We start from the raw sequence: 57,671 nt of genomic DNA, 5'->3' as shown, positions 1-57,671 counted from the left end.
GTGTCGTTTACCGAAATACACAAAATTTCATCAACACCGTGTTCTTTGAACACAGGGAATAGCTCGTTGTAACGAGGTAAGTGGCTAGAAGAACAAGTCGGTGTAAACGCTCCAGGCAAACTGAATACGATCACGGTTTTGCCTTTGAATAGATCGTCCGAGGTAACGTTCACCCAAGTATCACCTTGGCGAGTCGGGAAAGTAACCTGTGGTACGTTTTGACCTTCTTTAGATACAAACATATTGATTCCTTTAAAATATTTGAGTGAAGCGTTTAGAGCGTGACTTGTCGTTTGGCTCTGTTTCGTTTTGTTGAGCCCATTATTGTAAAAATCCTTTGATAGCTCTAATCGTTTGATGCTATGGTTTTGATAGACATTGACTATCATCAAATAGAAGCGAATCGTGTGTTATGAATATTCGGGATTTTGAGTACTTAGTCGCACTGGCGGAGCACAAGCATTTTCGCAAAGCGGCAGAGGCGTGTTTTGTCAGTCAGCCAACGCTTAGTGGTCAAATACGTAAGCTGGAAGATGAACTCGGCACGGCATTGTTAGAAAGAAGCAGCCGCCGAGTGTTGTTCACCGACTCTGGCTTACAGCTGGTGGATCAAGCTAAACGCATTCTGAGTGAGGTGAAAACCTTTAAAGATATGGCCAGCGGACAGAGTGGGGCGATGACCGGTCCAATGCACATCGGTTTTATTCCGACGGTTGGGCCGTATTTATTGCCTAAAATTCTTCCACAGCTGAAAGAAGAGTTCCCTGAGCTTGAGCTGTTCCTGCATGAAGCTCAAACTCATCAGTTGGTTCGTCAGCTAGAGGAAGGGAAGCTGGACTGTTTGGTATTGGCTTCTGTGGCGGAAACTGCCCCATTTAAAGAGATTGAAGTGTACAACGAACCGCTTAGTGTTGCCGTACCATGTGGTCATGAATGGGCACAGCTCGACCAGGTTGATATGTTGGAGCTCAATGGGAAGACCGTGCTGGCTTTAGGTGATGGACATTGCTTACGCGACCAAGCGTTAGGTTTCTGCTTTGCGGCAGGAGCAAAAGATGATGAGCGCTTTAAAGCCACCAGTTTAGAAACTTTGCGTAATATGGTTGCTGCGGGAGCGGGTATTACTTTGTTGCCTCAGCTTTCTATTCCAGCCGAAAAACAAAAAGATGGCGTTTGCTACATTCCTGCCGTCAACCCTACGCCTTCACGCAGCATTGTTTTGGCGTACCGCCCAGGCTCTCCGTTGCGTGCTCGTTTTGAAGCATTAGCAGCGAAAATCAAAGCAATTCTAGAGTCGCAGCCATCTTCTATGGCTGCTTAACGTTATAAAAAAGGGGAGAGCCAACGCTCTCCCCTTATCTTTTCTTTCGTTTGGTTTAGAACAACTCTTCCGTTGTGCCACCAGAACCGCTTGAATAAATGCTGTCTTCGAGGCTGTTACCAACGTATTCGGTTGGCTCCGTGCCTTTCTCAAAGTATTCAAACATGGACGTGCTATCGACTTTATGAGTCAGCAGACCGCTGTTGCGATCGATGCGAACGCGCACAATGTCATCTGGAATATTCTTGCCTTGTTCTGGCTTGCCTTCCAATGCTACTTGCATAAAGTCAATCCATGCTGGCTCTGCTGTTTTCGCTCCTGATTCAGCACCAGATACTTGTCCTTGACCCAAATTGCTGTTCACTGTCGTGCGGCCTAACGCGCGTGAGTGATCATCGAAGCCCACCCATGCAATAGCAACCACGCCCGGACCATAACCGTTGTACCATGCGTCTTTTGAATCGTTAGTCGTACCAGTTTTACCACCAATATCACGACGCTCAAGTTTTTGTGCACGCCAGCCGGTACCGTTCCAGCCAGTTCCTTCACGCCAGTTGCCGCCACCCCAGATGTTGCTGTACATCATTTCACGCATCAAGAATGCGTTTTGTTCAGAGATCACTTGTGGTGCGTATTTTGGTTCATCATTTTCTAGTGCGTTCTCTGGAGCTTGGCCATCAACGGCAACGTCTTGCTCACCGAATTCACTTGCAAAGCGATCCATTTCTGGTTGTGGGCTCATTTGTGGGCAATCTTGATGACAAACGCTCTTAGGGTTGGCTTTAAACAAAACTTCGCCAAATGCATCTTCAACGCGTTCGACATAGAACGGCTCAACATAGTAACCGCCGTTTGCAAAAACCGAGTAACCTTGAGCCACTTTCATTGGCGTTAAGCTACCCGCACCTAAGGCGATAGTTTCTGAGCGAGGTACTTCGTTGATATCGAATCCAAAGCGAGTTAGGTACTGACGAGTTTCATCCAGGCCCACTTCACGTAAGGTACGAACCGCCATTACGTTTTTCGATTGAGCTAAGCCAATGCGAAGGCGAGTTGGACCGCCGTAAGTTGGAGGCGAGTTCTTTGGTCGCCATGCTGAGCCTGAACCTGCGTCCCATTTGTTGATTGGCGCATCGTTGATCAGAGTTGCTAACGTTAGGCCTTTATCGATAGCGGCTGAGTAAATAAATGGTTTGATACTAGAACCAACCTGACGTACGGACATGGTTGCGCGGTTAAACTTGCTGTGAACAAAGTTAAAACCACCTACCAGTGACAAAATGCCGCCATTTTCAGGATTCATCGCGACAAATGCGGTGTTCGCGCTAGGCACTTGGCTTAGCTTCCAGCTGCTTTGAGTGTTGCCATCTTCATCGGTCGTCGTTAGCTCGCGAACCCAAATTTGTTCACCTGCAGCTAAAACCTCTTGTGCAGATTTTGGTGTGGAACCTTGACGGTTATCGGTGAGGAATTTGCGTGCCCAGTTTATGCCAGTCCAAGGGATGGTTTGTGCGTCGTTATTTTTCACAACAACTTGCGCCGTTTTGCCTTCCACTTTTGTCACGACAGCAGGGTAAAGATCGCCGTAAGTTGGCTGGCCTTTTAGATGCTTCTCAATTTGTTCTGCATCCCAAGCGGCTTCCCCTTCTTTCCACAATACTTTTTCTGCGCCGCGGTAGCCATGACGCTCGTCATAAGCCATTAGGTTGTTTACCGCAGCCTTATTGGCAGCGTCTTGCAGTTTAGAGTCAACCGTCATGTAGATGTTCAAACCCGACGTATAGGCTTTCTCTTCACCGTACTCTTTTACTGCCCATGCACGTGCAAGTTCGGCAACGTAAGGCGCAGACACTTCAATTTCTGCACTGTGGTAACGAGCGACGATTGGTTCGTTACGTGCTTCATCGAATTGTTCTTGCGTAATGTACTTTTCATCGAGCATACGCATTAGCACAACGTTACGACGTTTTGTTGCACGTTCTAGTGAGTAAATTGGGTTCATGGTTGAAGGGGCTTTTGGCATCCCCGCCAGTGTCGCAATTTCACTAAGCGAGAGCTCATTTAAGCTCTTACCAAAATACACCTGAGCCGCCGCACCAAAACCGTATGAGCGATAGCCAAGGAAGATCTTGTTAACGTAAAGCTCCATGATCTCTTGTTTGCTCAGCAGTTGCTCAATGTGAATGGCAATGAAGATCTCTTTGATCTTACGCATTAGTTTCTTCTCGTTGGATAAGAAGAAGTTACGCGCTAGCTGCTGAGTGATGGTACTCGCGCCTTGCTTTGCTGAGCCGGAAAGAGCAACCACGACAGCTGCACGAGTAATACCGATTGGATCGATACCAGGGTGCTCGTAAAAACGGCTGTCTTCGGTGGCGATCAGTGCGTGAATTAGGTCTTGAGGAATTTCATCGTAAGTAACAGGAATACGACGCTTTTCACCAAACTGTGCGATCAGCTTCCCGTCTTGACTAAATACCTGCATAGGTGTTTGTAATTCAACGTCTTTTAGAGTTGCAACGTCTGGCAATTCAGGCTTCACGTACTGATAGAAGCCAAAAATTGTGGTGACTCCAAGAATTATGCAAATCAATGTTAAAAATAATAAACGCTTTATGAACTTCACCGGAGAATCCCTGATTGGTTGAGGCTGTGTAACGGCAAACCCTTGTACTCTTAGGTCAAAAATTTAGCACATAGAGATATTAACTCTTATTTGGGTGCTAATAACAACCTTTGCGCGAAGAAATTTCGGAGCGAGAGTAGAGATGGATAAGCTAATCGTTACCGGCATAGATATTGGCCATAACAGCCTCAAAGCCGTAGTACTTAAACCCATTGGCGATCAATACGCCTTACTGAGTTACAAAGAAATATTACTTAAGGAAGGTATTGTCGCTGAAAATAACACTATAAATCATCAAGAAATTGTAAAGACCCTAAAGCAGATGAAAAAAGAGCTGCCTTTTGGGGCCAAGCGAGTGGCAATTTCTGTTCCAGACAACTCAGTTATTAGCAAGAAACTGCAAATCGAACAAAGCCTTGATGAGAGCGAAATCGAGTTTGCGGTGGTACAAGCTTTTTCTCATCAATCTCCTTTTCCTGTGGAAGAACTGAGTTTGGATTTTGTACGCCTTCGTGCTGAAGAAGGGATGCGTGGAACGGACAGTTATCAAGTATTCGCTACGCGCAAAGATGTGGTTGAAAGCCGAGTTGAGGCGTTACAACAATCTGGTTTAAAGCCTGTGTTGGTTGACGTGCACTCTCAAAGCCTCGGTCATATCTGGAAGCTTGCCGCAGAGCGTTTTCCTGAAAAAAACAAATACTGTTTGTTAGACATCGGCTCGTTAGCGAGTTCATTCACCATGTTTACCGAGCAAGGCGAACTGTTTCATAAGGAGTTTGCGTGCGGTACTCGTATTTCAATGGGGACGTCACAAGAAGACTTACTCTCTGATGATGCTCAAGCCAAAACGGAACAGTTCAATCGTCAAGTGGTTGAGCGCGTAAAACGTCAAATGCAGCTCTATACCTCGATCAACGGTTCGCAAAACATCAAAGGCATTTGGTTATCGGGCGAGGGGGCATCGACGCCAATGTTGGCAGAAGAGCTCTCGCATCAGTTGGCATTGGAGTGCGAGTTGCTAAACCCACTCGGACTGTTTGAAATGAAAGTGTCGAAACGCAAGCGACGAGCGGCTGATTGGCAACATTTTTCGACAGCTGCAGGGCTGGCGGTGCGTGGCATTCATTGGTTAGGAGGTGTGCGTGCTGTATCGCATTAACTTATTGCCTTGGCGCGAAAATCAAAGGGAAGAGCATCGTCGTCGATTTGTCGGTTTAGTGGTATTGGGCGTCATGGTGGCGTTGGGGATTCAGTGGGGCGTTGGCAAATATTATGAGTACCAACAAGATCTTCAACAAGAGCGACTCGACTATCTAACAACGTACATTTCCGATCTAGATAAGCGGATAGAAGCGATGAAGATCGCGGAGCTTGAACACAGCAAAATCTTGGAACGCTTGAAAGTTGTGGAAGCGTTGCAAAATGGTCGGAATAAAACCACTGATTTTATGAACCTCATGCCTGCTGTTATTCCAGAAGGCGTATATGTCGACAAGATCAAAATGAACGATCTAGAAATTGAAATCTCAGGTATTTCAGACAGTACACCACGGCTAGCAACCATGCTCGATAACATGGAACGTTCTGCCAAGCTACTGGACGTTGAAATGCACTCTATCGTGCACGGAAAAGCCCGTTTTGGTAAAGAGTTTCAGACCTTTAAAGTGTCCTTCATGTTCAACACGGTAGAAGAGAAGAAAGAGGGAAAACAACATGGTTAATTGGCAAGATCTAGAAATGGATGAGATTGCTGAATGGCCATTACTGCCTCAGCTTGTAGTGATCTGCCTGCTTGTTCTTCTTATCCAAGGGTTTGGTTATTGGTTTTACTTAAAGCCAGAAGAGGCTCGCTTGAACACTTTGATTCAAGAGGAGCAAACATTAAAAGTGGCATTGCGCATAAAAGCTAACAAGGTAGCTGCATTGCCTCAGTTGCAATCTCAACTGGACGAGCTCACTACGCGTTATGAGTTGCTATTGCAACAACTACCAGCACAAAAAGAGTTGGCCACAATGTTGGCGTCGGTAAACGAACTCGGTATCGACAACAAGTTAACGTTTACTCGCATTGATTGGGGAGAAAAGCAATCTGAAAACTTCCTGTATCGATTGCCACTAAATATCGAGCTAACAGGTGATTTCCACGATATCGGTCGTTTTTCACAGGCCATTGCCACACTGCCACGTATCATCACCTTTAAAGACGTGACTTGGCAGCGTGTCAGCCAAGAGAGTGAAACTTTGCACTTCCGAGTGAGAGCAAACACTTATCAGTTCAAGCCTGAGGAAAAGAAAGATGAGAAATAAATCTTTGCTGACGGTGTTGGTAAGCGCTCTATTGGTCGGGTGCCAGGCGAATGATGAATCATTAACGGATTTTATTCGTGGTGTTGAGAGCCAGGCTCGGCGAGATGTGGAGACGCTCAAACCTGCTGACAAATACATCGCAGTGGCGTATGCCCCAGAAGTGATGCGTGCTCCTTTCGAATTGCCCAAAGAGGCGACCATCGCAACTCAACCTGTGGCGAGAAAGGATTGTTGGCAACCGCCGAACCGAGCGAGATCTGGCAAGTTAGAAAAATTCCCACTCAGCCAACTTCGTTTAAAAGGAGTGATGGGTATGGGGAACACCGTTTCTGGTTTAGTACAAGCCCCGAATGGCACGGTTTACAAAGTGAAACCAGGTCAATACCTCGGGCGCAATAACGGTAAGGTCACGCATGTTACCCACTCCTATTTGTTGATTAATGAAACCTTGCCCGATGGTTTGGGGTGCTGGCAAAAACGTAAAGTTAAGTTGGCTTTGAGATAGATATAGCTGCATTTATTTTTGATATTGAGTAATGAAAATGAGACAAGGATTAACACGTACACCAAGGATGCTTACTGGGCTCTTCTCCTTATGGTTGTTTTTACTTCTGGCCCCTTTAGCAGCAGCAGAAGATGTACAGTCTAATGCGCTCAAGAGCATCGACTTTCGCACTAACAAAAGCAAAGATGCCGTGATTGTGGTGGAGCTTGCATCCCCGGCGGCTATTGTTGATGTTAAACGTGTTCAAGAAGGATTAAGCATTGATTTAATGAACACGTCGGTAAAAGACGAGCAGCTTTACCTTCTCGACGTGAAAGATTTCGTGACGGTGGTGGAAAGTGTTGAAGTGTTCCGCGATACCTCCACCACAAGATTAGTTGCGTATATCGATGAAGAATACACGCATGACTATCGTTTGACGGGGCGTTATCTTGAAATCACTGTCAGCAAGCTTAAACCAAATGAAAAAGTGCCAGACAAGAGCATCTTAGAAAAAGAAGGCAAGCTGATCTCGATTAACTTCCAAGACATTCCTGTGCGTAACGTTTTGCAGCTGATTGCAGATTACAACCAGTTTAACTTGGTGGTTTCGGACTCTGTCGAAGGCAACCTTACACTGCGTCTTGATGGTGTGCCGTGGCAGCAAGTGCTCGACATCATCTTGCAAGTGAAAGGGTTAGATAAGCGTGTTGATGGCAACGTGATTTTGGTCGCCCCGACCGATGAGCTGGATTTGCGCGAGAAGCAGCAGTTAGAAAAACAAAAACTGACGGAAGAAATGGGTGAGCTTTCATCAGAAATCATCAAAGTCAATTTTGCTAAAGCTTCGGATATTGCAGAGATGATCAATGGTGAAGGCAACATTAGCATGTTGTCAGAGCGTGGCAGTATGACCATTGATGAGCGAACCAATTCGCTATTAATCAGAGAATTGCCAGAGAACATCGCCGTTATTCGCGAAATCATTGAATCGCTCGATATCCCAGTCAAACAAGTACAAATTGAAGCCCGAATTGTGACCATCAGTGAAGGTAACATGGACGAGTTAGGTATTCGTTGGGGCTTCACTTCTATTAATGGTAACAACACCGTTGGAGGCTCTATTGAGAACAACCTAGCGACAATCGGTTTGTACGAAGGTGGTGGTGATGGCGAAGGTGAAGAGGGTGGTGATGGTGTTGGTATCGATGATTTCCTTAATGTTAATTTAGCCGCGACCAACCCGAATGCGGCGAGCATTGCGTTTCAAGTGGCAAAGTTAGGTTCTGATACATTATTGGACTTAGAGCTGTCTGCATTGCAGCAAGAATCAAAAGCAGAAATCATTTCGAGCCCACGATTGATCACGACCAATAAGAAGCCCGCGTACATTGAACAAGGTACCGAAATTCCTTATCTAGAATCTTCATCGAGTGGTGCAACGTCAGTGACCTTTAAAAAAGCGGTGTTGAGCTTGAAGGTGACACCGCAGATCACACCTGACAATCGTTTAGTGTTAGATCTGAGTGTGACCCAAGACCGACCTGGTAAGGTAGTGAAAACGGGCACAGGAGAGGCAATGGCAATTGATACGCAGCGCATTGGCACCCAAGTTCTGGTGAATAATGGTGAGACGGTTGTGCTCGGTGGTATTTTCCAGCACAGCATTACTAACTCAGTCGATAAAGTGCCATTGTTGGGCGATCTTCCGCTATTAGGCGCACTTTTCCGCCGAAGTTACGAAAACGTTGGTAAAAGTGAGTTGCTAATTTTCGTTACGCCTAAGGTCGTTATTCAGTAGTGGCTATCAAGTAAATAGGCGATTAGATCAAAAATAAAGTTGCATTAGTGGCACCATGCTTGGATAATTTCGGGTCTTATCACGAATTATCTGTGAGGAACTGGTGCCACAAGCCTTGTAGAACAGCGGTTTAGCTGTGTTTTCTTGTGGCGATCTTATTGAATCAATGTTGTAAATTACTGCTAAACATGGCTGAGAAACGTAATATTTTCCTTGTTGGCCCAATGGGCGCCGGCAAAAGTACAATTGGTAGACATCTAGCACAGCAACTGCATATGGAGTTTGTTGACTCCGATACAGTGATTGAAGAACGCACTGGTGCAGACATCTCTTGGGTTTTTGATGTAGAAGGTGAAGAAGGCTTCCGTAAGCGTGAAGAAGCGGTACTTGAAGATCTGACTCAAGAACAAGGCATCGTGCTGGCAACTGGCGGCGGCTCTGTGAAAAGCAAAGAGAACCGTAACCGTCTTTCTGCTCGCGGTGTAGTTGTTTACCTAGAAACGACAATTGAAAAGCAACTTGCACGTACTAACCGTGACAAGAAGCGTCCTCTACTTCAAACGGACAACCCTCGTGAAGTATTGGAGCAATTAGCTGAAGAACGTAACCCGTTATACGAAGAAGTAGCGGATTACACTGTTCGCACTGACGATCAAAGTGCAAAAGTGGTAGCCAACCAGATCGTAAAAATGCTAGAAGAGAGATAAGTACTTATCTTCTTTTAATTGGAGCACACCGATGGAACGGATTACGGTCAATCTAGCAGAGCGTAGCTACCCAATCTCTATAGGCGCCGGGTTGTTTGAGGACCCGGCGTACCTTTCTCAAGTTCTCTCAAACAAAAATACCAATCAAAAAGTCGTTGTGATCAGTAATGTCACAGTGGCACCTTTGTATGCCGATAAAATCCTTCATCAACTAAAACAACTTGGTTGTGATGCTTCGTTACTTGAGTTGCCTGATGGCGAGCAGTACAAAAACCTGGATGTGTTTAACCAAGTCATGAATTTCCTGCTAGAGGGAAGTTATGCTCGTGATGTGGTCATTATCGCCCTCGGTGGTGGTGTAATCGGAGATCTCGTCGGTTTTGCTTCAGCCTGTTATCAGCGAGGTGTGGACTTTATCCAAATTCCAACGACGTTGTTGTCCCAAGTGGATTCTTCCGTTGGCGGCAAAACAGCAGTCAATCATCCGCTAGGTAAAAACATGATTGGCGCATTTTACCAACCGAAAGCGGTGATCATCGATACCAACTGTTTATCGACGCTACCTGAGCGTGAATTTGCTGCTGGTATAGCTGAAGTGATCAAATACGGCATTATTTATGATGGTGCATTCTTTGATTGGCTGGAAGAAAATTTAGACCGTTTATACGCGTTGGATGAAGACGCGCTTACCTATGCCATTGCACGTTGCTGCCAAATTAAAGCTGAAGTGGTTGCACAAGACGAAAAAGAGTCTGGAATTCGTGCGTTGCTCAATTTGGGTCACACTTTCGGTCATGCGATAGAAGCTGAATTAGGCTACGGCAATTGGTTACATGGTGAGGCGGTGTCTTCTGGTACGGTGATGGCGGCCAAAACGTCACTTCTGCGTGGACTGATTTCTGAAGAGCAGTTTGAGCGTATTGTGGCATTGTTGCGCAGAGCGAAATTGCCAGTCCATACACCCGACAGCATGAGTTTTGATGACTTTATCAAGCATATGATGCGTGATAAAAAAGTGCTGTCAGGTCAATTGCGCTTAGTTCTACCAACCGGAATTGGCAGTGCGGAAGTGATAGCCGATACTTCACAAGAAGTGATTCAGCAGGCTATTGATTTCGGTCGCAATATTTAACCTTGTAATGACGCCATCTGGCGTCATTCTTGTTGTTTAAGAAGGTTATTAGATGAGTTTTGCTCACGTTCTGGAATTAGATTCTCAAACCGAGTTATTGGATAGATTGGAGTTGTTGACCAACTTTGGATCCAACCTTATTGCGATCAATGGCCCTGATGGGTATGGAAAATCTTGGCTGGCGCAACGATACCTTGAGCTGGGTGCGAGTAACAAAAATCAATGTTTGTTACTTTGCCATGCGACCCAAGATGACGTGCAGCGTCGCGTCCTCATCTTGAGTCAGCTGGTTTCCGATGCATTGTTTAATCAACAAGAGCCTTTACTCAACAGTCTAGAGCGTATTCTCGAAGGTGAGCCTTGCGATATTGCGATTGTTATTGATGATGCTCATTTACTTAGTGAAACGCTCATTTCGGAGTTATGGACGTTAGTCTTAGAGGCGCATGAAAAGCCGAACTGGACGATCAACGTGTTGCTTTTTACTCAGTCTGGGCGTTTGGAGTCGGTCTTGTCTCGGTTGAGTTATGGGCAAGAACTTAAGCCAGTTGAACTTGATATCGATATGCTATCCGAAGTGGAAGCGCGTCGTTTCTTCGAATCACTAGTGGTTAGGTACGTCGATGACGATGCGGAGAAACGTGTTCGAGATGCATTTAAGAAAGTCGACCCGATTCCGGGTGACATCATGGCATTAGGAGAGATGAAAGTGGAAAAAAGGATCATTATCCGTTCAATTGTCGGATCGCCACTCAACATCGCATTAGTGGTTTTGGTGCTACTGTTGCTGGCCGCTGGTGGTTATTGGTGGATGTTTAATCAGCCAAGCCCAGATGACAAAGCGCAGCAGATCACGGGAAGCATCGAGCAAACTGCCATTCCGACACTCACTGAGCCGACTCTTTCGCCATCAGAATCTAATTTAACCTCAGTGACTGACGGCTTGCCAAATGATGGCGATTTATCAGATGCGACTGACGATTCCAACTCATTGCCACCAACGGTGACAGAAGAAGTAGCAAGCGTCGGGAATGATGACACCCAGCAGCGTGTTGTGATTGAATCTGACGTGGTTGATGCTCTGTTAGAAGGTAAGCCTGAGCAAGCGAATACAGACAATATTAAAGCGTTAGTAGAAGGGGCAGAACCTCAAGCGAAAACCCAGTCAGAGACAAACTCTTCTTTGATTAAAGTGGTGAAGCCAAGCGATGCCGCATCAGAAGAGGTTGCGAAAACAGAGACGACCTCAAGTAAACCTATCGTCAAATTCTCGTTTGCACGTGAAGAGCTAAAAGCGTTATCCCCAAGAGCGTACACCTTGCAGTTAGCAGCCATGACGTCAATGGAAGACGTACAAGCTTTTCTTGATGAGCATCAGCTGAATAACAAGGTACGCATTTATCCGACGGTTCGCAGTGGAACGGAATGGTACATCGTGACTTACCAAGATTATCCGACAATTCAAATGGCTCGAGACGCGGTAGAGAAGCTGCCAGATTCACTTAAGTCGGTGAGCCCGTGGGCAAAATCGCTAGGCCAAGTTCATCGAGAAATTGATCGCGTGAAATAATCCTGAGCTTCGCTGAAAAATATGTTACATTCCGCAGCCTTAATTTTTGGTCGATAGATAGAGCAGTAGATGAAAAAGCAACGAGCCTTTCTTAAATGGGCAGGAGGAAAATACGGACTGGTTGAAGACATCCAACGTCATTTGCCACCGGCTCGAAAGCTAGTTGAACCTTTTGTTGGTGCTGGCTCGGTTTTTCTTAATACCGACTATGACCACTATCTGTTGGCAGACATCAATCCCGACCTGATTAATCTCTACAACCTGCTTAAAGAGCGTCCTGAGGAATATATCTCAGAAGCGAAGCGCTGGTTTGTCGCCGAAAACAATCGCAAAGAAGCGTACTTAAGCATTCGTGCTGAGTTTAATAAAACCGATGACGTAATGTATCGCTCACTTGCATTCCTTTACATGAACCGCTTTGGTTTTAATGGTTTATGCCGCTACAACAAAAAAGGTGGCTTCAACGTGCCGTTTGGCTCTTACAAAAAACCTTATTTCCCAGAGGCGGAATTGGAGTTTTTTGCTGAGAAAGCCAAAAAAGCCACGTTTGTGTGCGAAGGTTATCCTGAAACATTTCGTCGTGCGCGCAAGGGCAGCGTTGTGTATTGCGATCCACCTTATGCGCCACTTTCAAACACGGCAAACTTCACTTCATACGCAGGTAATGGTTTCACGTTGGACGACCAAGCGGCACTAGCCGACATGGCAGAAAGAACGGCTACCGAGCGTGGGATTCCGGTGTTGATTTCAAATCACGACACAACACTAACGCGCCGCCTTTACCACGGTGCGGATTTAAGTGTGGTGAAAGTGAAACGCACCATTAGCCGAAACGGTAGCGGTCGTAACAAAGTTGACGAACTGCTCGCCTTGTTCAAAGCGCCGGAATCAGATAGCGCTGCTTCATAGTTCTGACACTATTTTCTCTAAATAGTGGATCTCCCCACTGGCTTCGGTAGAATTGCGCGCAAATTGGTTTGCTGTTTTGCTCGTCACTACTGAGGTCAGGTATGAAAGATTTTCTTATTGCTCCATCCATTTTATCGGCTGATTTTGCACGTCTAGGTGAAGACGTAGAAAAAGTACTCGCAGCGGGTGCAGATGTGGTGCATTTCGATGTTATGGATAACCACTATGTACCAAACCTGACTTTTGGTGCTCCTGTGTGTAAAGCGCTACGCGATTACGGTATCACTGCGCCAATCGACGTTCATCTAATGGTAAAACCGGTAGATCGCATCATCCCTGATTTTGCGAAAGCTGGCGCATCAATGATCACTTTCCACGTTGAGGCCTCTGATCACGTAGACCGTACTCTTCAGCTTATCAAAGAACACGGCTGTAAAGCGGGTGTGGTATTAAACCCAGCAACACCGCTTGCGCATCTTGAGTTCATCATGGACAAAGTTGACCTGATTCTACTGATGTCGGTAAACCCAGGCTTTGGTGGCCAGTCATTCATTCCTCACACGCTAGATAAACTTCGCGCTGTTCGTAAGATGATCGATGAGTCTGGTCGCGATATCCGTCTGGAAATCGATGGTGGTGTGAAAGTCGACAACATTCGTGAAATTGCTGAAGCAGGAGCGGACATGTTTGTGGCGGGTTCTGCGATTTTTAGTCAGCCAGATTACAAACAAGTGATCGACCAAATGCGCACTGAGCTTGCTCAAGTAGAATAAGTGCTAAAAATAAGCGTTATAACGCTCTGATTTTAAAGGCTGCCACTTTGCTGGCAGCCTTTGTCGTTTCTGGCACGAGCCAAACAAAAATATCCCGCGCGCTGCGCAAATAATCACTTGCCTATTTTGCGGCCTTTCTGTACTATTCGTGCTCCTTAAACTCAGTCAATTTTCTTTAGTTCCTTGCTTCCTCTGGACGACTGAGCCATTTGTGGAAGCTGAATAATCCGTAAGGAGCAACCCATGCGTCATTACGAAATCGTATTCATGGTGCACCCAGATCAAAGCGAGCAAGTTGCTGGCATGATCGAGCGTTACACTGGTTCTATCACTGAAGCTGGCGGTAAAATCCACCGTCTAGAAGACTGGGGCCGCCGTCAACTGGCTTACCCAATCAACAAGCTTCACAAAGCTCACTACGTTCTAATGAACGTTGAAGCTGACCAAGCTGTAATCGATGAGCTAGAAACTGCTTTCCGTTTCAACGATGCAGTTCTACGTAACATGATCATGCGTACTAAAGCAGCGATCACTGAGCAATCTATCATGCTTAAGCAAAAAGAAGAGCGTGCTCCACGTCGTGAAGAGCGTTCTGAAGCTAAGCCTGAAGCTAAATCAGAAGCTGCTGAGTAAGTTTTGTTATGACCAACCGAATGGAGCTGAGCGGCACCATTGCCAAACCGCCCATTCGTAGTAAAAGCCCTGGTGGCATTGAACACTGTCGGTTTTGGTTAGAGCATCGCTCTACTGTTATCGAAGCTGATTTACCGAGACAAGTTTATTGTCGTATGCCGGTAGTCGTCAGCGGGCTTAGGTCACAAGCAATTACTCAGAATTTAGTACAAGGCAGTAACATTAAGGTAAGTGGTTTTGTCGCTTATCAGACCGGCCGAAATGGCGTTGGGAAATTAGTGTTACATGCCGACAATATTACTCAAATTTAAGATCAGGAGATAGCCCATGGCTCGTTTCTTCCGTCGTCGTAAATTCTGCCGTTTCACTGCAGAAGGCGTACAAGAGATTGATTACAAAGACGTAGCAACTCTTAAAAACTACATCACTGAAGCTGGTAAAATCGTACCTAGCCGTATCACTGGTACAAGTGCTAAGTACCAGCGTCAACTAGCACGTGCTATCAAGCGTTCACGCTACCTAGCTCTACTACCGTACACTGACAAGCATCAGTAATCGGTTCCGTTTATTAAGAAAGAGGATTAAGCAATGCAAGTTATTCTACTTGATAAAATCGGTAACCTAGGTGGTCTTGGCGATACAGTAAACGTTAAATCTGGCTACGCTCGTAACTTCCTTATCCCTCAGGGTAAAGCAGTTATGGCTACTAAAGGCAACGTTGAAATGTTCGAAGCACGTCGTGCTGAACTAGAAGCTAAAGTTGCTGAGCAACTAGCTGCTGCAGAAGCTCGCGCTGAGAAAGTTAACGCTCTAGAAGCAGTTGTTATCGCTTCTAAAGCTGGTGACGAAGGCAAACTATTCGGTTCAATCGGTACTCGTGACATCGCTGAAGCTATCACAGCTGCAGGCGTTGAAGTTGCTAAGAGCGAAGTTCGCCTTCCTGAAGGTGCTCTACGTACAACTGGTGAGTTCGAGATCAGCGTTCAACTTCACTCTGAAGTTTTCGCTACTGCGAAAGTACAGGTTGTTGCTGCTGAGTAATTCAGTATCAAGACGAAATACTAAAAAGCACCTCTTCGGAGGTGCTTTTTTTTTGTCTGAAATTGAGGGATAAAAATTGGAGATTAAAACGCGAAAAGCAGATTGACGGAGAACACACTGTCGGCTTTGCTTAATCCCTCTGGTACTTTATCGTGGTATTGACGCGAGTGAGCCAGTTTCAATGCAATGTCTTCGGTAATGTCATTAGTGACACTGAGTTCGCTATCCACACGCGTATTACTTTTACCTGTAACGAGCGTGATATCAGCGGCAAAGCTCAAGTTATCCAGAGCGTGCCACGTGGTATTGAGGTTGCCACGGAAAATGCCTTCACGAACGATGTTAGGAAAGACGATATCGTCATCATCAATCTCATCCAAGTTCGGTTCCTGATAACGAAAACCAGGGCCAATCTCAGCTTCTAAGATAAAGTTTTCGGTGTAGGAAAACTGATAACCCAGACCGCCTGATAAGGTGTAATCTTTGAAATAGGCGCTATAGCGCGAATCAACGCCTTTAAAGCTACCATACAAGTAGGTTTTTGGTCCTAACTTGTAGTCACTTTGAACAGAATATGTCGATGAACGTTTGTCTTCTTCGCCGTCTTTGTACAGGTTGTAGTACTTCCATTCACCGTTTGAACGGTGCCTGCCAGACGTATATTCAGCACTCAAACGAGCATTCAGGGAACGAGAGTCCGTGTTACCTGTGTGAGCTTGATAGCCAAACTCTACCTCAGTTTGTAGAGGGTTGGGCACATCAATATTTTGCTCTGGCTGTACTGATTCTTCAGCGTACGATGCAGTCGTGCACAGTAAGCTCAAGCCAAGTAACCAGTATCGGGACACATCAACCTCGAACGTAATTAAAAAGGAGGGGCATGATACTGATACAGATATTTTGTTGGGTCAATGGTAGGTTAAATTTTATTAGAGCTGAATGGAATTCCCACTTATTGCTAAGGCGACACCTGCATCAAATCTTCCGCTTCAATCGTTTTATCTAAGGGTTATATGTTTTGATGAGAGGGGTGAATTTAAAACGTTTAGGCTAGCTATCGGCATGTTGATTTCTTAACAAGTAATTGTCGCTTCGGGGAAGCATCTTAGTTAACTTTAAGGTTATAATCGTGGGTCATTAGTAGTTATCGAGCAAAGTCATGGCGGAAAACAGAAATCGCAAACCTTCAGATAGTCAGGTCGACGCAATCAAAGTGCCACCTCACTCACTAGAAGCAGAGCAATCAGTGATTGGTGGTCTCTTACTGGACAATGAACGTTGGGATACCGTTGCTGAGCGAGTTGTCGCCAGTGATTTCTATAGCCGTCCGCACCGTCTTATTTTTGAAGGTGTGAAAACCATTCTTGAGTCGGGCAAACCGCTTGACCTTATCACTCTGTCTGAGCACCTAGAGCGACACGAGCAACTAGAAGATGTGGGTGGTTTTGCTTACCTTGCTGACTTAGCGAAAAACACGCCCAGTGCTGCCAACATTAATGCCTACGCAGATATCGTGGCTGAACGTGCGATCGTCCGTGGTTTGATTGGTGTTGCGAACGAAATTGCGGACGCGGGTTACGATCCTCAAGGTCGCAGTTCTGAAGATTTGATAGACATGGCGGAGAGTAAAGTTTTTGCTATCGCCGAGTCTCGCACCAGTGAAAATGAAGGTCCGCAAAACGTCGACAACATCCTAGAAAAGACGCTAGAACGTATCGAACTGCTGTACAAAACGCCGCAAGATGGCGTGACAGGTGTCGATACTGGTTTTACTGACCTCAACAAAAAGACCGCGGGTCTCCAAGGTTCTGACTTAGTTATCGTGGCAGCGCGTCCATCGATGGGTAAAACCACCTTTGCGATGAACTTGTGTGAAAACGCGGCAATGCAGCAAGACAAACCCGTTTTGATCTTCTCGCTAGAGATGCCGGCGGAACAGTTGATGATGCGTATGTTGGCATCCTTGTCTCGCGTAGATCAAACCAAGATCCGTACGGGTCAGTTGGATGATGAAGACTGGGCACGAATTTCTTCTACCATGGGTATCCTGATGCAGAAGAAAAATATGTACATAGATGACAGTTCAGGCTTAACGCCAACCGAAGTGCGTTCACGTGCCCGTCGTGTTGCTCGTGAGCACGGAGGTCTGTCAATGATCATGGTCGACTACCTTCAGTTGATGCGCGTACCTTCGCTAACCGATAACCGTACTCTTGAGATTGCCGAGATTTCTCGCTCGCTTAAAGCACTGGCGAAAGAGTTGAACGTGCCTGTCGTTGCACTATCGCAGCTAAACCGTTCCCTAGAGCAACGAGCGGATAAACGACCTGTTAACTCGGACTTGCGTGAATCGGGTTCCATCGAGCAGGATGCCGACTTGATCATGTTCATCTACCGTGATGAGGTCTATCACCCAGATAGCCCATACAAAGGCACGGCGGAAATAATTATCGGTAAACAACGTAACGGTCCTATTGGCTCGGTGCGTTTAACATTCCAAGGACAACACTCGCGCTTTGATAATTACGCGGGTCCAGCATTCGATATTGATGATGAGTAATGCTATGAGCTACATGAAAGCCGCAAAAGCATGCATTGACTTGTCTGCGTTGCAGCACAACTTGCAGCGTGTGAAAGCGCAAGCACCAGAAAGTAAAGTGATGGCGGTAGTGAAAGCCAACGGTTATGGCCATGGTCTACGTCATGTGGCGAAACATGCTAACCATGCCGATGCCTTTGGTGTGGCTCGCATTGAAGAAGCGTTGCAACTGCGTGCTTGTGGTGTGGTAAAGCCGATTCTCTTGCTAGAAGGTTTTTACTCGCCGGGCGATCTGCCTGTGTTAGTGACGAACAACATCCAAACCGTGGTGCACTGTGAAGAGCAACTTATCGCGTTGGAACAGGCGGATTTAGAAACGCCAGTGGTCGTTTGGTTGAAGATCGACAGTGGTATGCATCGTTTGGGCGTTCGTCCGGAGCAGTATGATGAATTCATTTCTCGCTTAAAAACGTGCCCGAATGTGGCGAAGCCATTGCGATACATGAGTCATTTTGGTTGTGCGGATGAGCTTGATAGCAGCATCACGCCGCAACAAATTGAGCTGTTTATGTCATTAACCTCGGGCTGTCAGGGCGAGCGCTCGCTAGCGGCATCTGCGGGTTTATTGGCATGGCCTCAAAGCCAATTAGAGTGGGTTCGTCCGGGCATTATTATGTACGGCGTATCACCATTTAGCGACAAAACGGCTCAAGATTTGGGTTACCAACCAGTGATGACGTTGAAGTCTCATCTTATTGCGGTTCGTGAAGTCAAGAAAGGTGAAAGCGTGGGGTACGGTGGTATCTGGACAAGTGCACGCGACACAAAAGTCGGCGTTATCGCAGTGGGCTATGGCGATGGCTACCCAAGAAGTGCACCCAATGGTACACCGGTGTGGGTGAATGGGCGTACAGTACCGATTGCGGGTCGAGTATCAATGGATATGCTGACGGTAGATTTAGGTTCTGATGCCACAGATAAGGTCAGTGACGAAGCGATTCTTTGGGGTAAAGAATTACCTGTCGAAGAGGTTGCGAATCACATTGGTACGATAGCTTATGAGTTGGTGACCAAATTGACGCCTCGCGTCGAAATGGAATATACCAAGTAATCCATGAATAAACGAATCACCTCAATGCTGGCACTTTCTGCCAGCATTTTTTTGTCTTCTCCGGCGCTAAGTTCAGAGAAAGACTCAGCCTTTGTCCCGTTCTATTTCAGTACCGATACGTTGGGCAGTACCGTTGGAGTTGCGGGGGTTGCTAAAGGGGTTGGTCAGCCTCAAGCTGCACTATTTGGTATGGGGCTGTATTCGGAGAAAGACAGCTATATTGGTTTTCTCTCTGCATTTAATTATGCGCTCTCCCCCAATGTGCTGTTCAGTACTCAGATGTACCAAGCTCATTTTAATGACAGTCCCTATTACTTAGGTGATCAAGGCGATAACAACTCGTCGTTTGAATCTCAGACGATCACAAACAGTGATGAGCAAAAGTATAAGTTCGAATTCAAATACCTGTTGCCGTGGGGCGCGGTGAAAGATCATGGTTTGAAAGGCGCGTTTCTACCCAGCCGTGACGTTCGCTATGCATCGCCTTTGGCGTCGGGCGTTAGCTCTATCCTGCTGACGCCTTTTTATTCATCACGAGCGTTGGATGTATACAATGATAAGAAAGAGCAAGCTTACGGTTTTACATTGGGTTTTGATTGGGACAACCGCGATAGCGCACGTAACACGACCCGAGGCTCGCATACCTCTTTGAATTTGACGACGGGCGCAGAAAGTTGGCAATCAGAGGATCTGTGGCTCAAGTGGGAATTCCAAAATAGCCAATATTACTCGCTGGGGCCTCTTGGTGATTGGTTTGATCAACAAGTGCTGGCCTTGGATTTTTATACAGCCGACACACCAACTTGGAATCAATGTGATGGTGTTGTTTGTAGTCGTCCGACAGAACAAGAACAAGTTCGTTTGGGTGGGTTGTACCGTTTGAGAGGCTATACCGCAGGTCGTTACCATGGACGCTCTGCAATTCACTATTCTGCCGAATATCGAGTATTACCAGACTGGCAGCCTCTGGACGATATTCCCATTATCAATTACTACGATATGCCTTGGTGGCAATGGGTAGCGTTTGTTGAGGTGGGGCGAGTTGCCGACGAATACGATTTAAAAACACTCCATGAAGACATGAAATGGAGCGTCGGTGGCGCGGTTCGTTTCCAAGTTGAAGGTGTTGTGGTTCGCGCTGAAGTTGCCAAGGGCGCAGACGAAGGGACGTTCCGAGTGATGATTAATCAACCCTTCTAAGCAAGATGACAAAAACAAAGGCTAATCTTACGGTTAGCCTTTTTTTACCTCTCTTACTCGCCATTGATGGTTGCAATGATGCGTCGGCTGCCGCCAAAGTCTCGGTGCTCTCCCGCGCACTAAATACGTGTGACTCTTTTATTGACATATTGTAACCCTTTTAAAATTTGAGGATATAACTATTCATCTATGTCAATAGAAAGCACCGGATTTTGTTACAACTATTGACATGTTATGTCAATGCTTTAAATTTTTAACCACAGATAAATTGGAAACTGACTCTAAGCATATAGCCCTTCGAGTTGAGGTAGCCTAAGAAAATAGGATGGATTCGACTGACTAAACCCCCCGTTTCTATTTTGTCTTTGTGTCACATTGATCAGAATGCAGCAGTTCTCTGCACGTGTAATGCCTACATAATGTAAGTTTATATCTTGCCTTAAGCTAGGATAAATTGGATTATCCCAATCATTATTTTCAACCTGTTGGAATGGAAGTGACCATTCTTCTAGATCAAAATGAAATACAACTTTGAATTCCAGCCCTTTAGACTTATGTAAAGTCATAACTTGAATTTCACTGTCATTCAATGGGGTAAACTGCTTTATGAGTTCTTGTTTCTGAAGAATTTCTCGTACAGCATTATCTGACGTCTCAGTATCATCAATTCCTACTAGAGAAGCTAGCTCATGAAATTTTATAACAAGTTTCTCAACCTGGTCTATTTCACGAATCGCTTTGACCGCTCTCCTAATCGAATATAAGTTTTTATCTTCTGTGATAAATAGATCAAATTGATTATCAATGAGCTCTTGAATGTTAGGTATTGCGCCATATTTAAATGCTAATAGGTGCGAGTAAAAATCTGAGCAATCAGAGCCTATTTCATCAAGAGGGTTATCTGAATAGATTCTGTAATCGATATTTAAACCATGTGTTAATAAGCGGAGAGATCTTTCCTGTTTTGCAAGAATTGCAATATCAGATGGCTTAGTTATTCCCCACTCATTTTTAGAAATCCAATCTGATATCCAACCGGTTATTTCTTGAGCTGCATTTGTAAGATTTCCAGTAATGGTTCTTCTGAATATGTACATTTGCTCGCATTGGACTAACTGAAAATTAGGGTTGAGTAGTCTAGATGCGTAGTTAACAATAGAAGGGTGACATCTATGATTAATGTTAATTTCATAATGTTCAAAATTGTTTTTATCATATACTAGGCTATTTAACAGGTCAGGGTTACCGCCTCGAAATTCATATACTGACTGTGATGTATCGCCAACAGCAGTAGCCGTGAGTCCAAGTTCAAATAACTTCATGAATAGCTGATGTTGTGCTTCTGAGGAGTCTTGATACTCATCGATAAAAACATGAGAGTACTTAGCTTTTATGTAGCGTTGCGCTGCTATTGATTGATTTAAAACGTGTAGTGCAAGAGCTGAAAATGAGTTCATCCAAAGAAAACCAGATTCATAAAGGCGTTTGAAACCATCATCATTTAATATGTTATCTGCCGTTGGGGACCGATATTGTTTATTCAGAAATAGCGAGTAAGGCTCTTGAAGGCGCTTAATGACTTTACATTCCAGAGGTTGTCCTCCCCATAGTCTAGAAACAAAAGGTAGGATTAGTTCCTTTAAGCAGAAACTATCAATAGTTCCAAAAAAGCTTTGTTTCATGTCATATGCATTATGTTTGCACCGTTGCTTTAATTCTTGGCTTGCCTTCTTGGTAAATGTAATCGCAATTACGCCTTTGTGGTCTGGTAAGCAAGGAGTAACCTTCCGAATTTTTTCCGTCATAACAGTAGTTTTGCCACTACCAGGACATGCAGTAATGACCATGCTACCATCAAAATCGATAGCAACTTGCTGTTGTGGTGTAGGTTGAAAGCCGCTCATGATACTGCCTTACTTATCGCTAACAGTTTATGTAATGGCTTTGCTAAGTCCCCTGAATTCAATAGGCTTAAGCTTGTCTTAAGATTTCTTAAGAGTTCTCGCATACGAAGTGCTTTTTTCTTTTGAAGGTACTCAATAGCTTTTGAGTTCTCAGTCAGTTCTAAAGCAGCGAGCACTTTCTGAGATAGTTCATTTATTAAATCTGTTTCTAAATCTACTTTGGATAAAAATATTCCTTGGTCAGCTGTATGTGATGAAACCAAATGCCAATATCCGTAATCTACGGAATCTTGAGGTGATAGAGAGATATAACTGTTAGCATATTTTAAAGAGCCAGCTAATTCTAAACATCTATTGATGCCTGCATACTGCCACTCATTTTTACGAGGGACCTTGGAGATATCATTGTCAGTACGCATTACCCAAGGGATTTCTAAAGCATTCAAAATGCTAACGTATACTTTAAAAGAAATACCATCAACGGAGAGAATTGAGAGATTTTCATAATCAAGTTCAATATTTAACTGTTCTGCTAGTTCATTGTAGAAAAGGATCTCTGATGGACCTTCAACTAGGAATACACCGTTAGAGAAAAAGGCTTCAGCAGGCAAGATGCTCATGCGGTAGCTCATATCTTCCCAGCCTTCAGCAATACAATTAGAGCAACCATTGCTGGCAGCAACGGTTGCTCCATTTTTACTGAATAGTCTAATGATTGAGTCAGGCTTGAAGTTAACCGCTATTTGAGGAGAGTGAGATGAAATAATAGTTTGACCAGGTAATTCATCCATCAGATAGCTAGCAAGCTTTCTTTGTTGGTGTGGGTGCAAATGGGCCTCTGGCTCTTCAATGACGTAAAACACGACCTCATGATCCGTGTCGTGCTCGATAATACTTTTCGCTTTCCAAAGAGCCAGAAGAATTTGGTTGTTCCTACCATCTCCACCAAGCATCACACTTGAACCATTAGTTATTGCGCCAAGTTGAAGTTTGTCGATGAAGTCATTGACTTCAATTGCACCAGTATCGAGTTGAACTTCATAGTTTGAATGGTGGTGAGCTAGTTTTTTCAGCTCTTTGTTTACATCATTAGTTGCTGATTTAACGTATTTTAATTGTGAAATTTTAGTATTCAGTGCAGATAGGTCATTACTGATATTGGCAAGTAATGCTTCATCATTTTTTGCATCATTTTCATTTAATAATTGCTGGGCAATTCGAAGCAGTTGCTTTTTTTCCTTACTGATAAAGCGTTCTAGATCTCGTTGTGACTGAATATACTTGAGATTTACATACTTGAGGTAGAACCTGCTTGATACCTCTTGTAGTTCTTCTAGAGAATGCCCGACGAAAATCTTATAACTTAAGTCGGCTCTTTGAGCTACATACTTTAGGATTGTTGTACCTTCATCACTAACATTTCCCTTTAATATAGATAAGACAGCATCTTCAGTTATCTGACTTAATGTAATCATTATCTCTGCCTGTTCAGCAATACCTTCATTTCCTATATGAAAGTCTAGCTCGGATGGTTCGATATCTACTTCTGATAAGCTCTTGTCAAGCATAACCCGCAGAGCATGAAGCATGTTGCTCTTGCCTACATCATTAGAGCCAAGAACTAGTGTGCTCTTGTTGAAATTAATCAGTGCGTTACTAAAGTTTCTAAAGCCTTTTAAATAAAGAGACGTTATTTCCAATTTCAATTCCTATATTTTAATTATTGTCTATACAACTTTTATAAAACCCAGCTCAAATTTAGGAAGTAGGTAGAGTAGAGATGTCTGAGAAGGTGGCCAATGGTACTGTAACTCGTTCAATGAGGTTATGCATATTATCAAAAGCCAAATCAGTCACGCTGCATTTAACATATTTACGTAGGATGAACTCGATGGATTGTTGTTGCAAGCTTGATTCATCTCTAGTGGTGGATCCGTTTGGTAGATGCTTAGTCGCTTTCCCTCCTTTTTGAGACTAGGAGCTGGATGATCATGTTATTGAGCGACTTTCACATGTGAAAGTCGGAGGTGGCTCATACCTAATGGCGATAAAGTCAGATAAGGCCCAATAAATTTGCTTAATTTAAGCCTTAAAATGTGAGCAACTGGTTTGTAAGCATGATAGTGATGGTATCTCGTCGATTGACTTTCACATGTGAAAGTCAGGTTGGTTCTCATATCAGAGGACGACAAATCAGATCGTTTTTCAAACAAAAATAACCTTTCTATGTATATGGAACTGTTAATTTTCTGGCCAAAAGTTTGGACAACTAATTGTGAAATAAGAGAATGAAATGAGAAGTACATTAAGTGTCAAAGCACTCAAATACGATAAGAGCCACTAGAAGTTGCTCTATAAAGATCAACCTTCAATGCTCGATGAGTTAAAAATAATAGTTCAACTTTCGTTCATACATCTACGAGTGGAGTCGCAACCACGTTTCTCATAACAAGCTCAGGGAGTATATTTTTGACATATCTCAATATTAGATTATTTGTTATTAATCAATCGCTTATGGTTGATTTTTAAAGTGCGTGTGTACTATTTCTGGTATGTTCATTTCACAGTATTTCTAAAGTCTCAGTAGTATGTACAGCTTTTACGATTAAATCACTCTTAAAGCTGCCATTACCTTTCACGTTGTGAACGCTTCTGTCTCTAGTTTTCTGACAAAGGAAGGTGTAGGGAGGAGCTTCGCTATCATGTGCAGAAAAATGCTAATTTGATCGTGGTGAAACAGCTAGGTCACAGGAGTGAGACTGACCTTGACCTAAAGTAACAGTAAGAGCAATTTGAGATTTAAAAAGAACATGAACATCATATGCAATAGCTTAATCTTTAAATGATTTTTATGAGCATCATTGCACTATTTGACGAATAAATCATGTAGCATCAAAGGCCTATATCCCACCTCTTTCATTTTGGAATGAAGTTGACGCCTGATTTGTTTGAGCGGGGGTAAACAGAGTAAGAGTGTCAGATTTAGTTAATAGTATGAATTACCCCCATAGCGGATTCGATAATAAAAAGTCAGCTATGGGTATTTTGAGGGACTGAAATGATCCTAACCGACAACGAAACAAAGATTGACCTTCTTAACAATGAAGCTATTGCTAGTACGATTATAGAATTACTGCGTTCTCGCCCTAACCATCCTATCACAATTGGTGTACATGGAGACTGGGGGGCTGGTAAATCTAGTGTGTTAGAGATGATTGAGTCAGGGTTGGATAGTGAGAATGAAGTGTTATGTCTCAAATTCAATGGTTGGAGATTCCAGGGTTTTGAAGATGCCAAGATCGCATTAATTGAAGGCATTGTGTCGGGGTTAATAGAGAAACGCCCTGCATTAACGAAAGCCGCTACCACTGTTAAAGATGTATTCCATCGTATTGATTGGTTAAAACTGGCAAAACGTGCTGGAGGGCTGGTAGTCACTGCATCCACCGGAATTCCGACGATTGATCAAGTCCAGACTTTGGTTGGTTCGCTTCAGTCAATAGTCAACAACCCTAGCGAGCTTGCTACAAATGAAAACCTTTTAGCTGCCATTGAAGACGCGAAAGGCATCTTGAAGCCAGGTGAAGCAAAGAACGTTCCTGAAGAAGTAGAAGCGTTCCGAAAAGCTTTTGATGACTTACTTAAGGAAGCTGGTGTTAAGCAGCTTATCGTTCTTGTTGATGATCTTGACCGCTGTTTACCCGATACAGCGATTGAGACCCTTGAAGCTATTCGATTATTTGTTTTCACAGCTCGGACTGCGTTTGTTGTCGCAGCAGATGAAGCGATGATCGAATACTCAGTACGAAAACACTTTCCCGAGTTACCAGATAGTACAGGTCCTAGAGATTACGCACGTAATTACTTGGAGAAACTCATACAAGTGCCGTTCCGTATCCCAGCGCTTGGAGAAACAGAAACGCGTATCTATGTAACATTACTGTTGGCAGGAATAGACCTCGGAGAAAATAATCCCGATTATTCAAAACTTATAGATGCCGCTAGAGAACAACTAAAGCGACCATGGATGAGTGGAGGGCTGGATGCGGCGATATTCCGAAAAGCATTAGGCAGCAGCGCGGAGAAAGCAAACAATGCTCTTGTATTAAGTGATCAAATTGGCCCTATCCTAGCCAGTGGAACGAAAGGGAATCCACGACAAATAAAACGTTTTCTCAATACGTTGTTATTACGTGAGCGTACAGCAATTGCTCGAGGTTTTGGTGAAGACATTAAACTTCCCATTCTTGCAAAATTAATGCTTGCTGAACGATTTATTCCAAAGCTTTTTGAGCAAATTGCTTATGTCGCTGCGACTCACCCCAAAGGCCAATGTGCAGATCTAGAGAGACTTGAAGAAGATTTAAAAACCGTGGTTCCAAGTGAGGATCACTGCATTGATGATAACGCTAAGATAGAACATTTAGAAATATCTCCCCGCATAGAAACTCCTGTACTAGCAGAATGGAAAGCGACTGAAGTGGTGCGCGATTGGGCTCTTTTAACACCATACCTCACGGGTATTGACTTACGACCGTACCTTTTCGTAACCAAAGATAAGAAGGACTTTTTTGGGCCGGTATCAGTTTTAGGTCATTTATCTGCTGTAGTAGATAAGCTGTTTGGTGGAAAAATGGTTGTACAGGGCCTTGAAGCCGAGTTAAAGCAACTTGCTCAACCAGAAGCAGATAAAGTATTTGAAGCTGTGCGTAGCAAAATAGTTAGCGCTGGAGATTTCAGTACAAAGCCAGAGGGCATAGATGGTCTTGTTGTTTTAGTAAAAGCGCAGCCTAGCTTGCAAGGCGCGCTGTTAGATTTCTTGACATCCTTACCTAAGGATAAATGCGGACCTTGGGTTGTGGGTGGATGGCAAAGTGCAATTAAAGACCAAGAGCCAAAAACACGTTTTACAGCTTTGTTGGAAACATGGAGCAAAGTGACAAATAATCCATTTTTGAAAGCTGCGGCAAAACAAGTACGCGATCAATCTAAAGGAGGACGTTGATGGGAACTTCAACAGCATATGGTGGCCCAGGAGGTGATACTCCGCTAATTCCGTCTTGGCTTGGTGATCGCCCCGAAACTGGACCTGATTCTGAGCAAAACGGAGCCCCTTCTTCTCAAGACGGTTCTGTCCCACCTCTAGGCAAGCCTCCAATACCAATGCCTGCGGATTCCAGTAGATTTACCGGAGCTCGTGGTAACTTTACTCGGTTTGCTAGATCTGGGGGGAGTGATAGAGCGAGTCTAGGTCGAGCAATTTCGAGCTATGTTTCAACCTCCACAGGAGGGGCGCGTCAAGCAGCCCAGCGTATGGGGGCGTCACGAGGGGCTGGAGCGCGGCTACTAGGATTTCTTTCTGATGCCAATGCGAGAGGAATGCAGGCAGCTTTACGAGAGTTCAATCTGGACGCTATGGCTGGGCGTCCAATATCAGAAGTATTTGTTGCTTTAGCGGATCATATTTGTCCTGGAGCTGGTACTGTTGATGAAGGAATAGCAAGAGAGGCTTATATAGAGACAATTATTGATCTTGCTGGTGAAGGGCTCGCGAACCTAGATTCTTTTACTCTCGATCAAATGGATACCGTGTTTGAGCTGTATGCCACACATGCGATTGAAGCAAGAATTTGCAATGACATAGGCACTAAAGTCGTGACTATGCCCGCCAATGCCCAAGTTGCACGTCAGGTTGAAAAACAATTACAAGACTTCATTCGCGGAGCTGTAAGTGACGCTCTTACTAGGGCTCGCGAGAGTAGGCCGAGCATAACTAATGACCAAGTTCTCTCTTTTGTAGACTCGGTATATGAATCGGCTTTTTCTATTTTGAAGTCTTTAGGTGATGCGGAGGCTGATCAATGAAGCGACAACTGTTGGTAGGGTGTTTTGGAACAGATGAGCAATCTGATGTTCCGGTGGGGAGTGATGAGCAGAGAACTGTTTTGCAACTTGTCTCTGGAAACAATAAGTTAGATCACGGTATTGGGTATGCCCTATCCAGCTTAAATAAACTAGGAGTTTATCCTTCTGAAATGGGCTTGGATTTACTAGTTTTGGCTGCGATGGTTCATGCCGCGGATACTCGAATTTCCAGAGTACAGCAATCCCAAGACTCATGGACTAGAGAAATTCACCTAGTAGTACCAGTGAGCAACCCGGATAAATGGAATTCTGCAAGACCAGTATTAAAGAATATGTTGAACTTTTTGACGGGAGATCTTTGGGAGTTTGGATTTAGAAAGCGCCCATTGAAGTTCCAGTCTATCGTTAAACAAGCTGAGGGAGATATTCCCCCTCCTTATGATACTCTGAGTCTATTCTCTGGAGGACTTGATAGTCTGATTGGTACCATTGACTTATTAGAGAACGGTAAAACACCTCTACTGATCAGCCATTCAGGTGATGGAGCAGCAAGTGATGCTCAGAATAAGTTGCTTTTGGGTTTGAAAGATCACTATAAGGAAAACTCTTTTGAGCGTTTACGCGTAAATATGACTTTTAAAAAAGGGTTAGTAGAGGGAGTTGGTTCAGATAAAAATACACGAGGAAGGTCTTTTCTTTTCTTCACATTAGGAGTGTTTGCTGGTACAGGTTTTGGGCAGCACTTTACTCTTCGAGTACCGGAGAATGGACTGATAGCGTTGAATGTTCCCTTAGACCCTTTAAGACTAGGCTCTAATAGTACTCGAACGACTCACCCCTATTACATGGCACGTTGGAATGATCTGTTACGAGTCCTGGATATAGATGGAGAAGTACAAAATCCATATTGGGATAAAACTAAAGGTGAGATGGCTTCAAACTGTTCGAATGGAACTTTACTAAAGAAATTAGCCACCGATTCCTTATCGTGCTCTTCACCGACGAAAGGGCGTTGGAATGGGTTAGGAATTGAGCATTGTGGATATTGCCTTCCTTGTATAATTAGACGGGCTTCATTAGAAGCTGCGTTTGGAGCTAACAATGATACAACGCGTTATACTGTTTCTGACTTATGTTCGAAAGAGCTGAATACCCTTAAAGCAGAGGGGGTTCAAATCAGGTCATTTCAATATGCAATTGAAAGAATAAAGAAACAACCGAAGCTTGCAAATTTATTAATCCATAAACCTGGTTCTCTTGCCGATGAAATAGCAAATCTAGATCAACTTGCTGCTGTTTATCATCGTGGGCTTATGGAAGTCAGCAGGCTAATATCAGGAGTACGAACTAGGCCAAAATAATGGTAGAGAGTAACCAAGTTAAATCAGGATTAGTGGATTTTCACTGCCACCTCGATCTTTATCCGGATCATGAAAAAGCTGTAAAAGATGCGGAATCAGCTGGCGTATTTACGCTCGCAGTTACGACAACGCCACGAGCTTGGCCTCGTAATAATGAGCTAACGCAAAATACAAAATACGTTCGTGCGGCTTTAGGATTACATCCGCAATTGGTAGCTGAACTCGAATCCGAAATCACAATTTGGGATGACTATCTGTCTGAAACTAGATACATTGGAGAAGTAGGTCTTGATGCTGGACCGCGTTTTTATAAATCGATTGACGCTCAAAAAAGAGTATTTCGACATATATTAATGAGATGCGCAGAAGCCGGAGATAAAATTCTATCCATTCATAGTGTAAGAACTTCGAAATTGGTATTGGATTATATTGAGGAGCTGCTGCCATCAGGAAAAGGAAAGGTTGTTTTACACTGGTTTACTGGCTCAAAAAAAGAGATTCAACGAGCTGTTAATCTGGGCTGCTATTTCTCAATCAATTCAACGATGTTAGCTAACGAAAGGCACCTTCCCATGATCATGGAAATACCCATAGACAGGATACTAACGGAAACTGATGGCCCTTTTACAGTATCTTCGGGTCGACCATCAGTACCGTCAGATGTGGCTAAGGCAATCGAGATCCTTGCTCGTTTTCATAATAAGTCGTCGTGTGAATTTTCCGCGATTGTTAGAGCTAATCTTAGAAAGCTACTTACCTAAAGCTGATTTGCTCAAATATAAAAATTGTAAGTGAGTTTACTAGGCTAAAAATCTATTCTATGAACCATATAAGTTATAATATGAAACGCCTTCGTATGAAGGCGTTTTGTTTTTAATGGCTGCCGATACCTGAGCTTATCGGTGGTTTTAGCTCTCGCAGAGAAAGGTTCGTATCCAGATCATTTCCATTAAGAATATTTGGATTTGTATTAGGTTTTATCTGGATGTAGCCTTTATTGTTTGGTATGTAAACAACGTTAACACAGCCATTCAAGGCTATCGTCAGTAGTGCTGCAAGCAGCGGCTTTGGATTTCTCATGTTTGTTTTTTTATAAACGTAAGAATTAAATCCAGAGAATGCAAATTTTTATTTTATAATTTATTTTTGCTTTTAATTCAGTTGGTTGAGGTATCGAGTTCTGTGGTTGCTTTGTAAAGTGGTGCTGAATAACGTTGGAAAATACTCTTGTACTGCTCTTGGTCATCTAGGATAAAAACGACTCTAATGTGGTCTATGTTGTTGGTTGTAAGAATACTTCGTAGCCAACCTGCTAACGAAGTATTTAGTAGAGCCTGGCAGTTGATAAACCAAACCCAAGTTAGCTGCTCTTCGTTTTGGATGATATTCAAGATTTGCGATTGATTTCGGTAATCCGCACCTAAACTAAGAAGATCAATGTAAACGGCTTTAGCACCTATACTATGATTTATGCGATTGTACCTATCCTGAATAGCCTTCTCGCACTGGTGAAAAAATGTATGGAATCTCATCATGCGCAGCTGCCAACACCCATGTATGAAGCGTTCAGGAGAGCCGACAGGCCATTTGTTAAAATTACACTTCAAAAAACACCCCAACATGTCAATGTGTTACATTTAATTCATTCAGTATTTTAAGGAATTTCTTCCTCGCGTTAACTACTGATGCCATTTCGTATTGAAAGCCTAAATTTGAAAAGAGATCTGCCACACATTCTGCTGCATCATACAGAGTTTCAATCCTTCTGTTATTCGATTGAGGACGTTTCCATTGTACTTGTTTGGTTTCATATAGTCTGTCGCAAAATAAACCTACGAACAACATTGATACCATACTCTTATTTTTAATTATCTGCCTTTTGTAGGTTTTTGTACGTATGTTAATCGGGAGGTAATGTGTGTATATATCTCTAATGGTTTCTATCGGAATTTGTTTCTTGAAAAGATATGACTTTATGTACTCCATAGTTGAGTCGAACATTGCTTCGTCCATTTGTTTTGGCAAAGCGATGATGTGGAAATCCTGCATTGTTTTACCTTCAATTATGGTCGTCATTTGGTCGCCATCAAAATAAAAACCTTCGATACAAGATCCAATGGCTAAGTTACCATCGGTAATGTCATTCCAATCTTTAATCACTTTTCGAGCGACCTCTGGTTCGACTTTATCACTGAGTATCGATTCTGAACTTTTCCAATATTTCCTCTGTTCGTCATTCATTGTTTTTGACAAATTTGGAGTAAAGTTAGCATCAGAAATAACACGATACCAAAGCCAATCTATGTATGTTTTAAGATTCTCAAACGGGTAACTCTCACCCTTATTCAATATCGTACTCCAAGGCTGATCTAACTGGGGCAAGGCACGCACCTCATCACTAGTCATCTTCAAAATATAGGCAAAGGTTATTTCATGTTCTTTTGGGTAGTTCTGAAAAAAACTTCGGCGATAACCCTCATATTCGTACTTATTTCCACTCTCATGTTGGTTTAGTAGATCAAATAGGTCGGTTCTTAATTGGAACTCATTCTTGTCTTTAATTGGTAATTCACTGCTGTCTCTCAACGTATCAAACGCAGAATCAAAGGATTTTTTTAAGGTCTTAACCTTATCAAACAGACCGCTCTTCACTATGCGCCAAACAGCTAACTCAGCAGTCAGTTGCTGATCAATGTAGTTAAGCATATTTCTCTCATGCTGTGGAATACGGGGCATAACGCTCTTTCCTTGTTAAATAAAATTAAATTGTATCACTAGGGATAAACCTGGTGTACCTAGCGATGCGGATTTAAATTTTGTAGATTTAGTTTGTAAGCAGGAGCTTGCATTCCGATTAAAAAATCTAATTGACTCTAGGAGAGTAAAATGAAAGTTGAAAACAGCCTAAAGGGCACCATCAAGAAAGGTATCAAGGCGGTTAACGGTACGGCAGGAGAAGCGTTTGAAAATTCAACATTCGAAAACATGGTTAAGAAATATGGAGAAGAAGCTACCTACAAATTTCTAGGACCAGTTCTCGAAGAAGCGGGTGAAACTGTTGAATCCTTCACTACTTATCGTCGAGTGAAACGAAAAGTGCAAAACGATGAAATAAGTATCTATCGTGCCGAGCAAAGTCTTGAAGAGGAAGTAAAAAAAGCAGTTGCAGAAGAGTTTGGAGGTACTCCTAGTTACTAATTAATTATGGAATATGCCAAAGGGTCACATGTCAGACGTGGCTCTTTGGTCCATGCTTGACTTAGCGACAATGGTTCATATTCAGGCCGAAGTTAATGTTGAGAGTACTTGTCCTGCATTTCTATTTAACTGTGCACTCCAGTAAAGCGATTTAAAGGCAGGAAGGAGGTCGATGGCTACTATCTAATTGCTCAATAAAAATCGCTCAAAAAAAAGCTATATTGCCCTGTCTTTCGACTGTTTATATCCTTAGATATACTTTTATTCGTTGTCAGGTTTAATAAAAAGCGCCTATTTCTGTTTTTTTCTACTAATATCTAGAACTTTACCTTCTTCAAGTATTTGGATTTTATCATAAAGCTCTTCGATCAGTGTTTGTTGAGAATGGTATATCGATAATAGTTTATCCCTTTGCCTCTTACAATCCGACAGTCTTTTCTCTATTTTTCTAGCGCGATTTTGAGAAGATTTTTTCCCCTGCTCTTTTTTATTCGATATGTACAGTTGTATCTTTAACAGAAGATCAGGATAACGCTCTGCTCTAAGAGCTGATGGATCGCGACCTGCTTCTCTAGCAACGTTGTTTTGAGTAACTGGAGTACCTTCAGGTAAGTTGATAGGTGTATTGTTTTTAAGACGCTCAAATGCTTCAGTGAACGATTCCACCGCAGGCTTTCTATGTGTCGACGACATTTAAGTATACCTCAATAGCATAGATTTCTTGTTTCAAAGACCAATATCGCATATTTTCCTGTGTAAGAGCATTAAGCTGATTTTCGTGATTGCCCTTCAGTTTGATAAGTTTTTCTCTGTTCTTTCGAACGAAAATAGCGTCGGCACAGACTCCTTTTCCATCGCCACCAGCACATTTTGATACTGACTCAATGCCGCCATATTCGCATGAGCCTGGCTTCATACAGAACCCTAGAAGAGTGCGGCGACATCCAACTTTCTCAGTTTTTATTAGTTCTAGTAGTTTTTTCTCTTCATGTTTATCAATCAGTTCGATAATAGGTATCACACATAAGTTAGTCTTATGTGGCCTTACATTTTCTATCTCATCCTCAACTACTTCGACCAGTTTTCTGTAAATGCTCCGGTAAGACTCGAGTATGAGTGTTTTCTCTACTTTAGAGTCCAGCCTTAAACTTGTATAGTTTCGGCCATAATAAAGAGTCATTTGTCTCGATAGGTGTTTCATTTGGTGTTGAATAGAACTGACAGAAACGTCATCTGATGTGAACATATTTATTGCTAGAGTCCTTCTTGCTTGATGTGTTGTGAAATTCCATTTCTTTCCTTCATCAAACCATTCTCTATTGTGTAGATTTGGAGTGAGTGCAAGCGCAATATTATAGTCTTCTTTAGTTATTATTAATTTTTGTTCATCAAATAGTTTAGAACCACGGCGTAAGATGTTGAAATAGTCTAAAGTTCTTCTGTTGTTCAACAATTTGTTATACCCGGAAAGATCTTTTGTTGCACCACCGCTACTACTCCAAAGTTCACACGCTGCGGTAAGTAGGTAAGGATTATTTTTGATATCTTGAGGCACGTGGTAATTATCTGGCAATGACTTCAGCCTTAGCCTTGCTATCCATGTAGCCAAATCCACTGCCTTTTTCACAGTTTTAGGAACTACCCACCTAGCATCTGAGTCCGGATCTGTTTTAGTTGTTTCGCCCGTTAAAATGCAAATATCCCCTAAATGCTTATCCTTTTCTATATAGAAACAGTCACTTCTTAAAGACGTTGCTTCGGACTTTCGTTGCATACTAAAGTTTAGAATGAAAATAATGGAGATGTCTCGAACCAAGGATAAGTACTTTGAAAAACATTGTGTGTTAAAAGCACCATGCATCTTTTCAGAAGGATCAATCCATCGCTTAAGCAACTCGATTAGGCCAAATTCAGTCAAAAAATCATTGAAATTACCATCGTAGATTATACGATTTTTATAAACAGATCTTTCGGTGAATGGCGATTGATAATCTTGAGGACAAATTTTACGATTGTAACTATAAGCTTTATGTAACCATAAGAAAGCTTTCTCAATATCATGCTTGTGCTTTATAAAATCATCTATGGCATCATTGAGACGTTGAACTTGATAATTCCAAATTCGAGGAGGAATATAAGGATGTTGAGTGCTTTCATATTTCTTTGATTCTCGTGTTAGTTGCTGTAGAAGTCTATTGTCAGCAATTACAAATCCAAGCTCGTCACTATATAAATTTAATTTATGCAATTGAGAAATTCGATCGTTAATTCTAGCGCACTGAATTTCTTTGGTAATCATAGGATATAAATTAGGATATTTATGTAAATCTTTAATTAAGATTCCATTTTTCTCACAAAATATGGCAATTTTCTTTAAGTTCTGAAAATATCCGTTGCAGCTTTTTATTGTTCCTGGAAATATTTTTGGATGGTACATAATAAATAACATTGTTTGCTTGAAAAGCTCACAGTTTTCAGGTGAAAGGCCATGCTTACCGAACTCAAAACCGTGAAAACCAAATGCATTAAAGTCCCAATAGTCATCTCCATAAAGTGATAATGCGATTCCCTGAGTATCAACCGTTACTGGCCAATCTTGTTTGGGAGGAAATGATGTAGGGCGATAAGTGGAAGATCGACTCGTCACTAAAGTTGATGGGTGCATGAATCGAAGTATTTGTTCCATTACCCCTCCAAAAACTCAATCAAGCCTAACCAGTGTGGATGAAAGTCGCCTTCTTCAATCCTAATCTCAGCTTCTTCTACCCATTTATTCCGTTCATCATTGGACTTTTTGAACCAATCGATTTTTTCAGTCAATTTTGCAATAACTAAATCTGAAGGTATTGTTTCTTTTATGTTCACTCCAGATGCTTCAATAGTTTTTAGGTATCGGAATGAAAAAAGAGACCAGATGTAGTCAAATGAGTCTATGTCTCTGAAATTCTCACACCAAAGGCAACCTGACTGATTTATACAATTAGGAGTAACAATAGAGGCAGGTTTATCATGTGTCGAAATTGGAACACCATTGCACTGACTAGTTATTAAGGATGCTTTAATTTCTCCTTTTTTTATGGGATCATTCTTATTCCAAAACTTGGTCAACTCGACCATAGAGCGATGCTGGCTTGGACGCTCATAATTGTTTCTGAGAGTTTCCATGAAGTGTTGATGCATTTCTGAAGTCAATTTAACGTCACTGCTAGAACGTCTTAAGCACCAGTTTACTCGTGTTTCTCTGAGGCATTGAGGTGATATCCAAGGTATGTTGTATTTATTTAACAATTTTCTGAGAGACAGATAGGAAAATGCTCTTCCCTTTGATAGTTGGCCTCCTGTGTCATGCCAAGGGAATAATAGATCAGACTCAGGGAAGAAGTGGTCTATGAATTTTAAATATTTTTTTATGAATGGCTTATAAGATTTATATATTTTAAAAGATACTTCACCTGCTCTCCGGTTCTTAAATGTTTTTACCTCCCAACTTTCACCTAATGGCCTATATTTAAATTGATTTCTCTTTAAAGCTTTAGCCTGAGAGACATTCATGCCTGTTTGAGCTATGAAGATTAAAAATTCAGCTTGTACTCTCAATGAAACAAAGTAATGTCGCTTGGTTCCTTCGATACTTCTTACTTCACTCCGAGTTTTCATTATTGTTTTTACCGTATCTCTTTCCCTCGGAGTAAGTGATTCAAAAGGCATGTTCAGTAGATTGGTTTTTTTTGAGCAAAGAGAATTTAGTGTTAGAGTTATTTCTTCATTTTCATCTTTAATATTTCTTGCATGAATAGTGAAAGGTAACTTTCCATATATTTTTTCAATAGTTATACCTGATGCAATATCAACTAAGAAGCATCCCATTCTAGATATGTCTTCTAAGTTTTGTTTGTCCGATTTCCTACTAACAGCCTTCTTTGATTTTTTAGTATAGGGGAGCCTGGTCCTATTGATTAGTTCAATGCTAACTGGTATTTCAAGTAGCTCTCCAAATATTGATGATAACTTAGTTGCGTAACCGTAGGCTGTGCTTTTTTTTAGTGTTGAATTTATCTTGTTGGATCTGATAAATAAGCCTTCACAATATTCAAGATAAGCGCTTTCTAGATTTTTTAAGGTGATGTATTCTTTGTCTTTAAAAAAATCAAAAAATAACTGTAACGTTGAAAGACTACTTTCAATTGTCGATATTGAACTTCCGGTTTCTAATTTAGTTTCAAGAAGTTCCTTGATCGCTAGGATTAATTCTAGCCGTTCCATTTGAGGTGGGCCAATTTCTCCTGTATCTATTTTTCGAAAGAACCACCGTGAATCCAGCGCCTTTCCACTTTTAGTATACGGTCTTTGGTACAAAAATCTTCGCAGATCGTACCTTGCTCTCGTTTCCAGGCGTTGACTTTGAATCATGAGATTAGGAATTAGAGCCATATGTTACTTCTTCAATTAAAAGCTCAGAGCCATCATTGCCACCAAAGAAGTGAAAGAATTCGTCTGACAGCATCTCTTTGATGGGCTCATTTTGAACAAAGGTTATGTATTTCCATGTTGTAGATTCATCTTTGTGAAACATGGCATCTCTAACGAAAGCAATTGCTCTTTGTGGATCTTTAAGCGTTTTCAAAGCATATAACATTAGCTGGCTCCCATATGTTGCCCTGCTTTGATGAAATTTAAGCTGACGGAACTCACCTAACCCATTACTAACTAATTTCTTCCTCAATTTTGACATTACGCTGGTAAATGAATTGTCTTCATATTTCTTCCCATTTGAAGTTAGAAATAGCAAAGATTGGTTGTCATTGGAGGCTCGTGCCTGACGTACCAACCTCCTTGGACTTACTGCGTATTTTTTTAGTTGTTCTATTAGTAGGGCAGGAAAAAGTAAATCGCCACTAACCCCATATTTTGTTTTCACTTGTGTGGGTGGACCAACAGGAATTCTTTTTAGGTTGATTGCTGAAGGATCTTCAAATACATTGTCAAGACTACTAACGCGCAATGTACGAATGGTTTCAATTCTGGCACCAGTAAAAAAACCAACCATAAACATATAGTACAACTCGGTCATTTCGTGTTTTAGGAGAAAGTTAAGTAACCTTTTTCGAGATGAATCGCTAATAGGTAGAAGACCATCTTCTAGTGTTGCACCTGGCCTTTTTCTGTTTGGGATCGCAAGTTCGCTAGAATTGACTAGGATCGATCTTTTTAGACCAACCGTATTGTAGGTATGAACCGTTTTTTCGCGATCTTGCCAGAGCTCATCGCTCTTGATTAGTCCTTCAGCTTGTGCCCACCGATAGAACTTAACTACGGAACTCATTCTAGATGAAGTAGTACTAGGTGATAACTCTCCTGTATCTCTTTGACAAATTAGATATCCACGATATTTAAAAAGACACCGTTCCTTTTTCTTGATAGGAAAATATGTCCAATCTAGTCCTTCAGATTCTAACCACTCAGCGTAGTCACGTAAGTGGTTCATGTCTGATAGGACTGTCTTGATATTCGTCTGTCTCTCAAGACGGGCTACTGCATATAAATTCGCTGCCAGCCAAGGCTCGCCGCTGTCAAAAAATATCTGAGGACATTTTGGAATTGTAAGCTGATGAGCATCAACTATCCATGGCAGGTCATCGGAATGTCCCTCCAGGAATTTCATCGGTTGGTAGTGGGTTCGTTCTAAATTAGCCATACCATCAACTTTAATACTGAGAAGCAGTGAAGTTTATGTCAACGGTATAGTAGTGCGTATGTAATATGTCAATGAGTGAGGACGTGTTTAAAGTAAATACCTTGCCATGTTCCTAATGCTAATCGACCATTTTTGATTGGTATCGTCACACTACTGCCAAGCAGCGATGCTTTAATGTGTGCTGGCATGTCGTCATCACCTTCATAGGTGTGCTGATAATAAGGAGCTCTCTCCGGCACGAACTTGTTGAAATGCGCTTCCATGTCCATGCGCACAGTTGGGTCTGCATTCTCATTTAAGGTCAGACTGGCGGAGGTATGCTGAATAAATAGATGTAACAAACCTACTGAAAGCTCGTGTATTTGCGGTAATTGTTGTTCAATTTCATCAGTAATTAGATGAAAACCGCGACTTCTCGCTTTTAATTGCAGTGTTTTTTGTGCCCACATACGTGTTCCTTTGGAAATTTATAAATTGGCGTCTATCCTATTCCAATTAGAGCCTGTCATAAGTAAATGATATGATTCTTGCCACCATAAATGAATTGTTCAAATTCAGGGCAGGGAACGTGACCTAACTCAATGTGAGTGTAAAAGCACTCGGTCATAATTGGCGCCTGAAAAAAAATTACAAAGACTTGTTTTGTGGCAATTCGCCCAAACATCTAATTAATATTCTATTTGCTAAATCGGGGATTCCACAGTTTTCGCTAGACTGTAAGGAATGGAACCTACTGTAACATCGGGATAAAGACCATGTTGAAAAATATCAATCCAACGCAAACACAAGCTTGGAAAGCGCTAACGGCGCATTTCGAATCTGCACAAGATATGGATCTTAAAGAGTTATTTGCTCAAGACGCAGCGCGTTTCGACAAATACTCTGCACGTTTCGGCTCAGACATCCTAGTCGATTACTCAAAGAACCTCATCAATGAGGAAACTCTGAAGCACCTGTTCGCTCTTGCGAACGAGACTGAGCTGAAATCTGCAATTGAAGCGATGTTCAGTGGCGAAGCGATCAACCAAACAGAAGGTCGCGCTGTTCTTCACACTGCACTACGTAACCGCACGAACACTCCAGTAATGGTAGACGGCGAAGACGTAATGCCAGCAGTGAACGCGGTTCTAGAAAAAATGAAATCATTCACTGACCGCGTTATCGGCGGTGAGTGGAAAGGTTACACTGGTAAAGCAATTACAGATATCGTGAACATCGGTATCGGTGGTTCTGACCTTGGCCCTTACATGGTGACGGAAGCACTAGCACCGTACAAAAATCATCTAAATCTTCACTTCGTATCTAACGTTGATGGTACTCACATCGTTGAAACGTTGAAGAAAGTTAACCCAGAAACGACGTTATTCTTGATCGCGTCTAAGACGTTCACAACGCAAGAAACCATGACTAACGCGCACACAGCACGTGATTGGTTCTTAGAGTCAGCAGGCGATCAAGCTCACGTGGCTAAGCACTTTGCTGCGCTTTCAACGAATGCGACAGCCGTGTCTGAATTCGGTATCGATACAGCGAACATGTTCGAATTCTGGGACTGGGTTGGTGGTCGTTACTCACTATGGTCTGCGATCGGTCTGTCTATCGCATTGGCGGTAGGCTACGACAACTTCGTTGAGCTGCTTGATGGCGCTCACGAGATGGACAAGCACTTTGTATCAACAGATCTAGAAAGCAACATCCCAGTGATCCTTGCGCTTATCGGTATTTGGTACAACAACTTCCACGGTGCGGAATCAGAAGCTATTCTGCCTTACGATCAGTACATGCACCGTTTCGCGGCGTATTTCCAGCAAGGTAACATGGAGTCAAACGGTAAATACGTTGACCGTGAAGGCAATGCTGTGACTTACCAAACAGGCCCAATCATTTGGGGTGAACCAGGTACCAACGGTCAGCACGCTTTCTATCAGCTAATTCACCAAGGCACTAAGCTGATCCCATGTGACTTCATTGCACCTGCAATCAGCCACAACCCTGCGGGTGACCACCACCAAAAACTGATGTCGAATTTCTTTGCGCAAACTGAAGCACTAGCGTTTGGTAAGAGTGAAGAAACGGTGAAAGAAGAGTTGGTGAAAGCAGGTAAGAACGCTGAAGAAGTGGCAGCGATCGCACCATTCAAAGTGTTTGAAGGTAACCGTCCAACAAACTCTATCCTAGTGAAGCAAATCACGCCTCGTACGCTAGGTAACTTGATTGCGATGTACGAACACAAAATCTTCGTACAAGGTGTTATCTGGAATATCTTCAGCTTTGACCAATGGGGCGTAGAGCTAGGTAAACAACTGGCTAACCAAATCCTACCTGAGCTTGCCGATGCGTCTCAAATCAACTCGCACGACAGCTCAACAAACGGTCTAATCAACGCATTTAAAGCGTTCAAAGCTTAGTGAATGTTTGAATAGAAAAAGAAAAGGTCAGCAAATGCTGACCTTTTTATTGCCTGAGGCAGAAACAAAATAGGTTGGCACTGGCCAACCTATTTTTTCTCTTTTATTCGAAGCAGATTTCGATAAAGGCATTTCCCCACTGGGAAGAGAAAGGCATGATGATGATTGAGCCTTCACACTTGTGGCGAATCGTATGGCCTCGGCCAGATACCACAACGGGTGTCGCCATATCAAAATCAAAACCGCTTTCAGCCAAAATGCGCTTCGCACCACCAGTAACCATGTTGGTGATCTCACCCACCATATCGGTCACTTCTTCGTTGAGTCCGTTTGGACGCTCACCAAGCATGTTCTGCATGATTTCTAGCGCTAACGCTTCATCAAAGGTAATTGACATTGAACCACGTGTTTGTGGGCCAACCATGCCAATCAAACCAGAAACGTCACCTCGTGCGATCTCATCCTTCTTGATTCGCGGTTTTTGTGGCTTCAGCTCAAGAGAAGCCATGGTTTTTAGCACGTTCATTAAAGAAGCTAAAAACGGGTTTACAAATTCAGCGCGCATAACGTTCTTCTATACTTTTTCTTTCGTCTCGGAGGAACAGGCCTGGCATTCACCATGAGTTTCAATAACTTGGTTGGTCAGTTTGAATCCATGCTTCTCGGCGTTTTCAGCTAACAAGGATATCAGTGTCTCATCTTCGAGTTCAACGACATCACCACATTTATCGCAAATTAGTAATTGGAAAAAGTGCTGTTGAGTATTGAAAGAACAACAAGTAATAAAGCTATTTGTCGATTCCACTCGGTGGATAAAACCTTGCTCTAAGAGAAAATCTAACGCTCGATAAACAGTTGGAGGCTTGGCCTGAGGCTCACTCTCTTTTAGTTGCTCCAATAGCTCATACGCACTTGAGGCGCGGCGATTAGAACAAATGAGTTCAAACACGCGTCGGCGTTGCGGAGTCAATCTTACTCCACGCTCTGCGCAGATACTTTCAATTTGTTCAATGATTGTTGGGTTCAAACCTTTCACCATAACTATCGGACGTGCTCTATGATAAATCATTTCTATACGAAGTTCGTTTAGAAATGCTTCATTTTACCCACTATCAGAACGAAAATCATGAATTAAAGCAAGTCGCACAGGGTCTGAAGCCGGAATAGCCATCACAGAACGAGATAACCGTGCCGGAATCGTCCCTTGTTCACTTTTCTTTGATTGATGGACAACGCTCGCATCCGCTGGACACTGGGTATACAATACCCGACTTATTTTTTGAGCGTACTGCTGCGCTCGACCTTAGCAACATAAAAACGGGTGTTTAAATCATGACTCATTCTTGCAGGCTCTCCGTAGCACCAATGTTGGATTGGATTCTATAGCGATAAACGTCAATAAAACCAACGACTTGAGCGTGTGGTTGTAAGGCGGGGGACATGAGGGGACATTCACAGGCATCATCAACACCCTCACATCAATACTATCCCCTAATAGAGTTTGCTTCTACTCCTCTCCACCATTTCAGGGGACATTTTTACCATTTTAATCTGTCATGGCTTATTTTCGATTTTAGATTGTCTACTTGATGCTGCTGAGTTGTAGATAGATTAGAAGTCGACAGCTCCTCGAATGTTTTCAGTAGTCGATTCAATTGTCTGTTCTGCTGCCTGTAGTCTTGTTCTTCTTTTGCAGTAAACCACTTGTCAGCTTGATGTTGCAGTTTAATGATAAGTTTTTGGGTGTGCACTGCATCAGCAGCTTTTTGCTCTCGATACTTCCAAGTCTCCAACCGCCTCCCTCTGTTTAATTCATGCGGTTGGTATTCCTTGTTATCTAGGCCTGTGTGCTTGAGTACAGCTGTATTAAAGGCCTGCTTCAATAGAGCGGTACACTTCTTTTGCTGTAAAACGCGTAAAACTCTTCCGTTTAGCACTTTTCCGACTAGAAGATGTACATGATCACCAGCCCCCCGTACTCCGGATTGTTGCTGTTGGTGCAACACTGCGCGGATCTGTGATTTAAAAGGCTTAAGTTCTTCAGGTTTCAGTTCTAGCAGTTCGCTAATTGCCTTACAGCAATCACTGATTATAGATTTCCATTGTGTTGGCGTTGGTCTGTGTCCCTTGGGGAGAGTTAAGCAGTAGCTCATCGCATAACTGGATAAAGGGCGACCTCCTTGACGGTTGAGATGTTGCTTTGTTCGAAATTGCTCACCCAGTAGCGCTATTCGTTGCGATGTATGTGCCGTTCCTATGAGAGAGATGATGTTTTCTGTTGTTCTATGATTTCGGTGCTTCTGTGAGAGTAAGTAGCGTTCTGTTGCCATAACTCCATCGGCCCCATTTTTGATTGCTTCAGTTGTTATCGTCCAGTTCTTAATCATGTTTTATTAAAAGATTAAGAAATTATTGCTCATTTATGCAAACAACCTGATGTGCGAATGTTACGTGCTTGGGTATTCCAGATAGGCAAACCTCATTGCTACGCTCGCTGTTTGCCACTGGTGAGAGGGTTTCCCTCTCAACACCCTTAAAGACTTGAACTAAAGATACTAAATTTCTATTTTTTAATAAAAATGGAAAAACATCTCTTCAAACAGCACCTAGCCAAAAGTTTAACAACACCAGAAATGAAGTCATCACAAATTCGTTTGGCGGTTCTGAAGCACTGCGAGAATGCTGGCTTCATCAGCAGCAAAGATCAGGAAGAAAACTCGCAGCGATATCAGTGGTTACAGGAAGTTCTTACGCTAAATTTGTTGTCTCTGAATCTATTAGATCAAATAGCTTTAGGTGAGAGCGGTTGTTCCGGCCTAAACGAGCTACAAATAGAAATTAATGCGAAAGCTGCGTCTATTATAAAAGATATCGCAAGAAGGCTTATTGAGACGCCTGTATACAATCGAGAGCAAGGAGATGTGCAGGTAGCAGGTCAAGTCGGGCAGAGAAATAAAATGAAACAGTAGCTATTTTCTTGATATACCCTCCGGAATTATGCTACTTCAGGAGGGTTGTGTTATCTGCCGGAATGCTACGAAAAGGACTTTTGCTTTGTTTTAATTGTTGGTGCTTTCGCTAGTGTTTATAACATTCTTAGATAGCTCTTCTAACTTCTTCACGAAAACATCCCAGTTGTAACCTGAAACCCCACCGATTGCTAAATAACCCAATGTAGCGCTTTCGGGATTGGTGGCATGGGAGATATCACCAGACAAGACTATAAGTCCACTTTGAATAATCGCAAATATTAGAACTCCTACAATCAACGCAAGTAGCGGTGAGAATAAAAATCCCCAAAGGTGATCGGTATCAAACGACTTTTCAATCGCATGGTATCTGTGAAATGAAATTATCCCCAGTAGTGAGCTACCTAGCATAGCACCTGTCATGGTGAACAAAATTGAAATTACTAAACGAGGTGGTTCAATATCAAACGTCCACAAGTTCAGGATAGAAGAGAAACCGGACAGCCAACCATCAAGCGTTAGCCAAATGGCGGCCAGAGTGTAAAGAAAAATATACGGGGGAACTAAAAGTGCCCATTTGCTGTTGTTTGCGCCCGCACTAGCGTTGAATGACTCAGTGTTTTGATTGGACACGATACTCTCCCAAATCGTCAATGTGTGAATACTGCTGCAATAAATGCCTATAAAATAACACATAACGCATGCTAGTATTCCACAAGGTGAGTATGATCAATTAGAAATGCGCAAACCCTAGCGCCACAAAAAGTAAAATTCCGATGAGTGATGATAAGTTGAGCTATTGTTGGCCGGAGGACTTTCCAGAGGGAGTTCCTGATAGTTGTGATGTGGTACCTGCAGAGGGTTGGGTGTATCGCTTGGTTCGGACTATTCCACCTAAAGAGGTTGATTTTCAGCGGCACCGAGATGAGAAACCAGACTATGTTTACTACTCCAAGGACATCCCTAAGTCCTATGGCGTATCGTTTTGGTCTAAATTATCTAAAATCAAGAGAGTAGAAAAGAATTACCCTTTCCCCGAGCAGTTCGGAGAGTGGCACACTGTGTGTGGTAATTTATCTCCAGAGCTTGGTGTTATACCAGCAGAGTTAGAACAAAATGGTCATATAACACTGTGGGTTCAGGAAGGTGCCGAGCCTCATAAGCATATAAAGGATAAGGTGGAAGAGTGATGAATATATTGCCTAAAGATACCTTTCTTGGACGGTTAAGCCTTTTTGAAATCTATGATGATTTTTTTGGACCTAAATGCTTCTCTGTTAGGGATGAACTACAACGCCTTTATCTAGTTTACTGGAGTGGTGACTATGATGATGGCACTTCAACCAAGTGGGTTTACATGCCAGTTTCGATAAAGATACTGGATGAATTGCTCCGTGAAGAATATAGCTTCCATAAGGCTTTCAAAGCCTCTAAGCAATTATTAGTTGTTTCAACTTACGCTAAAGAGCGTGGTGAACAAACTAAAATTGAAGCTCTAAATGAAAGTACTCTTAAAGAAGTCAACCTGCCACCATTAGACTTTTCAATAGACCCAGAAGAGATACAGTCAATTGCACCTGAGTCTAAATGGGACTTTAACTTGCGCATTGCTAATAGAAGCGGAAAAGGTTCTCCTGATGATGATGCCGTAGCCAAAATTCTAGGGGCATTCGGTGACATCATTAAGTTGCTTATGAAGGACGAGAGGAATAAAGCCCCGGGAATATTTCCTTTAACAGCAGGGTATAGCTCTTTTGACGTAAAGCTGGGATCTAGCAATCAGGAACGAGCAGCAGTTGCAATAGAGCTGTTAGATTCCATTTTGGCAGATAAAGATTTGATTGAGAAAAGGTTAGAAGAGTTAGAGGTTGATCCTTTTCGATTAAAAGACCTTTTAGATGTGGTTAATTTGGAAAAGTTAGAATTAACACTGAAATCAAAGACATCTGATACTTTACGTAAGCCAATTAAGATTAGCTCAGCTAGTTTACTACCGATCATACAGAAACTAGAGAAGAGCACCAAAGTCTTTATTGATTCGACAAAAGTGCCTCAAGCTAACTGTTTAGATCGTGTTATAGAGCTTGTAGGGCATAGAGCTGGTGGAGGGGAACTAGAGCATGATCTTATCGATGGAATTAGTTCTCAGCGCCAAGTTCAATACCATACTCACGCTGCTAGATGTTTAGGATTACTAAACTCTAGCAACGCCATAACAACAGCCGGAAGAGTTTTAATCCAAAAGAGTAATAAGATCGCTCAATATCAGTTTTTAGCAGATAGAGTTGAATCAAGTGATTTCGGTTGGGCTTGGATGAATTGGGCTGGTGTATCAAGTATCGCTGAACTTGATCCCGCTTCAGCAGAACAATTTGTTATAGATAGAGTAAAAGGTTTAAGGCGGACAAGTGTTGCTAGACGAGCTAGTAGTTTAGCTAGTTGGGTCTCAATCTTGAAAGAGCACCATCGAGGTTATACTGAATTAGAATCAGATTTAGATAAATCGGTTGAAGGCCCAGAATAATTGTAAATGTGAAGTTTACTTTTATCCCTCAATAAAGAAGTAACCACGAATGAACAAAAAATGAATTTTCTGTCAATTCGTGGTTGAAGGTTTTTAAAAAGCGTCTTCTCATTATTACTGTGACTGTGTGACACACCAAAAGGTGTGTCACATGGTCACAGTATCAATGAGTGAGACTTATGATATCTTCGTCAGAAGCACGTGATGATACTTGCTCAACACAAATGCGACCCGACGATTGCAACTTCTTGAGTGAGCGACTGAATGCTTTACGCTGAGCGTCAGTTGGTTTTGAGTCCGATGAATACAGAGCTTGACGCAACTCAATACGGTTAGCTGTACCGTCAAATTTTTCACTCAGTAGTGTAAGTACGGGATTGTCAGATTCATAATCCCTTTCCGCTTTGACTTTCACTGGTTTTACTCTTGCAAGAGATGTTACGGGCAGTTTTTCTTCACATTGAATGCCAAGATCAACCGAATCAAACTCAAGTTCAAGATCTGGAGCTTCATTTCCTTCTTTTTGCTTAGTGTTGGCAAACGTCAGTATTTTACTCTTACCGTCACGCTTCACTTGAAATTCAAAATCGCAAGCCGCTCTCAGAGCTGAGCTTCCCCGTGCGCCTCTAGATTCATCGCGACCAGAGTGATGAACACACAAAACAGTAGTGTCTATCAATGATTTGATTTTGTCGCAGCCATTGACAAATGCAGACATATCGCGAGATGTGTTTTCGTCACCGGAGTAGCAGCGTGCGAGGGTGTCTATAACGACCAACCGCACTTTTACGTTTTCATTAAATTCTAGCTCTTTGATTGAATGAGCTAGGGTTGTAACAGCATCTACATCTGAAATGTTCATACTGTGGCCTAGAATGTAGAGGTTTTGAGTCTCAACACCGTTTGCTATTTCCCATGCCTTAACACGCTTTGCGACGCCTGTCTGACCTTCAGCTGCAATGTATACAACTGCACCACGTTGAACGGGTTTATTGTTCCATGCTTTCCCCGTTGTAACTGAGCAAGATACCTCAAGTGTAAGAAATGTCTTCAAAGACCCACTTGCACCATAAATAGTGCCAAATGAAGATGCAGGAATTAAGTCTTTGACTAGCCACTCTGTAGCGGCGTCAAACCCAGATGAACCCAGCGAAAACTTCAGATTCCCGAAGCGTTTGTGAGTCGGTTTCACCAGTTCTGTAGATAGAACTGCGTTACCGCTGAATAGATCAATTTGTGTCGGATTCATTTTTTCTCCGTTGTAATTTGTTTAGTTATCAATTCAGCTCGCTACAAGCGCACTGAAATAGAATTAATTGGCTGTTGGAGCGACGAGGTTTAGTCTCAGATAGTGCCTGTTCAGAATGTCCATACATCTGTGGCCAGTAATCTGTGCTACTTCGGGGGTCCTCAGGCCTGACTCAAAGAGACGGGAAGCTGCTTCTGCTCTAAGATCATGAAAGCGTAGGTCTTCAATCTTCAAGTCTTTTGTTAGCTTGCGCCAAGCTCTGCTTATGGCATCAGCTTTATAGTCAAAGATGAAAGCATCATCTTGTTTGCCTGAGTGCTTTTCCAATATCTCCAGAGCTTTTTCTGATAAGGAAATTTTGGTTGTATGCCGTTGCGATTTGTGCGGATTTTTACGATCTCGTATCACAAGGGTCTTAGTTTTCTTGCAATAGTCTCTTCTTTTCATTTTGACTATTTCTCCGCGCCTTAATGCAGTTTCCATTGCGAATTCGACTATGTCTGACAAGGGAAGAATTCTCGTTGAGCAACTTTCTTTAGTTTCTAGAGCTCCTGATATTTGTTGAAGCTCTTCAAGTGTCGGGCGTCTAATGCGCTCATCGCTGCGAGCAATAAATCTATGTCGTTGCAGCGAAGATCGCGCGTCATTAAAAACCGTGCAATCGCATGAGATTCCGTAGAATGTGATTGCGTCTTTTAATGCTGTGCACAGGTTTGAAATATCATGCGAAACAGTTTGAGGTTTCACTGTCTCGCATCTGATTTTGCAGTGTTCAAATAGTACTTTTGCGCTCAAATTTTCTACTGGAACTTTAGCGATCGGATAGCTGAGCAGTATTTTTAGATTTGCTCTTTTACTTCGATTTAGGTTGCTAGCTGTGGGCTCTTCGGTGAGAGTCATGTTAATAACATCACCGATCAGGACTCGCTTGTTCTTCTTTGCTTTTTGTAGTCCTTTAACTCCTTCTCGATTTGCAAGTTTTGCGGTTCTTTGTGCCCATTTTTCTGCTTCTGGGTATGTGTCAAAAGTTTTGCAGCACTGTCCTAGCGTTTTCCCATTAGACGTAACCCTCACACGAGCTTTGTATCTCGTGCCTCTTTGGGTATTTACTGGTTCAATAGCTTTAGTTGCCACTCGCCACGCCTCGGGAAAATCATAAAAAATGCGGTCATTCCGCGTTGGTTTTGATACTAAGAGCACTTTTGAAAATGCTCAATTCGCTAAAAACGCTCAAAAAAGGCCGTTTTTGAGGGGGTAATGGTCGGTGGGGGTGTTTTTGGTCTCGGAGTGAAAAGACCACCAGAAACGGCTAAAAAACGCATGGTTCTGACGATCTTTTGCTTTCAGTAATCTAAGAAGTAGGTTTGGTGTAATAAAAAAAATATCAACTAAAACCAAAAATAGTGATGCTTGTCACATTTTGAGCTTTGGGTAGGTTTAATTATCCTGATTTGGCTCATGTATAGACTGGATATTTATACGTAAGTAAACATTATTGAGCACATTGAGATCTTTGTGGCCTGTAATTTTTGAAACCTCTACGATGCTCAATCCTCTCTCTAGAAGTTGGCAAGCACCTTCGGCCCGAAGGTCGTGATAACGAAGATCTTCGATTCTCTCTTCTCTACACACCCTTTGCCATGCCGCCCCGATAGACTCTTTTTTATATGGGAAGACGCGAGCGTCCTTTCGTGGTTGGCGAAGAATAATCTCTTTTGCTTTGGGAAAAAGTGGGATGGTGCAATGGTTTCCTTTTTTGTTTCTTGGATCTTTACGATCTCGGATGGTTAATGTAGATGCCTTGAAATTTACGTCGTCCCAAGTGATGCGGGTAATTTCCCCTAATCTCATACATGTAAGAAGAGATAAGTGAAAAATGTCCACTAGCGGGATATGGGCTGCTCTATGTGATTGCCTTCTCTTTAGCCCTCGCTCCATGAGTTCTAGTTCTTTTGGTGTTGGTCTGCGCTCTCTTCGTACACTGCGACCGATCAGTCCGTATTTTATCAGGCTAGGAATAGCATCATCGTGTGCTTTGGTGTTTGCTTCGTATCCGAACATAGGCCCGGCTACGTCGAGCACACTTTTTAGGTAAGTAATGTCGTGATAAATAGTCTGAGGGAGAGGCTGAGTCTGCTCAGATTTACGGTAACGGCAATGGTTCACGAGGTCATTGGCGGTGAGGTGATCTGCACGAACTAGAGCAACGTCATAGGCTCTTAAACGGCTGAGAACTGCGAACTTTGAACGGCCAATATCTGCGGACGTGATTGGATCATTTAGATACTCTGTAATCAGGTCACCAATGAGTATGGTTCGAGCCTTAGGCTCTTTAGATGGTATACCTTCTGATTCTAGCTTTGTAACAAGCTGATCCGCCCACTTCTTCGCCTCCTTTTCAGTAGGGAAGGTTTTAGACTGTTCAAAAAGCCTCTTTCCTTTACTCGTTAGTCTGACTCGCGCTTTATGCTTAATAGCTTTTTTACCTACAACTTTTTCAATAGCGATAGTTGCCATACTTAGCCTCTCAAATACGTTAATTGAAGGAGAGGTTGTTGATGAAAGTTCCCATTGCCCACATTTGAAGCACTGGATAGCTGTATGTATAATCCCGTACCCCACAGCTCGTCCTGTACCTTTTGTGTCCCTAAAATAATCCCTTGAGGGACATTTAGGGGTACAACAGCGAGATAATGACTAGTTTTACCCAGTTTCGCCGTAGTGGATTATGTAGCTAAGGCGCTGAAATTTAGTGAGATTTTAACTATGTATCCATCTTCCCGTTTTTCCGTGGCACCGATGTTGGATTGGACCGATCGTCATTGTCGCTACTTCCATCGCTTAATGACCAAAGAAACCCTGCTGTACACTGAAATGGTGACGACAGGTGCGATCATTCATGGAAAAGGAGATTTCCTCGCTTACAACGAAGAGGAGCATCCGTTAGCCCTTCAGTTGGGTGGTTCAAACCCAGAAGATTTGGCCAAGTGTGCCAAGTTGGCGCAAGAACGTGGCTATGATGAGATCAACCTAAATGTGGGTTGTCCATCTGATCGTGTGCAAAACGGTCGCTTTGGTGCTTGCCTGATGGCGGAGCCGCAATTGGTCGCGGAGTGTGTCGCTGCAATGAAAGAGGTGGTTGATGTTCCTGTTACGGTTAAAACACGTATTGGCATTGACGATCAAGATTCTTATGAGTTCCTAACGGACTTCGTATCGATCGTCTCTGAGAAAGGCGGCTGTGAGCAGTTCACTATTCACGCGCGTAAAGCGTGGCTAAGTGGTCTGAGCCCGAAAGAAAACCGCGAGATTCCGCCGCTGGACTACCCACGTGCTTACCAATTGAAGCAAGATTTTTCTCATTTAACTATTGCTATTAATGGTGGTGTGAAATCTCTGGAAGAAGCAAAAGTGCACCTCCAGCACCTAGATGGTGTGATGATTGGTCGCGAAGCTTACCAAAGCCCTTACTTGCTTGCCTCGGTAGATCAAGAACTATTTGGTTCTAATGCCCCAGTGAAGAAGCGCAGTGAAATTGTTGAAGAGATGTACCCATACATTGAAGCGCAGCTTGCGAAAGGTGCGTATCTTGGTCATATCACGCGTCATATGTTGGGTTTGTTCCAAAATATGCCGGGTGCTCGCCAATGGCGTCGTCACATCAGTGAAAATGCGCACAAGCCAGGTTCTGGCCTAGAAGTGCTGCAGGATGCGTTAGCGAAGATTCCAAAAGAGCTGAATGTGTAAAATTCACCAGTGGTTGGCTAAAAATACCAACTTACGGACAGCGAAGCCAGAGCGCAGAAATGCCTCTGGCTTTATTTTTATTTAGAAATCATAACCTTAATTTATTTTGGATAAGTTGGTATGGAAACTGCTCTAGTCGTTTAAAACAAATGGAGAAGTGATTATGTTGGAGCTGATCTTTATTTTAGTATTTGCCGCGACCTTATTAGTAACAGGCATCACGATGATGACAGTGTTCGCAGCAACAGGTATTGCGTTGGTTGTGATGTTTTTACTTGGCATGATCGGCGCGGTACTCAAACTATTACCATGGCTGATAGCCATCGCATTGGGTATTTGGTTCTTTAAAAACTTCGTTGCCCAACCGCGTTATAAATAGTTGGGTATAGACGATTTAGTTGATAGCGAGGCGTGAGAGTATGGTATATTTCCCCTCACGCCCTCATTGTTGAATATCAGCTATCTCGGAGTACACATTCCATGACAAATAAAGCGACCATCGCTTTAACAGCATTATCATTAGCCGCATCTCTTCCTACATTCGCAGAATCTTCTTTTTCCGCAAAAGTGGGGGCAGAAGTATGGGGTGCAGATACAAAAGTTAATGAAGTAAGAAGAGATAGCAGTACAACGGGTACTTTTTACGCTGCCATTGAGCACGATGTGAAATACGTACCGAATGCACGTCTACGTTACTCAAGTGTTGATGCCGATTACATGGGCTTTGATAAACTCGATTTAACCATGTACTACCAAGTGCTAGACCATGATCTATTGCATTTTGATGCGGGTGTTACATTCAGCAATCTAAGCGATACGAAATACATTGATGCTGGTACAAATAAGCGTACTGAAGAGTTTGATGAGCTTATCTGGGCTTGGTACGGCTACGCAGAGATCCAAGTGCCTAATACGAACTTTGATGTGATTGGTGAGATGAACTTTGGTGACAACAAAGGCATCAAGAGCACGGACTTAATGGCTGGCATTCAATACCATGTGCCACTACAAGACGCTCAGTTGGCTTTCCGTGGTGGATACCGCGTGATCGATTTGGAGTCGGAAGTGTTTCTCTCAAGCTTAGGTAAAGAGTTTATCTTCGCAAATGGCTTCTTTGTTAGCGCGGAATACTCATTTTAATTCGATTCCTTTCTTCAGTTTTAAAAACGCCACGATATAAGTGGCGTTTTTTTATACCACTTCATTATATCTATTCGAATTTCTCTCCCTATTTTGTTCAGGTAGACCATGCTTATTTAGGAGCAATGGGAAAGTTAGAGCAGGGATAGCGATGACAATAAATGAACTAAGACATCTATTTCGTGAAAACCAGCTTGTTGAAGCCATTATTGAGCCAGCAATCCAAGAAGGTGGATGGGTTGTTGAGTTTAGGCATGCGCGAGGTGGTTTCGTGTTTCTGACCGACAGTCACGGTGAAGAATGTTTGTATGAAGATTTAGATGCCGCCTCAAAATCAGCCATGGCGGTGGGCTTTCAACAAGTCCGCATCGAAGATCGCTGAGCAAAAAGTAAGCCTTTCTTACTTCCAAAAAGTTATAAAACATTCACTTCTATTCTTTCTTGTTATTAAGGAGAGTGGGTACTCTATCGTCACGCAATGAATAGGGATGTCGTGATAATGTCTTTTCAAAAGAATGAGTATTCTCACAAGAATGTGTCTGAAGATAATAATGGGCAAGGCGGAAATCCTCCGATCGCAAGCCCTCTGAATGACCAACAATTTAATTCACTCCAACAAACTGTCTCTGAGTTGTCTTCGCAGCAACTTGCTTGGGTCAGTGGGTACTTTTGGGGTTTAGCTCAACATCAACCAAGTGCGGCGGCAACACCAATCGCCCAAGCAGCTGCCGCAGTATCAGCAAAGCCTGCCGGTAAGTTGACCATCATTTTTGCTTCTCAAACCGGTAACGCAAAAGGTGTTGCTGAAGCGTTGGAACAAGAAGCAAAAGCAGAAGGAATTGCAGTAGAGTTGTTTGATGCAAGCGACTACAAAGGCAAAAACTTAGCCAAAGAAACGCACGTCATCATTGTTGCTTCTACCAACGGTGAAGGTGAAGCGCCAGACAATGCCATTGAGTTGCACGAGTTCTTACAATCTAAGAAAGCACCTAAGCTATCAAACCTTCAATATGGTGTGATTGCATTGGGTGATTCTAGTTATGAGTTCTTCTGCCAAACTGGTAAAGACTTTGACACGTATTTAGCAAAACTGGGCGCGACGTCTTTTATTGACCGTATTGACTGTGATGTTGATTACGAAGCGGCAGCGGAAGAATGGCGCAAGAATGCGCTAGGTAAAGTTAAAGAGACACTATATTCTGGCAATGAAGCGGAAATTGTTCAACTTCCTGTAGGACAAGCGGCAGCTTCACATTCTCAGTACAACAAACAAAATCCATACACAGCGACGTTACTCACCAGCCAAAAGATCACGGGTCGAGACTCGGGTAAAGATGTTCGCCATATCGAAATCGATCTAGATGGTTCGGGTCTGACATACCAACCAGGTGATGCTTTGGGTGTGTGGTACGAAAACAGCTCTGAGCTTGCTAATGAAATTCTAGGTAAAGTTGGTTTGTCTGGTGTTGAAACAGTTGACGTTGATGGTGAAAGCTTATCGATTCACAGTGCTTTAGTGAGTAAGTTCGAGATCACGACATCTAACCCACAGCTAGTGGCCAAGTTTGCCGAGTTATCTGGTAGCAAGAAACTACAAAAACTGGTGGAAGATAAAGACAAGCTTCGTGAGTACTCAGCCAACACTCAAATTGTTGATGTATTCACAGAGAAGAAAACCAAACTGACCGCGGATGAGTTAGTTGGTTTATTGCGCCGTTTGACGCCTCGTCTTTACTCTATTGCTTCTAGCCAAGCTGAAGTGGATGAAGAAGTACACCTTACCGTCGGGTTGGTTGAATATGACCACAACGATGAAAAACGTTACGGTGGCGCATCGAGCTTCTTAGCTCAACGTCTAGAAGAAGGCGGTGACGTAAAAGTATTTGTCGAGCACAACAATAACTTCAAACTGCCAGAGGATGATAATACACCGATCATCATGGTTGGGCCGGGCACTGGTATTGCGCCATTCCGCAGCTTTATTCAAGAGCGTGAAAACCGCGATGCTGAAGGTAAAAACTGGTTGTTCTTTGGTGATCGCACGTTCACACAAGATTTCTTGTACCAAGTTGAATGGCAAAAATACCTTAAGTCGGGAGTGTTAAGCCGCTTAGATGTTGCTTTCAGTCGTGACCAAGTAGAAAAGGTTTATGTACAGCACCGCATTTTAGAAAACGCCGCGCAAGTATGGCAGTGGATTCAAGATGGCGCTTACATCTATGTATGTGGTGATGCGACTCGTATGGCGAAAGACGTACATGACGCATTGGTCATTGTTGCGGAGCAAGAAGGCAAGATGCCACGTGACGATGCAGAACAATTTATTAATGATTTACGTAAAGCGAAACGTTATCAGAGGGATGTGTACTAATGACTTTTTCTACTGAAAATAACAAGCAGATTGTATTAGGCGAAGAGCTAGGGCCACTATCTGATAACGAACGCCTAAAAAAACAAAGCAATCTATTACGTGGAACCATCGCCGAAGATTTGCAAGACCGAATCACTGGCGGCTTTACAGCGGATAACTTCCAGCTTATTCGTTTCCACGGTATGTATCAGCAAGACGATCGCGATATCCGTAACGAGCGTACCAAGCAAAAGCTTGAGCCTCTTCATAACGTGATGCTTCGTGCTCGTATGCCTGGCGGGATTATTACGCCAACACAATGGCTGGCGATCGACAAGTTTGCTACAGAACACTCGTTATATGGAAGTATTCGCCTGACGACGCGTCAAACGTTTCAGTTCCATGGCGTACTAAAACCAAACATCAAGTTGATGCACCAAACGCTAAACAGCATCGGTATTGATTCAATCGCGACAGCAGGAGACGTTAACCGTAACGTACTGTGTACCACGAACCCGGTAGAGTCTGAATTGCATCAAGAAGCTTACGAGTGGGCGAAGAAGATCAGTGAACACCTTCTACCTAAAACTCGCGCGTATGCTGAAATTTGGTTAGACGGAGAAAAAGTCGAATCGACTGAAGAAGATGAGCCGATCCTGGGCAAAACTTACTTACCACGTAAGTTCAAAACAACCGTAGTCATTCCTCCACAAAATGATGTGGATGTCCACGCGAACGATTTGAACTTCGTTGCGATTGCCGATAACGGCAAATTGGTTGGCTTTAATGTGCTAGTGGGTGGTGGTTTGGCGATGACACATGGCGATACGTCGACTTACCCACGTCGAGCTGATGACTTTGGTTTCATTCCTCTAGAAAAAACCTTAGATGTCGCGGCTGCGGTTGTAACAACTCAGCGTGACTGGGGTAACCGTTCAAACCGTAAAAACGCTAAAACCAAATACACACTCGACCGCGTCGGTACAGATGTCTTTAAAGCAGAAGTAGAAAAACGTGCGGGCATTCAGTTTGAAGCTAGCCGCCCGTATGAGTTCACTGAACGTGGTGACCGTATTGGTTGGGTAGAAGGTATCGATGGTAAATTCCACTTGGCGTTATTTATCGAGAATGGTCGATTGCTGGATTATCCGGGTAAGCCGCTGAAAACGGGCGTCGCTGAAATCGCGAAGATCCACAAAGGTGACTTCCGTATGACCGCCAACCAAAACCTAATTGTTGCGGGTGTACCGAAAAGCGAAAAAGCGAAGATTGAAAAGATCGCTCGTGAACATGGCTTAATGGATGACAATGTCAGCGAGCAGCGTAAAAACTCAATGGCGTGTGTGGCATTTCCAACTTGTCCTCTAGCGATGGCAGAAGCTGAACGCTTCCTCCCTCAGTTTGTCACGGATGTTGAAGGCATTCTGGAAAAACACGGATTGCCAGAAAATGACAATATCATTCTGCGCGTGACCGGGTGCCCAAATGGTTGTGGCCGTGCGATGTTGGCTGAAATTGGTCTGGTAGGTAAAGCGCCGGGTCGTTACAACTTACATTTGGGGGGGAATCGTGCTGGTACACGTGTACCTAAAATGTATAAAGAGAACATCACGGATAAACAAATCCTAGAAGAGATTGATCTGCTGGTGGCTCGATGGTCGAAAGAGCGTGAGGAAGGCGAAGCCTTTGGCGATTTCACTATTCGTGCAGGCATCATTCAAGAAGTGTTCGTATCAAAGAGGGACTTCTATGCTTGATTCTGTGGCTTCCAAACCGGAGCTGGCGGAGTTACTGACATTAACAAAGACGGAGCAAATACTCCGTCTTGCACAAATCAATGTCGAACTTGAACAGCTGTCGGCACAAGAGCGAGTAAAGTGGGCTTTGGAAAATCTGGATGGAGAGTTTGCGGTATCCTCAAGCTTTGGTATCCAAGCCGCTGTCATGCTTCATCTTGTGACTCAAGAAAAACCTGATATCCCAATTATTCTTACGGATACCGGATATCTGTTTGCAGAAACGTATCGCTTTATTGATGAGTTGACAGAAAAACTCAACCTTAATCTAAAAGTTTATCGAGCGGAGCAAAGTGCTCAATGGCAAGAAGCACGTTATGGCAAATTATGGGAGCAGGGCGTTGAAGGGATCGAGAAGTACAACAAAATAAATAAAGTCGAGCCAATGCGTCGTGCATTGAAAGAACTTAATGTTGGAACATGGTTTTCAGGTTTACGTAGAGAGCAAAGTAAATCACGAGCGGGTTTACCGATACTGTCGATTCAAAATGGCGTGTTTAAGTTTCTGCCCGTAATCGATTGGACTAATAAAGATGTTCACTACTACCTCGAGCAACATGGTCTTACCTATCACCCACTTTGGGAAGAAGGTTACTTGTCTGTTGGGGATACACATACGACACGTAAATGGGAGCCAGGAATGTCAGAGGAAGAAACTCGCTTCTTTGGTTTAAAGCGTGAATGTGGACTTCATGAAGATGATGGTAATGAACAAGATGGTTCAGGTATCTAGTTACAGGTATATCTATCTATAGAAGAAAGCTGCGATCACGCAGCTTTCTTTATTTATAGGCATAAGTAATGGGATTAAAAATACACATTTTAGGATAACTCTGTGGATAAGTTGTTTGATAGTTTTGGGTAAAGTTGGGTAAATAAAGCTTTGGGCGAAAAGTCGTCGTTTAATCATTGTTTTTGCAATTTTTGCAAAATAACACTTGCCAATGTGAGCGCGATCTCTATAATGCCACCTCGTCGACAGGGCAAGGGCTCGCAAGGGTTTCAGCAAGGTTGGCAAGGCTAGAAAGAAAAACGAAATGATTTTAAAAAAGTGTTTGACACAATAAATTATCTCGCTAGAATGGCCGCCTCTTCCGAAGTGATGAGAATCACAAAGAAGAATAGCTCTTTAACAATATAGACCTATCAATCTGTGTGGGCACTCGTTGATGATAATCCAATTCGATACTTCGGTATCAAATTAGGTTTCAATGAAACGAAGTGACCATTGAATCTTCGGATTCAGCACAGTCAATTCAAACATTACTTTATGTAATGTTCAGTATTCATTGAGCCGAACAAAACTTTAAA

At 42.9% G+C, this 57,671-nt stretch carries 54 protein-coding genes (1 of these 54 running past the window's edge); 34 read left to right on the top strand and 20 right to left on the bottom strand.

Annotated elements, in window-relative coordinates:
* Window positions 1–242, bottom strand: the start of a protein-coding gene (locus tag UF05_RS16830; protein ID WP_015297397.1) for a redoxin family protein. Its footprint begins 487 nt before the window's first position; the window shows 242 of its 729 coding nt (coding positions 1–242); the start codon lies at window positions 240–242; the stop codon falls past the left edge of the window.
* Window positions 243–412: 170 nt separating this feature from the next.
* On the opposite strand from UF05_RS16830, the gene oxyR reads away from it, so the two are divergent.
* The gene (gene oxyR, locus UF05_RS16825; protein WP_005465160.1) at window positions 413–1,321 is read left to right on the top strand and encodes a DNA-binding transcriptional regulator OxyR; all 909 of its coding nucleotides are present in this window, start codon (window positions 413–415) and stop codon (window positions 1,319–1,321) included.
* A 55-nt stretch (window positions 1,322–1,376) separates the two neighbouring features.
* On the opposite strand, the gene UF05_RS16820 is transcribed toward oxyR, so the two are convergent.
* Window positions 1,377–3,947: a penicillin-binding protein 1A gene (locus UF05_RS16820; RefSeq protein ID WP_045544977.1), complete on the bottom strand. Its 2,571-nt coding sequence runs from the start codon at window positions 3,945–3,947 to the stop codon at window positions 1,377–1,379.
* A 142-nt stretch (window positions 3,948–4,089) separates the two neighbouring features.
* On the opposite strand from UF05_RS16820, the gene pilM reads away from it, so the two are divergent.
* The 14 genes from pilM to rplI all read left to right on the top strand — a co-directional run bounded on the left by pilM (window position 4,090) and on the right by rplI (window position 15,304).
* On the top strand, window positions 4,090–5,106 hold the full coding sequence (gene pilM / locus UF05_RS16815; RefSeq protein WP_045544976.1) for a type IV pilus biogenesis protein PilM: 1,017 nt from the start codon (window positions 4,090–4,092) through the stop codon (window positions 5,104–5,106).
* On the top strand, window positions 5,090–5,668 hold the full coding sequence (locus UF05_RS16810; protein ID WP_015297396.1) for a PilN domain-containing protein: 579 nt from the start codon (window positions 5,090–5,092) through the stop codon (window positions 5,666–5,668). Before pilM ends, UF05_RS16810 begins: the two co-directional genes overlap by 17 nt.
* A complete protein-coding gene (locus tag UF05_RS16805; RefSeq protein ID WP_020839762.1) occupies window positions 5,661–6,254 on the top strand; it encodes a type 4a pilus biogenesis protein PilO in 594 nt (197 codons plus the stop codon). Before UF05_RS16810 ends, UF05_RS16805 begins: the two co-directional genes overlap by 8 nt.
* On the top strand, window positions 6,244–6,759 hold the full coding sequence (locus UF05_RS16800) for a pilus assembly protein PilP (protein WP_015297395.1): 516 nt from the start codon (window positions 6,244–6,246) through the stop codon (window positions 6,757–6,759). The genes UF05_RS16805 and UF05_RS16800 overlap by 11 nt, the downstream gene beginning before the upstream one ends.
* A gap of 31 nt (window positions 6,760–6,790) precedes the next feature.
* On the top strand, window positions 6,791–8,539 hold the full coding sequence (locus UF05_RS16795; protein WP_045544975.1) for a type IV pilus secretin PilQ: 1,749 nt from the start codon (window positions 6,791–6,793) through the stop codon (window positions 8,537–8,539).
* A gap of 188 nt (window positions 8,540–8,727) precedes the next feature.
* Window positions 8,728–9,246: a shikimate kinase AroK gene (gene aroK, locus UF05_RS16790; RefSeq protein ID WP_005381319.1), complete on the top strand. Its 519-nt coding sequence runs from the start codon at window positions 8,728–8,730 to the stop codon at window positions 9,244–9,246.
* Window positions 9,247–9,277: 31 nt separating this feature from the next.
* A complete protein-coding gene (gene aroB, locus UF05_RS16785) occupies window positions 9,278–10,378 on the top strand; it encodes a 3-dehydroquinate synthase (protein WP_020839761.1) in 1,101 nt (366 codons plus the stop codon).
* A gap of 52 nt (window positions 10,379–10,430) precedes the next feature.
* Window positions 10,431–11,948 carry an SPOR domain-containing protein gene (locus UF05_RS16780; protein ID WP_020839760.1) on the top strand — a complete coding sequence of 506 codons (1,518 nt, stop codon included), beginning with the start codon at window positions 10,431–10,433 and terminating at the stop codon, window positions 11,946–11,948.
* 69 nt (window positions 11,949–12,017) lie between these two features.
* Window positions 12,018–12,857, top strand: coding sequence for a Dam family site-specific DNA-(adenine-N6)-methyltransferase (locus UF05_RS16775; RefSeq protein ID WP_005486862.1), 840 nt, complete (start codon window positions 12,018–12,020; stop codon window positions 12,855–12,857).
* Between the two features lie 101 nt (window positions 12,858–12,958).
* Window positions 12,959–13,630, top strand: coding sequence for a ribulose-phosphate 3-epimerase (gene rpe / locus UF05_RS16770; RefSeq protein ID WP_005496581.1), 672 nt, complete (start codon window positions 12,959–12,961; stop codon window positions 13,628–13,630).
* A 243-nt stretch (window positions 13,631–13,873) separates the two neighbouring features.
* Window positions 13,874–14,263, top strand: coding sequence for a 30S ribosomal protein S6 (rpsF, locus tag UF05_RS16765; RefSeq protein WP_005381299.1), 390 nt, complete (start codon window positions 13,874–13,876; stop codon window positions 14,261–14,263).
* Window positions 14,264–14,271: 8 nt separating this feature from the next.
* Entirely contained in the window at window positions 14,272–14,574 is a 303-nt protein-coding gene (priB, locus tag UF05_RS16760) for a primosomal replication protein N (protein WP_005467185.1), read from the top strand.
* Between the two features lie 16 nt (window positions 14,575–14,590).
* A complete protein-coding gene (gene rpsR, locus UF05_RS16755; RefSeq protein WP_000090472.1) occupies window positions 14,591–14,818 on the top strand; it encodes a 30S ribosomal protein S18 in 228 nt (75 codons plus the stop codon).
* A 33-nt stretch (window positions 14,819–14,851) separates the two neighbouring features.
* Complete coding sequence (rplI, locus tag UF05_RS16750; protein WP_005480442.1) at window positions 14,852–15,304, top strand: 50S ribosomal protein L9; 453 nt, start codon at window positions 14,852–14,854, stop codon at window positions 15,302–15,304.
* Window positions 15,305–15,387: 83 nt separating this feature from the next.
* Here rplI and UF05_RS16745 read toward each other — a convergent pair whose 3' ends face one another.
* On the bottom strand, window positions 15,388–16,152 hold the full coding sequence (locus tag UF05_RS16745) for a DUF481 domain-containing protein (RefSeq protein WP_005455861.1): 765 nt from the start codon (window positions 16,150–16,152) through the stop codon (window positions 15,388–15,390).
* 311 nt (window positions 16,153–16,463) lie between these two features.
* Between UF05_RS16745 and UF05_RS16740 the strand changes: the two genes are divergently transcribed.
* The 3 genes from UF05_RS16740 to UF05_RS16730 are packed head-to-tail and all read left to right on the top strand — an operon-like array spanning window position 16,464 to window position 20,154.
* On the top strand, window positions 16,464–17,864 hold the full coding sequence (locus tag UF05_RS16740) for a replicative DNA helicase (protein ID WP_005455859.1): 1,401 nt from the start codon (window positions 16,464–16,466) through the stop codon (window positions 17,862–17,864).
* A gap of 13 nt (window positions 17,865–17,877) precedes the next feature.
* Window positions 17,878–18,954: an alanine racemase gene (alr, locus tag UF05_RS16735; RefSeq protein WP_045544985.1), complete on the top strand. Its 1,077-nt coding sequence runs from the start codon at window positions 17,878–17,880 to the stop codon at window positions 18,952–18,954.
* A gap of 3 nt (window positions 18,955–18,957) precedes the next feature.
* Window positions 18,958–20,154 carry a BamA/TamA family outer membrane protein gene (locus UF05_RS16730; protein ID WP_045544974.1) on the top strand — a complete coding sequence of 399 codons (1,197 nt, stop codon included), beginning with the start codon at window positions 18,958–18,960 and terminating at the stop codon, window positions 20,152–20,154.
* Between the two features lie 281 nt (window positions 20,155–20,435).
* Here the strand turns inward: UF05_RS16730 and UF05_RS16725 are convergent, their stop codons facing one another.
* Together UF05_RS16725 and UF05_RS16720 are read right to left on the bottom strand one after the other, a co-directional pair.
* Window positions 20,436–22,058, bottom strand: a complete 1,623-nt coding sequence (locus UF05_RS16725; RefSeq protein ID WP_045544973.1) for a UvrD-helicase domain-containing protein — start codon at window positions 22,056–22,058, stop codon at window positions 20,436–20,438.
* Window positions 22,055–23,758, bottom strand: coding sequence for an ATP-dependent nuclease (locus UF05_RS16720; protein ID WP_045544972.1), 1,704 nt, complete (start codon window positions 23,756–23,758; stop codon window positions 22,055–22,057). The genes UF05_RS16725 and UF05_RS16720 overlap by 4 nt, the downstream gene beginning before the upstream one ends.
* A 1,358-nt stretch (window positions 23,759–25,116) precedes the next feature.
* Between UF05_RS16720 and qatA the strand changes: the two genes are divergently transcribed.
* The 4 genes from qatA to qatD are packed head-to-tail and all read left to right on the top strand — an operon-like array spanning window position 25,117 to window position 30,045.
* The gene (gene qatA, locus UF05_RS16715; RefSeq protein WP_045544971.1) at window positions 25,117–27,063 is read left to right on the top strand and encodes a Qat anti-phage system ATPase QatA; all 1,947 of its coding nucleotides are present in this window, start codon (window positions 25,117–25,119) and stop codon (window positions 27,061–27,063) included.
* A complete protein-coding gene (gene qatB / locus UF05_RS26755; RefSeq protein WP_045544970.1) occupies window positions 27,063–27,923 on the top strand; it encodes a Qat anti-phage system associated protein QatB in 861 nt (286 codons plus the stop codon). Before qatA ends, qatB begins: the two co-directional genes overlap by 1 nt.
* On the top strand, window positions 27,920–29,284 hold the full coding sequence (gene qatC, locus UF05_RS16705) for a Qat anti-phage system QueC-like protein QatC (protein ID WP_045544969.1): 1,365 nt from the start codon (window positions 27,920–27,922) through the stop codon (window positions 29,282–29,284). The genes qatB and qatC overlap by 4 nt, the downstream gene beginning before the upstream one ends.
* The gene (qatD, locus tag UF05_RS16700) at window positions 29,284–30,045 is read left to right on the top strand and encodes a Qat anti-phage system TatD family nuclease QatD (protein WP_045544968.1); all 762 of its coding nucleotides are present in this window, start codon (window positions 29,284–29,286) and stop codon (window positions 30,043–30,045) included. The genes qatC and qatD overlap by 1 nt, the downstream gene beginning before the upstream one ends.
* A 112-nt stretch (window positions 30,046–30,157) precedes the next feature.
* Here the strand turns inward: qatD and UF05_RS25945 are convergent, their stop codons facing one another.
* The 3 genes from UF05_RS25945 to UF05_RS16690 all read right to left on the bottom strand — a co-directional run bounded on the left by UF05_RS25945 (window position 30,158) and on the right by UF05_RS16690 (window position 32,020).
* Window positions 30,158–30,364: a hypothetical protein gene (locus tag UF05_RS25945; protein WP_139151471.1), complete on the bottom strand. Its 207-nt coding sequence runs from the start codon at window positions 30,362–30,364 to the stop codon at window positions 30,158–30,160.
* Between the two features lie 77 nt (window positions 30,365–30,441).
* Complete coding sequence (locus tag UF05_RS26585; protein WP_231583781.1) at window positions 30,442–30,675, bottom strand: hypothetical protein; 234 nt, start codon at window positions 30,673–30,675, stop codon at window positions 30,442–30,444.
* Window positions 30,676–30,907: 232 nt separating this feature from the next.
* Window positions 30,908–32,020: a hypothetical protein gene (locus tag UF05_RS16690; RefSeq protein ID WP_045544966.1), complete on the bottom strand. Its 1,113-nt coding sequence runs from the start codon at window positions 32,018–32,020 to the stop codon at window positions 30,908–30,910.
* Window positions 32,021–32,170: 150 nt separating this feature from the next.
* On the opposite strand from UF05_RS16690, the gene UF05_RS16685 reads away from it, so the two are divergent.
* Window positions 32,171–32,482 carry a hypothetical protein gene (locus UF05_RS16685; RefSeq protein WP_045544965.1) on the top strand — a complete coding sequence of 104 codons (312 nt, stop codon included), beginning with the start codon at window positions 32,171–32,173 and terminating at the stop codon, window positions 32,480–32,482.
* A 291-nt stretch (window positions 32,483–32,773) separates the two neighbouring features.
* On the opposite strand, the gene UF05_RS16680 is transcribed toward UF05_RS16685, so the two are convergent.
* From UF05_RS16680 to UF05_RS16660, 5 genes are all read right to left on the bottom strand, one after another.
* On the bottom strand, window positions 32,774–33,175 hold the full coding sequence (locus UF05_RS16680; RefSeq protein ID WP_045544964.1) for a hypothetical protein: 402 nt from the start codon (window positions 33,173–33,175) through the stop codon (window positions 32,774–32,776).
* Complete coding sequence (locus UF05_RS16675; RefSeq protein WP_045544963.1) at window positions 33,159–35,168, bottom strand: hypothetical protein; 2,010 nt, start codon at window positions 35,166–35,168, stop codon at window positions 33,159–33,161. The genes UF05_RS16680 and UF05_RS16675 overlap by 17 nt, the downstream gene beginning before the upstream one ends.
* Window positions 35,168–36,913, bottom strand: a complete 1,746-nt coding sequence (locus tag UF05_RS16670; protein WP_045544962.1) for a site-specific integrase — start codon at window positions 36,911–36,913, stop codon at window positions 35,168–35,170. The genes UF05_RS16675 and UF05_RS16670 overlap by 1 nt, the downstream gene beginning before the upstream one ends.
* Window positions 36,897–38,177: a site-specific integrase gene (locus UF05_RS16665; RefSeq protein ID WP_048852589.1), complete on the bottom strand. Its 1,281-nt coding sequence runs from the start codon at window positions 38,175–38,177 to the stop codon at window positions 36,897–36,899. The genes UF05_RS16670 and UF05_RS16665 overlap by 17 nt, the downstream gene beginning before the upstream one ends.
* A 68-nt stretch (window positions 38,178–38,245) precedes the next feature.
* Window positions 38,246–38,626, bottom strand: coding sequence for a secondary thiamine-phosphate synthase enzyme YjbQ (locus UF05_RS16660; protein ID WP_045544961.1), 381 nt, complete (start codon window positions 38,624–38,626; stop codon window positions 38,246–38,248).
* Window positions 38,627–38,932: 306 nt separating this feature from the next.
* On the opposite strand from UF05_RS16660, the gene pgi reads away from it, so the two are divergent.
* Entirely contained in the window at window positions 38,933–40,585 is a 1,653-nt protein-coding gene (pgi, locus tag UF05_RS16655) for a glucose-6-phosphate isomerase (RefSeq protein WP_005455828.1), read from the top strand.
* Window positions 40,586–40,688: 103 nt separating this feature from the next.
* Here pgi and UF05_RS16650 read toward each other — a convergent pair whose 3' ends face one another.
* The 3 genes from UF05_RS16650 to UF05_RS16640 form a co-directional block, all read right to left on the bottom strand.
* The gene (locus UF05_RS16650) at window positions 40,689–41,150 is read right to left on the bottom strand and encodes a chemotaxis protein CheX (RefSeq protein WP_005381269.1); all 462 of its coding nucleotides are present in this window, start codon (window positions 41,148–41,150) and stop codon (window positions 40,689–40,691) included.
* Window positions 41,151–41,159: 9 nt separating this feature from the next.
* Complete coding sequence (gene zur, locus UF05_RS16645) at window positions 41,160–41,624, bottom strand: zinc uptake transcriptional repressor Zur (RefSeq protein ID WP_005381268.1); 465 nt, start codon at window positions 41,622–41,624, stop codon at window positions 41,160–41,162.
* Window positions 41,625–42,123: 499 nt separating this feature from the next.
* On the bottom strand, window positions 42,124–42,972 hold the full coding sequence (locus UF05_RS16640) for a phage protein (RefSeq protein ID WP_045544960.1): 849 nt from the start codon (window positions 42,970–42,972) through the stop codon (window positions 42,124–42,126).
* A gap of 192 nt (window positions 42,973–43,164) precedes the next feature.
* On the opposite strand from UF05_RS16640, the gene UF05_RS16635 reads away from it, so the two are divergent.
* Window positions 43,165–43,554 carry a hypothetical protein gene (locus tag UF05_RS16635; protein WP_045544959.1) on the top strand — a complete coding sequence of 130 codons (390 nt, stop codon included), beginning with the start codon at window positions 43,165–43,167 and terminating at the stop codon, window positions 43,552–43,554.
* 90 nt (window positions 43,555–43,644) lie between these two features.
* Here UF05_RS16635 and UF05_RS16630 read toward each other — a convergent pair whose 3' ends face one another.
* Window positions 43,645–44,187, bottom strand: a complete 543-nt coding sequence (locus UF05_RS16630; RefSeq protein WP_231583779.1) for a hypothetical protein — start codon at window positions 44,185–44,187, stop codon at window positions 43,645–43,647.
* A gap of 143 nt (window positions 44,188–44,330) precedes the next feature.
* Here UF05_RS16630 and UF05_RS16625 point away from each other — a divergent pair, with 143 nt between their 5' ends.
* Window positions 44,331–44,744 (top strand): hypothetical protein, encoded by a 414-nt coding sequence (locus tag UF05_RS16625; protein WP_045544958.1) that lies wholly within the window; start codon window positions 44,331–44,333, stop codon window positions 44,742–44,744.
* A complete protein-coding gene (locus tag UF05_RS16620; RefSeq protein WP_045544957.1) occupies window positions 44,744–46,078 on the top strand; it encodes a DUF6575 domain-containing protein in 1,335 nt (444 codons plus the stop codon). Before UF05_RS16625 ends, UF05_RS16620 begins: the two co-directional genes overlap by 1 nt.
* 163 nt (window positions 46,079–46,241) lie before the next feature.
* On the opposite strand, the gene UF05_RS16615 is transcribed toward UF05_RS16620, so the two are convergent.
* From UF05_RS16615 to UF05_RS16605, 3 genes are all read right to left on the bottom strand, one after another.
* Window positions 46,242–47,327: a helicase RepA family protein gene (locus tag UF05_RS16615; protein WP_048852587.1), complete on the bottom strand. Its 1,086-nt coding sequence runs from the start codon at window positions 47,325–47,327 to the stop codon at window positions 46,242–46,244.
* Between the two features lie 63 nt (window positions 47,328–47,390).
* Window positions 47,391–48,461 carry a site-specific integrase gene (locus tag UF05_RS16610; RefSeq protein ID WP_156147352.1) on the bottom strand — a complete coding sequence of 357 codons (1,071 nt, stop codon included), beginning with the start codon at window positions 48,459–48,461 and terminating at the stop codon, window positions 47,391–47,393.
* A gap of 303 nt (window positions 48,462–48,764) precedes the next feature.
* Window positions 48,765–49,844 (bottom strand): site-specific integrase, encoded by a 1,080-nt coding sequence (locus tag UF05_RS16605; protein ID WP_045544955.1) that lies wholly within the window; start codon window positions 49,842–49,844, stop codon window positions 48,765–48,767.
* Between the two features lie 249 nt (window positions 49,845–50,093).
* On the opposite strand from UF05_RS16605, the gene dusA reads away from it, so the two are divergent.
* The 7 genes from dusA (at window position 50,094) to UF05_RS16570 (ending at window position 57,093) form a co-directional block, all read left to right on the top strand.
* The gene (gene dusA / locus UF05_RS16600) at window positions 50,094–51,074 is read left to right on the top strand and encodes a tRNA dihydrouridine(20/20a) synthase DusA (RefSeq protein WP_045544954.1); all 981 of its coding nucleotides are present in this window, start codon (window positions 50,094–50,096) and stop codon (window positions 51,072–51,074) included.
* A gap of 163 nt (window positions 51,075–51,237) precedes the next feature.
* On the top strand, window positions 51,238–51,453 hold the full coding sequence (pspG, locus tag UF05_RS16595) for an envelope stress response protein PspG (RefSeq protein ID WP_045544953.1): 216 nt from the start codon (window positions 51,238–51,240) through the stop codon (window positions 51,451–51,453).
* A gap of 101 nt (window positions 51,454–51,554) precedes the next feature.
* Window positions 51,555–52,214, top strand: coding sequence for a TIGR04219 family outer membrane beta-barrel protein (locus UF05_RS16590; RefSeq protein WP_005455819.1), 660 nt, complete (start codon window positions 51,555–51,557; stop codon window positions 52,212–52,214).
* A gap of 151 nt (window positions 52,215–52,365) precedes the next feature.
* A complete protein-coding gene (locus UF05_RS16585) occupies window positions 52,366–52,596 on the top strand; it encodes a hypothetical protein (RefSeq protein ID WP_005455817.1) in 231 nt (76 codons plus the stop codon).
* Window positions 52,597–52,713: 117 nt separating this feature from the next.
* Window positions 52,714–54,585, top strand: coding sequence for an assimilatory sulfite reductase (NADPH) flavoprotein subunit (locus UF05_RS16580; RefSeq protein WP_045544952.1), 1,872 nt, complete (start codon window positions 52,714–52,716; stop codon window positions 54,583–54,585).
* Entirely contained in the window at window positions 54,585–56,321 is a 1,737-nt protein-coding gene (gene cysI / locus UF05_RS16575) for an assimilatory sulfite reductase (NADPH) hemoprotein subunit (RefSeq protein ID WP_015297344.1), read from the top strand. Before UF05_RS16580 ends, cysI begins: the two co-directional genes overlap by 1 nt.
* Entirely contained in the window at window positions 56,314–57,093 is a 780-nt protein-coding gene (locus UF05_RS16570; RefSeq protein ID WP_021449750.1) for a phosphoadenylyl-sulfate reductase, read from the top strand. The genes cysI and UF05_RS16570 overlap by 8 nt, the downstream gene beginning before the upstream one ends.
* Window positions 57,094–57,671 lie beyond the last annotated feature (578 nt).

The organism is Vibrio sp. S457-15 (genome assembly GCF_000960545.1).
Taxonomy (GTDB): Bacteria; Pseudomonadota; Gammaproteobacteria; order Enterobacterales; family Vibrionaceae; genus Vibrio; species Vibrio parahaemolyticus.
This window is presented reverse-complemented; position numbering and strand designations above follow the sequence as displayed.

Bases quoted from the DNA above. Each gene is read 5' to 3' on its own strand.
- oxyR (WP_005465160.1), top strand. From the start codon at position 413: ATGAATATTCGGGATTTTGAGTACTTAGTCGCACTGGCGGAGCACAAG.
- pilM (WP_045544976.1), top strand. From the start codon at position 4,090: ATGGATAAGCTAATCGTTACCGGCATAGATATTGGCCATAACAGCCTC.
- UF05_RS16805 (WP_020839762.1), top strand. From the start codon at position 5,661: ATGGTTAATTGGCAAGATCTAGAAATGGATGAGATTGCTGAATGGCCA.
- UF05_RS16800 (WP_015297395.1), top strand. From the start codon at position 6,244: ATGAGAAATAAATCTTTGCTGACGGTGTTGGTAAGCGCTCTATTGGTC.
- UF05_RS16795 (WP_045544975.1), top strand. From the start codon at position 6,791: ATGAAAATGAGACAAGGATTAACACGTACACCAAGGATGCTTACTGGG.
- aroK (WP_005381319.1), top strand. From the start codon at position 8,728: ATGGCTGAGAAACGTAATATTTTCCTTGTTGGCCCAATGGGCGCCGGC.
- aroB (WP_020839761.1), top strand. From the start codon at position 9,278: ATGGAACGGATTACGGTCAATCTAGCAGAGCGTAGCTACCCAATCTCT.
- UF05_RS16780 (WP_020839760.1), top strand. From the start codon at position 10,431: ATGAGTTTTGCTCACGTTCTGGAATTAGATTCTCAAACCGAGTTATTG.
- UF05_RS16775 (WP_005486862.1), top strand. From the start codon at position 12,018: ATGAAAAAGCAACGAGCCTTTCTTAAATGGGCAGGAGGAAAATACGGA.
- rpe (WP_005496581.1), top strand. From the start codon at position 12,959: ATGAAAGATTTTCTTATTGCTCCATCCATTTTATCGGCTGATTTTGCA.
- rpsF (WP_005381299.1), top strand. From the start codon at position 13,874: ATGCGTCATTACGAAATCGTATTCATGGTGCACCCAGATCAAAGCGAG.
- priB (WP_005467185.1), top strand. From the start codon at position 14,272: ATGACCAACCGAATGGAGCTGAGCGGCACCATTGCCAAACCGCCCATT.
- rpsR (WP_000090472.1), top strand. From the start codon at position 14,591: ATGGCTCGTTTCTTCCGTCGTCGTAAATTCTGCCGTTTCACTGCAGAA.
- rplI (WP_005480442.1), top strand. From the start codon at position 14,852: ATGCAAGTTATTCTACTTGATAAAATCGGTAACCTAGGTGGTCTTGGC.
- UF05_RS16740 (WP_005455859.1), top strand. From the start codon at position 16,464: ATGGCGGAAAACAGAAATCGCAAACCTTCAGATAGTCAGGTCGACGCA.
- alr (WP_045544985.1), top strand. From the start codon at position 17,878: ATGAAAGCCGCAAAAGCATGCATTGACTTGTCTGCGTTGCAGCACAAC.
- UF05_RS16730 (WP_045544974.1), top strand. From the start codon at position 18,958: ATGAATAAACGAATCACCTCAATGCTGGCACTTTCTGCCAGCATTTTT.
- UF05_RS16725 (WP_045544973.1), bottom strand. From the start codon at position 22,058: ATGAGCGGCTTTCAACCTACACCACAACAGCAAGTTGCTATCGATTTT.
- qatA (WP_045544971.1), top strand. From the start codon at position 25,117: ATGATCCTAACCGACAACGAAACAAAGATTGACCTTCTTAACAATGAA.
- qatB (WP_045544970.1), top strand. From the start codon at position 27,063: ATGGGAACTTCAACAGCATATGGTGGCCCAGGAGGTGATACTCCGCTA.
- qatC (WP_045544969.1), top strand. From the start codon at position 27,920: ATGAAGCGACAACTGTTGGTAGGGTGTTTTGGAACAGATGAGCAATCT.
- qatD (WP_045544968.1), top strand. From the start codon at position 29,284: ATGGTAGAGAGTAACCAAGTTAAATCAGGATTAGTGGATTTTCACTGC.
- UF05_RS25945 (WP_139151471.1), bottom strand. From the start codon at position 30,364: ATGAGAAATCCAAAGCCGCTGCTTGCAGCACTACTGACGATAGCCTTG.
- UF05_RS16690 (WP_045544966.1), bottom strand. From the start codon at position 32,020: ATGCCCCGTATTCCACAGCATGAGAGAAATATGCTTAACTACATTGAT.
- UF05_RS16685 (WP_045544965.1), top strand. From the start codon at position 32,171: ATGAAAGTTGAAAACAGCCTAAAGGGCACCATCAAGAAAGGTATCAAG.
- UF05_RS16680 (WP_045544964.1), bottom strand. From the start codon at position 33,175: ATGTCGTCGACACATAGAAAGCCTGCGGTGGAATCGTTCACTGAAGCA.
- UF05_RS16675 (WP_045544963.1), bottom strand. From the start codon at position 35,168: ATGGAACAAATACTTCGATTCATGCACCCATCAACTTTAGTGACGAGT.
- UF05_RS16670 (WP_045544962.1), bottom strand. From the start codon at position 36,913: ATGGCTCTAATTCCTAATCTCATGATTCAAAGTCAACGCCTGGAAACG.
- UF05_RS16665 (WP_048852589.1), bottom strand. From the start codon at position 38,177: ATGGCTAATTTAGAACGAACCCACTACCAACCGATGAAATTCCTGGAG.
- UF05_RS16660 (WP_045544961.1), bottom strand. From the start codon at position 38,626: ATGTGGGCACAAAAAACACTGCAATTAAAAGCGAGAAGTCGCGGTTTT.
- pgi (WP_005455828.1), top strand. From the start codon at position 38,933: ATGTTGAAAAATATCAATCCAACGCAAACACAAGCTTGGAAAGCGCTA.
- UF05_RS16650 (WP_005381269.1), bottom strand. From the start codon at position 41,150: ATGCGCGCTGAATTTGTAAACCCGTTTTTAGCTTCTTTAATGAACGTG.
- zur (WP_005381268.1), bottom strand. From the start codon at position 41,624: ATGGTGAAAGGTTTGAACCCAACAATCATTGAACAAATTGAAAGTATC.
- UF05_RS16640 (WP_045544960.1), bottom strand. From the start codon at position 42,972: ATGATTAAGAACTGGACGATAACAACTGAAGCAATCAAAAATGGGGCC.
- UF05_RS16635 (WP_045544959.1), top strand. From the start codon at position 43,165: ATGGAAAAACATCTCTTCAAACAGCACCTAGCCAAAAGTTTAACAACA.
- UF05_RS16625 (WP_045544958.1), top strand. From the start codon at position 44,331: ATGAGTGATGATAAGTTGAGCTATTGTTGGCCGGAGGACTTTCCAGAG.
- UF05_RS16620 (WP_045544957.1), top strand. From the start codon at position 44,744: ATGAATATATTGCCTAAAGATACCTTTCTTGGACGGTTAAGCCTTTTT.
- UF05_RS16615 (WP_048852587.1), bottom strand. From the start codon at position 47,327: ATGAATCCGACACAAATTGATCTATTCAGCGGTAACGCAGTTCTATCT.
- UF05_RS16605 (WP_045544955.1), bottom strand. From the start codon at position 49,844: ATGGCAACTATCGCTATTGAAAAAGTTGTAGGTAAAAAAGCTATTAAG.
- dusA (WP_045544954.1), top strand. From the start codon at position 50,094: ATGTATCCATCTTCCCGTTTTTCCGTGGCACCGATGTTGGATTGGACC.
- pspG (WP_045544953.1), top strand. From the start codon at position 51,238: ATGTTGGAGCTGATCTTTATTTTAGTATTTGCCGCGACCTTATTAGTA.
- UF05_RS16590 (WP_005455819.1), top strand. From the start codon at position 51,555: ATGACAAATAAAGCGACCATCGCTTTAACAGCATTATCATTAGCCGCA.
- UF05_RS16585 (WP_005455817.1), top strand. From the start codon at position 52,366: ATGACAATAAATGAACTAAGACATCTATTTCGTGAAAACCAGCTTGTT.
- UF05_RS16580 (WP_045544952.1), top strand. From the start codon at position 52,714: ATGTCTTTTCAAAAGAATGAGTATTCTCACAAGAATGTGTCTGAAGAT.
- cysI (WP_015297344.1), top strand. From the start codon at position 54,585: ATGACTTTTTCTACTGAAAATAACAAGCAGATTGTATTAGGCGAAGAG.
- UF05_RS16570 (WP_021449750.1), top strand. From the start codon at position 56,314: ATGCTTGATTCTGTGGCTTCCAAACCGGAGCTGGCGGAGTTACTGACA.